45 protein-coding genes and 1 tRNA gene are annotated in these 47,842 nt (G+C 56.3%); 29 read left to right on the plus strand and 17 right to left on the minus strand.

The window, feature by feature from the left end:
• Positions 1–341 precede the first annotated feature (341 nt).
• From HZB29_06805 to HZB29_06820, 4 genes are all read right to left on the minus strand, one after another.
• Positions 342–965: a hypothetical protein gene (locus HZB29_06805; protein ID MBI5815306.1), complete on the minus strand. Its 624-nt coding sequence runs from the start codon at positions 963–965 to the stop codon at positions 342–344.
• 223 nt (positions 966–1,188) lie between these two features.
• Entirely contained in the window at positions 1,189–1,668 is a 480-nt protein-coding gene (gene fliN, locus HZB29_06810) for a flagellar motor switch protein FliN (protein MBI5815307.1), read from the minus strand.
• Between the two features lie 17 nt (positions 1,669–1,685).
• The gene (fliM, locus tag HZB29_06815) at positions 1,686–2,699 is read right to left on the minus strand and encodes a flagellar motor switch protein FliM (GenBank protein ID MBI5815308.1); all 1,014 of its coding nucleotides are present in this window, start codon (positions 2,697–2,699) and stop codon (positions 1,686–1,688) included.
• A gap of 37 nt (positions 2,700–2,736) precedes the next feature.
• Positions 2,737–3,231: a flagellar basal body-associated FliL family protein gene (locus HZB29_06820; GenBank protein MBI5815309.1), complete on the minus strand. Its 495-nt coding sequence runs from the start codon at positions 3,229–3,231 to the stop codon at positions 2,737–2,739.
• A 449-nt stretch (positions 3,232–3,680) separates the two neighbouring features.
• Here HZB29_06820 and HZB29_06825 point away from each other — a divergent pair, with 449 nt between their 5' ends.
• The 3 genes from HZB29_06825 to HZB29_06835 are packed head-to-tail and all read left to right on the plus strand — an operon-like array spanning position 3,681 to position 9,336.
• Entirely contained in the window at positions 3,681–5,390 is a 1,710-nt protein-coding gene (locus HZB29_06825) for a serine/threonine protein kinase (GenBank protein ID MBI5815310.1), read from the plus strand.
• Between the two features lie 14 nt (positions 5,391–5,404).
• Positions 5,405–8,668, plus strand: a complete 3,264-nt coding sequence (locus tag HZB29_06830) for a fibronectin type III domain-containing protein (GenBank protein MBI5815311.1) — start codon at positions 5,405–5,407, stop codon at positions 8,666–8,668.
• Positions 8,665–9,336, plus strand: coding sequence for a hypothetical protein (locus HZB29_06835; protein ID MBI5815312.1), 672 nt, complete (start codon positions 8,665–8,667; stop codon positions 9,334–9,336). Before HZB29_06830 ends, HZB29_06835 begins: the two co-directional genes overlap by 4 nt.
• Before the next feature lie 15 nt (positions 9,337–9,351).
• Here HZB29_06835 and HZB29_06840 read toward each other — a convergent pair whose 3' ends face one another.
• The 4 genes from HZB29_06840 to HZB29_06855 form a co-directional block, all read right to left on the minus strand.
• A complete protein-coding gene (locus HZB29_06840) occupies positions 9,352–10,077 on the minus strand; it encodes a hypothetical protein (GenBank protein ID MBI5815313.1) in 726 nt (241 codons plus the stop codon).
• 37 nt (positions 10,078–10,114) lie between these two features.
• A complete protein-coding gene (locus HZB29_06845) occupies positions 10,115–10,882 on the minus strand; it encodes an enoyl-ACP reductase (protein ID MBI5815314.1) in 768 nt (255 codons plus the stop codon).
• 23 nt (positions 10,883–10,905) lie between these two features.
• Entirely contained in the window at positions 10,906–11,478 is a 573-nt protein-coding gene (locus HZB29_06850; protein MBI5815315.1) for a hypothetical protein, read from the minus strand.
• Positions 11,479–11,572: 94 nt separating this feature from the next.
• Entirely contained in the window at positions 11,573–12,373 is an 801-nt protein-coding gene (locus HZB29_06855) for a YwiC-like family protein (GenBank protein MBI5815316.1), read from the minus strand.
• Positions 12,374–12,653: 280 nt separating this feature from the next.
• Here HZB29_06855 and HZB29_06860 point away from each other — a divergent pair, with 280 nt between their 5' ends.
• The 18 genes from HZB29_06860 (at position 12,654) to HZB29_06945 (ending at position 31,567) form a co-directional block, all read left to right on the plus strand.
• On the plus strand, positions 12,654–13,547 hold the full coding sequence (locus tag HZB29_06860) for an HDOD domain-containing protein (GenBank protein MBI5815317.1): 894 nt from the start codon (positions 12,654–12,656) through the stop codon (positions 13,545–13,547).
• On the plus strand, positions 13,544–15,373 hold the full coding sequence (locus HZB29_06865; GenBank protein MBI5815318.1) for a GAF domain-containing protein: 1,830 nt from the start codon (positions 13,544–13,546) through the stop codon (positions 15,371–15,373). The genes HZB29_06860 and HZB29_06865 overlap by 4 nt, the downstream gene beginning before the upstream one ends.
• 20 nt (positions 15,374–15,393) lie before the next feature.
• On the plus strand, positions 15,394–16,752 hold the full coding sequence (locus HZB29_06870) for a sigma-54-dependent Fis family transcriptional regulator (protein MBI5815319.1): 1,359 nt from the start codon (positions 15,394–15,396) through the stop codon (positions 16,750–16,752).
• A 315-nt stretch (positions 16,753–17,067) separates the two neighbouring features.
• Positions 17,068–18,168, plus strand: a complete 1,101-nt coding sequence (gene dnaN / locus HZB29_06875; GenBank protein MBI5815320.1) for a DNA polymerase III subunit beta — start codon at positions 17,068–17,070, stop codon at positions 18,166–18,168.
• 3 nt (positions 18,169–18,171) lie between these two features.
• Positions 18,172–18,585: a hypothetical protein gene (locus HZB29_06880; protein ID MBI5815321.1), complete on the plus strand. Its 414-nt coding sequence runs from the start codon at positions 18,172–18,174 to the stop codon at positions 18,583–18,585.
• 16 nt (positions 18,586–18,601) lie between these two features.
• Positions 18,602–19,402: a gamma-glutamyl-gamma-aminobutyrate hydrolase family protein gene (locus HZB29_06885; protein MBI5815322.1), complete on the plus strand. Its 801-nt coding sequence runs from the start codon at positions 18,602–18,604 to the stop codon at positions 19,400–19,402.
• Between the two features lie 125 nt (positions 19,403–19,527).
• The gene (locus tag HZB29_06890) at positions 19,528–20,055 is read left to right on the plus strand and encodes a prepilin-type N-terminal cleavage/methylation domain-containing protein (GenBank protein ID MBI5815323.1); all 528 of its coding nucleotides are present in this window, start codon (positions 19,528–19,530) and stop codon (positions 20,053–20,055) included.
• Positions 20,052–21,347: a PilW family protein gene (locus tag HZB29_06895; protein ID MBI5815324.1), complete on the plus strand. Its 1,296-nt coding sequence runs from the start codon at positions 20,052–20,054 to the stop codon at positions 21,345–21,347. The genes HZB29_06890 and HZB29_06895 overlap by 4 nt, the downstream gene beginning before the upstream one ends.
• Before the next feature lie 3 nt (positions 21,348–21,350).
• The gene (locus tag HZB29_06900; GenBank protein ID MBI5815325.1) at positions 21,351–22,169 is read left to right on the plus strand and encodes a hypothetical protein; all 819 of its coding nucleotides are present in this window, start codon (positions 21,351–21,353) and stop codon (positions 22,167–22,169) included.
• 40 nt (positions 22,170–22,209) lie between these two features.
• The gene (locus tag HZB29_06905) at positions 22,210–26,253 is read left to right on the plus strand and encodes a PQQ-binding-like beta-propeller repeat protein (protein MBI5815326.1); all 4,044 of its coding nucleotides are present in this window, start codon (positions 22,210–22,212) and stop codon (positions 26,251–26,253) included.
• 34 nt (positions 26,254–26,287) lie between these two features.
• Positions 26,288–26,803 (plus strand): GspH/FimT family pseudopilin, encoded by a 516-nt coding sequence (locus HZB29_06910; GenBank protein ID MBI5815327.1) that lies wholly within the window; start codon positions 26,288–26,290, stop codon positions 26,801–26,803.
• A gap of 118 nt (positions 26,804–26,921) precedes the next feature.
• Positions 26,922–27,611 (plus strand): YggS family pyridoxal phosphate-dependent enzyme, encoded by a 690-nt coding sequence (locus tag HZB29_06915; GenBank protein ID MBI5815328.1) that lies wholly within the window; start codon positions 26,922–26,924, stop codon positions 27,609–27,611.
• Positions 27,611–28,423: a pyrroline-5-carboxylate reductase gene (proC, locus tag HZB29_06920; protein MBI5815329.1), complete on the plus strand. Its 813-nt coding sequence runs from the start codon at positions 27,611–27,613 to the stop codon at positions 28,421–28,423. Before HZB29_06915 ends, proC begins: the two co-directional genes overlap by 1 nt.
• A gap of 26 nt (positions 28,424–28,449) precedes the next feature.
• Positions 28,450–28,755 carry a YggT family protein gene (locus HZB29_06925; GenBank protein ID MBI5815330.1) on the plus strand — a complete coding sequence of 102 codons (306 nt, stop codon included), beginning with the start codon at positions 28,450–28,452 and terminating at the stop codon, positions 28,753–28,755.
• Between the two features lie 4 nt (positions 28,756–28,759).
• Complete coding sequence (locus HZB29_06930) at positions 28,760–29,050, plus strand: YggU family protein (GenBank protein MBI5815331.1); 291 nt, start codon at positions 28,760–28,762, stop codon at positions 29,048–29,050.
• A 59-nt stretch (positions 29,051–29,109) separates the two neighbouring features.
• Positions 29,110–29,490 (plus strand): DUF3568 family protein, encoded by a 381-nt coding sequence (locus tag HZB29_06935; GenBank protein MBI5815332.1) that lies wholly within the window; start codon positions 29,110–29,112, stop codon positions 29,488–29,490.
• On the plus strand, positions 29,487–30,419 hold the full coding sequence (locus HZB29_06940; protein ID MBI5815333.1) for a sugar phosphate isomerase/epimerase: 933 nt from the start codon (positions 29,487–29,489) through the stop codon (positions 30,417–30,419). The genes HZB29_06935 and HZB29_06940 overlap by 4 nt, the downstream gene beginning before the upstream one ends.
• On the plus strand, positions 30,383–31,567 hold the full coding sequence (locus HZB29_06945) for a glycosyltransferase family 4 protein (protein ID MBI5815334.1): 1,185 nt from the start codon (positions 30,383–30,385) through the stop codon (positions 31,565–31,567). Before HZB29_06940 ends, HZB29_06945 begins: the two co-directional genes overlap by 37 nt.
• 22 nt (positions 31,568–31,589) lie before the next feature.
• Here the strand turns inward: HZB29_06945 and HZB29_06950 are convergent, their stop codons facing one another.
• Positions 31,590–33,200, minus strand: a complete 1,611-nt coding sequence (locus tag HZB29_06950) for a GAF domain-containing protein (protein ID MBI5815335.1) — start codon at positions 33,198–33,200, stop codon at positions 31,590–31,592.
• Entirely contained in the window at positions 33,191–34,648 is a 1,458-nt protein-coding gene (locus HZB29_06955; protein MBI5815336.1) for a response regulator, read from the minus strand. The genes HZB29_06950 and HZB29_06955 overlap by 10 nt, the downstream gene beginning before the upstream one ends.
• A 113-nt stretch (positions 34,649–34,761) precedes the next feature.
• Here HZB29_06955 and HZB29_06960 point away from each other — a divergent pair, with 113 nt between their 5' ends.
• The 5 genes from HZB29_06960 (at position 34,762) to HZB29_06980 (ending at position 38,924) form a co-directional block, all read left to right on the plus strand.
• A complete protein-coding gene (locus tag HZB29_06960) occupies positions 34,762–35,907 on the plus strand; it encodes an LptF/LptG family permease (protein MBI5815337.1) in 1,146 nt (381 codons plus the stop codon).
• Position 35,908: 1 nt separating this feature from the next.
• Positions 35,909–36,505 carry a phosphatase PAP2 family protein gene (locus HZB29_06965; protein MBI5815338.1) on the plus strand — a complete coding sequence of 199 codons (597 nt, stop codon included), beginning with the start codon at positions 35,909–35,911 and terminating at the stop codon, positions 36,503–36,505.
• Positions 36,506–36,566: 61 nt separating this feature from the next.
• Complete coding sequence (locus HZB29_06970; protein MBI5815339.1) at positions 36,567–37,034, plus strand: hypothetical protein; 468 nt, start codon at positions 36,567–36,569, stop codon at positions 37,032–37,034.
• Between the two features lie 262 nt (positions 37,035–37,296).
• The gene (locus HZB29_06975) at positions 37,297–38,406 is read left to right on the plus strand and encodes a hypothetical protein (protein MBI5815340.1); all 1,110 of its coding nucleotides are present in this window, start codon (positions 37,297–37,299) and stop codon (positions 38,404–38,406) included.
• Positions 38,407–38,576: 170 nt separating this feature from the next.
• Positions 38,577–38,924 (plus strand): STAS domain-containing protein, encoded by a 348-nt coding sequence (locus tag HZB29_06980; GenBank protein ID MBI5815341.1) that lies wholly within the window; start codon positions 38,577–38,579, stop codon positions 38,922–38,924.
• A gap of 408 nt (positions 38,925–39,332) precedes the next feature.
• Here the strand turns inward: HZB29_06980 and HZB29_06985 are convergent, their stop codons facing one another.
• The 6 genes from HZB29_06985 to HZB29_07010 all read right to left on the minus strand — a co-directional run bounded on the left by HZB29_06985 (position 39,333) and on the right by HZB29_07010 (position 42,792).
• On the minus strand, positions 39,333–39,671 hold the full coding sequence (locus tag HZB29_06985; GenBank protein ID MBI5815342.1) for a P-II family nitrogen regulator: 339 nt from the start codon (positions 39,669–39,671) through the stop codon (positions 39,333–39,335).
• Positions 39,672–39,821: 150 nt separating this feature from the next.
• Entirely contained in the window at positions 39,822–40,325 is a 504-nt protein-coding gene (locus HZB29_06990) for a DUF3299 domain-containing protein (protein ID MBI5815343.1), read from the minus strand.
• A gap of 39 nt (positions 40,326–40,364) precedes the next feature.
• Positions 40,365–41,540 carry an FtsX-like permease family protein gene (locus HZB29_06995; protein MBI5815344.1) on the minus strand — a complete coding sequence of 392 codons (1,176 nt, stop codon included), beginning with the start codon at positions 41,538–41,540 and terminating at the stop codon, positions 40,365–40,367.
• Positions 41,537–42,172: an ATP-binding cassette domain-containing protein gene (locus HZB29_07000; GenBank protein MBI5815345.1), complete on the minus strand. Its 636-nt coding sequence runs from the start codon at positions 42,170–42,172 to the stop codon at positions 41,537–41,539. The genes HZB29_06995 and HZB29_07000 overlap by 4 nt, the downstream gene beginning before the upstream one ends.
• 97 nt (positions 42,173–42,269) lie before the next feature.
• Positions 42,270–42,536: a GIY-YIG nuclease family protein gene (locus HZB29_07005; protein MBI5815346.1), complete on the minus strand. Its 267-nt coding sequence runs from the start codon at positions 42,534–42,536 to the stop codon at positions 42,270–42,272.
• A 180-nt stretch (positions 42,537–42,716) separates the two neighbouring features.
• Positions 42,717–42,792: transfer RNA gene (locus HZB29_07010), tRNA-Arg, on the minus strand.
• Positions 42,793–43,014: 222 nt separating this feature from the next.
• On the opposite strand from HZB29_07010, the gene HZB29_07015 reads away from it, so the two are divergent.
• Genes HZB29_07015 through HZB29_07025 form a run of 3 tightly spaced genes read left to right on the plus strand, consistent with a single transcriptional unit; the run spans position 43,015 to position 46,937 of the window.
• Entirely contained in the window at positions 43,015–44,964 is a 1,950-nt protein-coding gene (locus HZB29_07015; protein MBI5815347.1) for an SPOR domain-containing protein, read from the plus strand.
• Positions 44,965–45,018: 54 nt separating this feature from the next.
• Positions 45,019–46,329, plus strand: a complete 1,311-nt coding sequence (locus HZB29_07020) for a DUF1015 domain-containing protein (GenBank protein MBI5815348.1) — start codon at positions 45,019–45,021, stop codon at positions 46,327–46,329.
• A complete protein-coding gene (locus HZB29_07025; GenBank protein MBI5815349.1) occupies positions 46,329–46,937 on the plus strand; it encodes a YihA family ribosome biogenesis GTP-binding protein in 609 nt (202 codons plus the stop codon). The genes HZB29_07020 and HZB29_07025 overlap by 1 nt, the downstream gene beginning before the upstream one ends.
• Here the strand turns inward: HZB29_07025 and HZB29_07030 are convergent.
• Positions 46,934–47,545: a hypothetical protein gene (locus HZB29_07030; GenBank protein ID MBI5815350.1), complete on the minus strand. Its 612-nt coding sequence runs from the start codon at positions 47,543–47,545 to the stop codon at positions 46,934–46,936. The genes HZB29_07025 and HZB29_07030 overlap by 4 nt on opposite strands.
• Positions 47,546–47,842: the final 297 nt, after the last annotated feature.

Raw genomic sequence — 47,842 nt, forward strand, 5'->3', positions numbered from 1 at the left:
AATCCATTCTTCCCTTGCCAGTTTTCCCGTTACCGTTTACTCTTTTCATGTGACCTCCTTGCTTTCCGTTGTTTTCGTTCAAAAACATGGTAGCAGGTGAGGTCATACCTTCGTTTCAACTAAGTTTAGGACACTTTCATTTTTAAAAACAGATTTTATAAAGTCATATGTATCCTCAAATTCCCATATATTTCTCATTGATGTAGCAACATAAACATCAAGATAATCCCATGTTAAGTATTTGATTGTGTTTCGAATAGCCCTCTCTCGTTGCTTGATTATATTTAGACTAAGGCTATTTAATTGCATTGCCAGCGGCAAAAGTTCATGTAATTTAGCTTTTAGTTGGGATTGCGATTGAGAGATAGTTTGAAGAAGTGCGTTTTTATCTGAATCATACATTTTTGATGAAAGATATCCGGTGAGCCAGTGTAATTTCTGGCAATCTCGTCTTTTGTATCATAAAGAGGCGTAAGTGGTGGTTGCCTTTTATAAAGTTTTTCAAGTTCTTTTTTTGAAATACGATTCCATGGTTCAAGGTATTTCACGAAACACGCTTCGCTTTTTTCCGTGCTTAGTTTTCTGAAAGCAAAGCGAAAATTTCCCAAAAGAAGAAGCGCATAAACACGAAATTTCTTAATCCCATTTTTGATTTGTGAAAATCTAAGAGTATCTTGATTGCTGCCATCAGATAAAAAGAAAAAATTAAAAAAAGGTTTTTCGACCCTGTCTTGGTTGAAAAGAAGAAGAAGCTCATTAAATTCTTCGTAGCATAATTTGATATTGTCTGGCCTATGTTTATTGACCCGAATCAGAAAAGACTCGACCGCCTTTTGAGCTGCCGAGCATAACTTGCTAATGACAATTTTTTGGCCTGTGAGTAAGCCGAGGAGGGCCGAAAGTTGATTGATATTATTTTCTGGTACAAGCGGATCAACTTCTTCATCCTGGTTGGATGTAATCATAATTCCATCCTTATGACTAATTAATGGAATTATACATATAAAATATTCAATATCAATTGAAAACTTGAAAAGGCAAGGTGATATTTTGTGCTAAGTATTGCAAGAAAGCCAGGTGGATTGAGTTTTACGAGCTTTTTTAAACTTAAACTTTAGTTGAGCGAATTTAGTAGGGGGCAATAAAGTATTTATTGGAATAATGAGGATAATATTAATATATATCACCTCACGCCATATTCTCTATCCGTTCCGTGGGGGAGAGTATCTCCGTGAGGCGTATTCCGAATTTTTCGTTCACCACCACCACTTCGCCTTTGGCGATAGGTTTGTCGTTCACCATCACGTCCAGCGATTCGCCGACGAGCTTTGTCAATTCGATGACTGATCCCTGGCCAAGCTGCAGAAGGTCGTTTATCAGCATTTTATTGCGCCCCAGCTCCACGGTGATCTGGAGGGGGATGTCCAATATCCTGTCCATCTCTCCCGGGGTGGCCACGCGCCCGGCGGGGGCGTGTTTCACGGCGACTGCTGGCGCTTCCTCTTCTTCAACGGCGGCCGGTGCGTGGGCTGGCGCGGCGGCGGCGGCTTCAGCGGGCTTTCCGCCCGTAGCGGCGGCGCGCAACATCTCCTTTTGTTTGGCCAGGTCTTCAGTGGCCGCCGCCCAAAGGTCTTCCTCGTTTTCGGCGTTAAGCTCGGCGTCGCCCATTTTTATTCCTCTTCAAGTCACCCCTCCATATTGGCCAGGTCCGGCTTCTTGGCCCCAAGCCTCGGCAATGTTTTGCTCACCTTCACCGCCCGGTTGGCCTTCACCGCGCCGGGATACCCCTTGTATTTGGGTATGCCTTCCACCTTTATTAATATTTCAGCGTCCACGTCGTTGTCCAGTGTAATCACGTCGCCGGGTTTGAGACTCAAAAAATCCTGGCTGGGGATGGTGGCCTTTCCAAGCTCCGCAACCACCTCCACATACGCCGCCGAAAGCCTGTCGCGCAACCTGCGTATCCACGCCGTGTCCACTTCCAACTGGTCGCTCTGAAACCCGGCGCGCAGCTTTCCTATGATCGGCTCTATGGTGGAATACGGCAGGCACACGGTCATTGTGCCGTTTATCTGGTCCAGCTCCGCCTCGAACATTATCACCACCACCACGTCGGTGGGGGGGACGATGGCGGCGAACTGCGGGTTCACCTCCGAGCGCACGAAGCTCATTTTCACGTTGTGCACCGGCTTCCAGGCAGCCTCCAGGTCCGTCAGGACCATGAGCACCACTTTTTTTATCATGCGCTGTTCGATGGTGGTGAAGTCCCGCCCCTCGATTTTCATCTTCGCCTCGCCGGCTCCGCCGAAAAACGTGTCCACCAGCGCGAACACAAGCTTGCTTTCCACCACCAGCAGCGCAAAACCGCGCAACGGCTCTATCTTGAAAATGTGAAGCGACGCGGGGACCGGGAGCGATTTTATGAACTCGCCGAACTTCACCGTGTCCGTGGAGACCGCGGAAATGTCCAGCGCCTTGCGAAGCGCCGCGGAAAGGGAGTTGCGGAAAAGGCGTGAAAAACGCTGGTTGATGATGTCCAGTGTCGGCATCCTGCCGCGGATGATCCGCTCCTGGCTGGTCAGGTCATAGGGGACTATTCCGGAATCGTCGGCGACGTACTCGACTTCCGTCTCGATCTCGCCGTCGGTGACGCCGCGCAAAAGCGCGTCAACTTCTTCCTGGGATAAAACCTGGCTCATTTAGGCGGTCACCGGCATTTTGGTCTTTTCAATCAAATTATTGTACCACGAACTCCACGAAAAAAATCTCCTGCGCCACGCCGGTGGAGATGAGGGAATTCACCCTTTTCGTAAGCTCCATTTTCAGCTCATATTTACCTTCGACCGACAGGATGTCCTCCGGGGCCTTGCTTGAAAGGACGGTGATGATCGCATCCTTTATCTGCGGCATCCTGTTGGCAATCTCTTCCTTGGCCTTCGCGGAAGAGACCTGCATCACCATCACGATCTTAAGGTACCTTCCCCCCTCCCCGCTAAGGTTGACGATGAAAGGCGGCAGTTCCACGCTTTCGCCAACTCCCCCTTTTTCCCCGCCTTTTTCACCATGTTCACCTGCGGTGGCTCCACCCCCCTCGCCTGCGGGAGCTTCCTTTTTGGAAAGCAGGAAAAACGCGGCGCCCCCTCCTACTGCCAGGAGCAGGACCACCACGGCGATGATTATTATCAACAGCTTGCTTTTGCCTTTTTCCGGCGCAGCCGCTTCTTCGGCCATTTTAAAAGCCCTCCAACGTTTTAGCCATGTTCACAATTTACGCGCGGACCGGATTCCGTACGCGGACGGTCCTCGTTATAGTTAAAGACAGGCAATATTGATGCCATCTTGCAAAAGCCGCAAAAAGCGTCAACTCCATGACGGAGCCGCCGGAAAATGTCCCCCCATAACGGCCAGCGCATATTATAAACCACGCAAAGGCGGATGTTTGGACATGTTACAAATAATCATCATATTTTTGACCGGGCCAAAGTTTGAATAAGCTTATAAAATGAAGGCGATAATCCGCGCAATCCAGGCAATTGACTGGACACCCTTTGTTTGAATGGCATATACTTTTTCAACGGTGGAACCAAGGTCGGTGGGGGGATGGAAATCCAAATAAATCATAGCGCCCCGGCCATATTATTTTCATTTCTTTCGTTTGGATCACGCGGAATCAACACCTGATGAAGGCTGAAATCAAGAAGCTTGGCCGGTATGAAATCATGGACGAGCTGGGCAGGGGCGGAATGGGGATTGTCCTCAAAGGTAGAGATCCACAGATAGACCGCATGCTGGCCCTGAAGATCGTCAAGATTGAAGAGGCCGATTCCATGGGCGCCAAGGAGCTGCTTGAACGTTTCTATATAGAGGCGAAGGCCGCCGGCAAGCTCAACCACACGAACATCGTCACCATCTATGACGTGGGGGAGGACGAAGGCAAAAAATTCATCGCCATGGAATTTATCGAGGGGAAGGACCTTTCCGCGCTGATTTCGACGGAAGGGGCCATCCCTTTGCCCAGGGCGGCGAGAATCATATCCCAGATAGCCGACGGGCTGGCATACGCCCACGAACGCGGCATAGTCCACCGGGACATCAAGCCGGGCAACATCCTTCTCACCGGGAATGACCATGTGAAGATAACGGACTTCGGGCTTGCCCGGCTTCAGTCGGCAGGGTCTGTCACCCAGACGGGGCACGCGGTCGGCTCGCCATCCTATATGTCTCCGGAGCAGGTGCAGGGGCACATGGTGGACGGCCGGTCGGACATGTTCAGCCTGGGGGTGCTGTTTTACGAGGCAGTCACCGGGAAAAGGCCGTTTGAGGGGGAATCGCTGACCACGGTGATATTCAAGATAATAAAGGACAAGCCGGCCCAGCCCAGCGCCGTGAACAAGAGCCTGCCCGAGTCGGTGGACAAGATAATCGGCAAGATGATGGCCAAAAATCCGGACGACAGGTATCCCACATGCCGCGATGTGGCCAGAGATCTGCAACAGTACATAAACCAGACCCAGTCGGTCTTTCCCCTCACCTCGTCGGACACGATGCAGACGGTGGACTTCAACAAAGGTGAGATATTGGTGGAGATCGAGTCCGGCTCTTCATCGGCCCACAAGCATATTCCGGAAAAGAAATTCCCGGTGAAGGCCGCGGCGCTGTTTGGAGGCGTGGCGTTGCTGATGGCGGCGGCGGTAATTTTTGTGGGGGGAGGCCAGAAGGAGCGGGCGGTTACTGAAAAAGTGGAGGCTCCCGCCGTGGCGCCCAAAACAGCGGAAGCGCCCCCAGCCCCCGCGGCCGATTTGAAAGCGCCGCCTGCCGAGCCTGAAAATGTTGAGAAGAAAGAAAAGACCCCCGCCAAACCAGCTTTGCCGGAAAAAAAGGCGGAGGTGAAGACAGCGTCGGCGCCTGTGAAAGCGGCCCCGTTGAAGACCGGGTCGGTGAACGTCACTTCGATTCCGTGGTCCAACATATACCTCAACGGCAAGGATATGGGGACGACGCCGAAGACATTGAAGAGTGTCCCCGAAGGGAAGGCCGAAATCAAGCTTGTCAATCCCGGATACAGGCGGCACTCCGGCTATGTGATGGTGAGAAGGGACGAAACTGTGGAGTTCTCCCACACGTTCACGGACGCAGAGGAGGTTGCGGGAGGCGGCGAGCGGAATTCAAAAGAAGCGGCCGAAGAGGCTGGTGTGGGGACTTTAAAAGTGCATTCCACTCCGGCGGGCATGGTGTTCATAGACGGCAAGCTTTATGGCGAAACACCGGTGACCGTGAACGACATACCTTCAGGACAGCACAACATGGTGCTCAAAAGGCCGGGCATGCAGGACTATAAGAGGAAGATCAACGTGACGCCGGGGATCACCACGAGCATAGCCGTTGAGTGATGCGCACTATAGCAATGAAGAGATTTGACGCGATGAAAATCAAGGCTTTGATGATGGTGCTGGCGATTGCCGCGCTCCTGTGCGTCAATTCATCCGCCGAGGCTCCGCCAGATCCGCTCGGCCCGGCCGAGACTTTGTATCACAAGGGCAAGTTCTCAGACTCCGTGGCCGCCGCGAAAGAGGTTTTGGAAAAGCTCGAAGACGGCAAGGCCAAAGCGAAGGCCCATGTGCTCATCGGCGTGGCCAGCCACGCGCAGGGGCTGACGGACCAGGGGGAGGAGGAGTTCCACCAGGCGGTGCAGCTGGATCCTTCGCTTAAACTTTCCACCAAAAAATACCCTCCGACAGTGATCAGGCTTTATAACCAGGCGCGGGCGCGCTATCTGGGGGCGGTGGCGGTGCAGACATCGCCGGGAGACGCGGAGATATATATAGACGGCAAGCTTGTTGGGCTCACGCCTGTGGTGGTGGAAGACCTGCTGGTGGGCAAGCACAAGATCAGGATCGTCAAGTCCGGCCAAAGAACGGAGGAGCGGGAGATCGATGTGCGCGAGTCGGAGAGGAGCGAATTCTACCTGGAGCTTTCCACCCGCGACGAGATGCCCCCGGTGATAGAAAGCCAGCGGCCGGATTCATGGCTGGAGGAGAAGTCCCTGCGTATTAAGGCCACCGTGACGGACAACATCGGCGTGGGGGAGGTGAAGCTTTTCTTCAGGGTGGCAGGCGGGACTCAGTATGAGTCCGTCCAGATGGAACAGACACAGAAAAACGTTTTCGAGGGGGCGGTCCCTGCGGAAAAAGTGACCCGGGACGGCGTCCAATACTATATCTCCGCATATGACAATGGAGGCAACGAGGCGCACGAGGGGAAGCCCGAATCGCCTCTGGAGGTGCGGGTGATGGCGGTGGACAAGGAACCGCCGAGGATATTCCACACACCGGTGCTGGCTTCGTCGGACGCGTCAAAACTATTTATCCGCGCCAACGTCAAGGACAACAAGGCGCTTTCCACCGTCCGGCTTTTCTACAAGCGCGGAGCGGACGCAACTTTCATCCAGGAGCCGATGAAAGACACCACCGGGGCGGGAGATTATGAAAGCCTGGTCCCGGAGGTCTTCATGGCGGCCAGGAAGATCAGCTATTACATAGAGGCGGCGGACGAGGCGGGCAACGTGCAGTATTCCGGCAGGGGGGACGCACCGCACACCATCGCCGTGTACAAGGTCCTCCCGTTTATTGACGGATACATAGTCGAGCGCAAGAAAGAGGGGGCGGACTCCACCAGGACCGTCACCGTCAATGTCGGCACGCTCAAGGGGTTCGACAAGGACAGGACATTCACCGTGTTCTCCGCCGATGAAAGGGTCACCGACCCGCAGAGCGGCATGGTGCTTTCCATCAACCAGAAAGTCACCGGCAAGGTGAAGATCACCATACCCGGCCCAGCGTCGTCGCAGGCGAAGATCACCACCGAGGCCGAGAGGAACGCGGTAAAGCCGGGCGACATGATCCGGTTCCGCCCGTCGGCGCCGGCGGGAGTGGGGGGGTATTCGAAAAAATACCGCGAGATCACCGTCACATGGAGCATGAACCCGGAGCCGGAGGTTTCAGGTTATGTCGTGTACCGTTCGGACAAGCCGGAAGGGCCGTTCGAGGAGTTCAAGAAGGTTTACCGGCGCGACAACGTGGAGGCGCAGGACAGAGGGGGCAAGACAAGGCTCGCCGACGGGCAGAAGTACTATTACAGGGTCGTGGCCGTCAATGAGGATAACGAGAAGTCCGAGCCGTCGGAAATCGGATTCGTGACCGCCAAGGGGGGGCCCAATCCACCAACGCAGGTGTCCGCCGCGCCCGGCCTTGTGCGCGAGATACCGCTTGCCTGGCAGAAGAGCGACGATGAGGAGACGGTGGGATACAAAATCCAGCGCGCCACCGAGGAGGCGGGGAAGTATGAGCCGATAGCCGACCTTGGCAACGGCGTCACAAGCTATTCGGACAAGCCCCGGGAGCGCGGCAAGCATGTTTTGGAAGACGGGAAAACATATTGGTACAAAATCGTTTCCTATAACAGGGACGGCAAATTCGGCAACGCCACGGAAGCCATTTCCGCCGCTTCCCGGCAAAAGCCCAAGGCCCCGTCCGGTTTGACGGTCACCTCCGCGGGTGTCCGCTCGGTCTCCATGTCCTGGGACATGCATCAGGATCCGGACATTGCGGCATACCGGGTTTACCGGAACACTAGCGGCGACGGCGTGTTTGGCATGGTAAAGGAAGTGAGCGGCCGGGCGGTCACCGAATACAAGGATCAGGATAAAAGCGGCGAAAAGATAAAAGATGGAGTAAGCTATTTTTACCGGCTTACTGCGGTAAATGGCGGCGGGGCCGAGTCGGACTTCACGCAGGCGGTGAACGCAATCACACTTGGTCCGCCACCGGCTCCGGCTGGCGTGGGCGCCAAATCGGGCCTTGTGAAAAAGGCGCTGGTGACGTGGACGCCTCTGGCCGAAAGCGAGGTGGCCGGATATACGGTATGGAGAGGTGAATCGCCATCGGCCATGAACATGATCAAGAAAATAAGCGACCCGAAGGCAGCTTCATATATGGACGCCGGGGACTGGCTCAAACGGATGAAGGACGGGACTTCATATTACTACGCAGTGCGGTCGTTCAACACCGTGGGAGTGGAGAGCGAAGCGGCGGTGGCGGTGGAGGCGAAAACAAAGCCCGCCCCGGTGCGGCCGTCCGGGCTTTCCGCCACGCAGGGGGAACCGGGCAGGTCCACATTGAAATGGAGCCCGAATCCGGAGGCGGACATCGTAAGCTATAAAGTGTTGCGGTCCGCCTCCGCCACAGGATCGTTTGGCGCCATCGGTTCCGTTAAAGAGACATATTACGAGGACACAGGGCTGAAAAACGGAATGACTTATTATTACCGCGTGCAGGCGACGGACAAGGACGAGCTTTTAAGCCCGGAGTCGGACACGGTGAGCGTCGCCACAAAACCGGTGCCGTCCGCGCCCGGGGAACTTTCCGCGGTGGCGGACACGTCTGCGGTGACGCTGACATGGAAAGCGAATCCGGAGCCGGACATTGACCACTACGAGATTTATTCGGCCGGATTTTTCGGCAAACAGAAACTTGGCGACAGCCCCCGTCCCTCTTTCATCGCCGACGGGCTCAAGCCCGACACCTCCTACACATTCGTGGTGACCGCTGTGGACAAGGCCGGCCTTGTCAGCGACCCATCCGCCCCGGCGATGGTACAGACAAAGAAATGAACAACCTTGCGGAGTGGGGACTTAAAATCGGCGGCAGCCTGGATCGGGAGGTGGTGCTCAACCATCTGCTGGAGGCCGTTGAAAAAATCCACGGCAAGACGGCGCGGATGGTGATCGTCCCCGGTGGCGGAGGATTTGCCGACCATGTGCGGGCCCGGTGCGGAGTGCGCAACGTTCCCGGCCACGTGTCGCACGTGCAGGCGGCGCTGGGGATGGCGCAGTACGGGATAGAGATCGCGGCCAAGCTCGAATGCGGCGCCCTGGTCCACGACGAGAAGGAGACCCGCGAGGTGTGGCGCGCCGGTGGGATACCGGTGTTCATCCCCTATCCGTTCATATTGACCTGCGCGGGCATCCCCAAAAGCTGGTCGGCCACTTCGGACACGGTGGCGGTGGAGATTTGCAGGGCGCTGTCCATCAGCCGGCTGGTGCTGCTCAAAAGCGTGGACGGGATAATGAAAACGGACGGTGCGGCGGCGGCGGAAGTTTCGGCCGGCTCCCCGCCGGACACGGACGTTGTGGACCCGCTTTTCATGAAACACCTCACCGGCGGGATGGAGGCGTATATCATCAACGGCAGGAAGCCCGAGCGTCTGGCCGCGTTTTTCGCGAGGGGAGAACTGGAAGGGACGAGGATAGCGGTGGACAAAACAGCGGCGCCATCCTGAAGCGCTATCGGGCAATCACCCCGCCATCACGGCTCCGTGGTCACCTCGGCTGAACTCCCTTATCAGCATCGCAACCTTCTCGGCGTCAATCCCGATTCCGGCGCGGCCGTTCAGCGCGACGGCGGAACGAAAACCAGCGTAGTCCGGCTGGAGCCTCTGTATGTCCAAAACGCTTTCCATGTCCAGGCATCCGGACACGGCGGTGAAAAGGCCGAGCATCTTCGCTTCGATTATGAATGTGGAAAGCTTCGCAAAGCCCAGGTGGGTGAACACCGACCTGCCGTTCTTCACCCGCGTGTCCACCAATACACCCTCAAATCCCGCGGCCGCCGCAAGGTATGGAAGCTCCTCCACCCCGGCAGCCGATGGGATGCGCGGATCGGCGTAACCAGCCCCAACAAGCTTTACATGCGGCGGGACCGCCTGACGCAATTGATGCAACACAGGCGCCGCCGCCACGCCGCTGGTCTCCGACACGCAGACCTTTAAAATGTCCGCCCCGGCGCCGCTCATGGAAACGGCGAGTTTTATTATTCCTTTGGCCCCTCTGCCGGATATTTCGCCGAGCGCGACGGAGACAGGGGCCATCCCCCCCACCAGTTCCACCACTTTTTTCACTGTTTTCACGGACGGCGCTTCCATCGGACCCTTGGCCGCGTCCTTTACGTCCACCACGCCGGCAAGGCCAAGCACAGCCGGAACCTCCGCGGGGTCCACAACGCTGAAGATAGTTTTTACCATCGGCTTTTCCCTGGAAATTTATGAATGGCCGTGGGTGTCAGACGCCGGTGGCCTGATAACCGCAGTCCACGAAAAGGACCTCGCCGGTGATGGCCGTGGACATGTCCGACAGGAGGAAAAGGCCGGCGTCCCCGATCTCTTCGAGCGAAACGTTGCGGCCAAGAGGAGCGCGCGACTGGCCCATGTTGAGCATCTCCTTGAAGTCCGATATGCCAGCCGAGGCCAGTGTCTTGATTGGGCCAGCCGATATGGCGTTGACCCGGATGTTTTTGGGCCCCATGTCCACCGCCAGGTATTGGACGGAAGCCTCCAGCGCCGCCTTGGCCACCCCCATCACGTTGTAATTGGTGATCACCTTGCGGGCGCCGTAGAAGGTGAGGGTGAGCAGCGCGCCGCCGTTGGGCATAAGTTCCACCGCCTTGCGGGCCATGGCCGTGAACGAGTATACCGAGATGTCCATCGTATTGAGGAAATTGGCGCGGGTGGTGTTGTAGTACGGACCCTTAAGCTCGTTCTTGTCCGAAAAAGCCACAGCGTGCAGAACGAAGTCCAGCGTTTGGAAACGTTCCTTGGCAAGGCCGAACACCTCGTCTAGCTGCGCGTCGTTGGTGACATCAAGCTTGTGCACAAAGGTGGAGCCGACCGATTCGGCCAGCGGACGGACGCGTTTTTCAAGCTGGTCCAGCGCGTATGTGAACCCGATTTGCGCCCCCTGCTTCGCCAATGCCTGGGCGATGCCCCAGGCGATGCTTCTCTCGTTGGCGACGCCGATTATCAGCCCCTTTTTACCCTCCATTATTCCCATACGGACCGCTCTCCTTTATCGTGTCACACAATCCCGGCGGCGCGCTTGAATCCGTCCAGCCCGTCGCGGGTGATCAGTTTATGATACACAAGGTAATCTTCAAGCCTGTAAATTTTCTGCTCGGCCAGCGCCTGGCTTAACAGCGCGGCGTCTATTCTCCGCTTGGCCACGAGCCAGTCCCCCAGCCGAAGCGCGTTCACCCGTTTGGAAAACAGCTTGGTGAAGCTCTCCTTGGTCATGATTCCCAGCTTTTCCATGAGGGAGACCACATTGACCTTCGCATCCGGATGGGAAGCTATTTTTGCGTGGTTTTCATCGCTCAAATAGCCGTCATTGGCCAGTTTTTCACAGAAGCTGAGGTATAGCTGGTTGTTTTCCATGAAAAACTCCTCGACATCCTCCCGGCGTATATATCCGCGCTCCACCAGGATGTCCCCCAGATAACGCCTGCCCTCGCTGTCGAGCTTGTTGCGGAAGCCCAGAAAAGCGATGAAGTTTTCCTTTGAGACCATCCCGCCGTTTATAAGCGCCCTTGCAAGCCTCGCTTCATTAGGATCAAGACGTTCAAGGCCAGGTTCTATTTCCGTGCCGGGCATCATTTTCCCACAAGCGGTTTTAAAGCGAATAAAGCGTAATTCTATGCTTAATGCCGGGTGAACTCAAGGACAAAGGGCCGCCGCCCCCGCGCCTTCATCCCCAATAAAAGGCGGCCGAGAGCAACAAAGTGAAAGCCGAGCTTAAACGCATTTCCGAATAGCCCACCTGCATAGGCCCAGGCGGGGGCGAGGTGTTTTTCATATCGAGCCGGAATTTCGCCGACGCCAGCAAAAACGGCGGAAAAGCGGTCCATGGCGCAACGCCCAGGGACGCGGCCACGATGACGGCGGCGATCCCAAGGCATGCCATGTGTATCATCAGCTCTTTTTTGAACCACGCGGTCTTTTCCGCGGCCGAGCCAAAGGACGCTCCGGAACGTATCCCCAGAAGAGTTTTCCTGGCCGTCATCACCCTGTCGAAAAACCAGATAAGGCAAAGCAGGTACACGATGACGGAGGCTGGAGTTATCTGTCCGGTCTGGGTGTAGCTTGCGGCGGGGGCCGTGAGCGTGAGCCCGGCCACGCCGGTCAATTCCACCCAAAGCTCCCGCTGAATCCTCGATGCCCCCGCCCACATCTTAAGTCCGCCAAGCGCCGCCCCCGCCGCCGCAAAAATAAAAAGCCCCCAGCGGCCGTACAATATCAAAAGGGGTGAGAAGAATATAACGGCGCAGATCGAATATATGACAAGCCACGCAAGTCCGCGGTCCCTGGCCTGGGCCGATAAAGGCGCAAAGACCATTTTAAACGGTTCCACAATCATCATCCCGGACACAACGGCGGCCGATAGCAACAACGCCGCCATGAGTTTGAACCCGTCATCGGCGTGAACACTCAGCGATCCGGCAAGCAATGGAGCCAGAATCAGGACCCAAATACCATGTTCTTTGGGCAAAACAGGTTTTCCCGGCGCAAACATTTTAGTTATCTACCCACTCCATTTCATAAAATACCAAGGCCATGGCAAGACATTGGACAACAATGCCATGCAACAACTTTATACGCCAAAAGCTATCGTACGCCATACGACTTTTATCATGAAATATTCAATCCATGAAACATGTTGAGACACGCTGTATTTTTTTATTATTGTTTCTTATTGGAGCAAGGTGTATCATTCCGGGGTAAAGTGGTGTCCCTCCGTCATAAATTATATCGTTTATTGGTGGAAATAAATGCTTGAGCAGACAAGTCTTGCCAAAGAGAAGCGGCGGATTCTTATCCAAAGGATAAAGGATATCCCCACACTTCCATCTTCCATCCACAAGATCATACAGTTGGCGGACGATTCATCGTCGACCCCCACTGCGCTGGCGGAGGCCATTTCGAAGGATCCATCCATAAGCTCGTTGATTCTAAGGCTTGTCAATTCCGCATTTTATGGCCATTACAGGCAGATATCGTCCATTTCCCGCGCCGTGGTGATATTGGGTTATAAGACTGTGAAAACGATGGCGTTGGGTGTTTCCATATTTCAGGGAACCTCTGCCCGGGGCCGACAGGTGTTCAATCGCAAGGATTTTTGGACTCACTCGCTTGGAGTGGCCACTTTCACAAAAAAACTGGCCGTCAGGTTCGGCGGAGTGGCCGGGGTGGACGGGGAGACTCTTTTTCTTTCCGGCCTCCTTCATGACATAGGGAAAGTTGCGTTTGACAATTATTTCAACGAAGAATTCGCGGAAGCGGCCGCCGAGGCGCAGAAAAACGGCGAATGGATCGGCATACCCGAACTTAAATATCTTGGCATGGACCATTCCGAAGCCGGGTATTACCTGGCCAGGACCTGGAATTTTCCGCCACAGGTGATCTCCGGGGTCAGGTTTCACCACAGCGTCGCGGAGTGTCCTAAGGAGGACGGGATGGACAAGGCGGCGGCGGTGGTGAGCATCGCCGATTATGTATGCAGAAAGTTGAAAATCGGCTCCGGCGGTGACAATGTGGAAGCCCCTCTGTTCATAGAGGCGCTCAATCTTTGCGGAATAACTCCGGGGGATGTGGAAGCGCTGGCGGTGGACGCCGGCCTTTTGGCGGACAAGGAAATGATCGAATCGTTCGTGAGCGCAAAATGACAGGCGAGATGGAAGAGCTGAAAACTCAAATAGACGACCTTGCAAAGGAGCGCGACATTTACGCCAAGGCGCTGGCGGAGTCCAACGCCGCGTTCCGCGAGAAGGTGAACGAGTTTTCGATCATCCGCCGCATCGGGGACGCCATGCGGTGGAATTTCGACAAAAAGCAGGTGTGCCAGTCCATCGTGGACGTGATAATCGAGGAGACTTCCGCCGAGAATTGCTCATTGTGGCTTGTGGACACTGCGCGCTCCTGCATAAAGCTGGCGGCGGCGCGCGGCCAGAGGGACATGAAGGCCCGGTTTTTCCCGCCGGAGGACCCGAACACGAACCAGATAGCCCTTGGCGAGGGGGTATCCGGATGGGTGGCCAAGAACGGCAAGCCGATGTTGATAAAGGACGTGGCCGAGAGCAACCAGTTCATCGAAATGGGGGCGAAGGCGCCGTCCATAAAATCTCTTTTGTGCATACCCATCACCGGCGGGGACGAGACCGTGGGGGTAATCAACCTTTCCCACCCGGACATTGGCATGTTCTCAAAAGAGAACGAGCGGGTTCTGGCGCTTATCACCAACCACGCGGCGATAGCGTTTGCCAACCTGTTCCTTTTCGAAAAGATTCAATCCTTCAATGAAGAGCTGGAACGGACCGTGGAGGAGCGCACGCGCTCGCTGAGCTTTTCCGAGAGCAAATACCGCACGTTCATGGAAAACGCCGGGGACGCCATCCTTGTGGTGGACAAAGCCGGCGGCAAGATTATCGAGGTGAACAGCCGCGCTTGCGAGTACACGGGCATGTCCAGGGAGGAAATGACCGGCCGGGACATAAATTCGATCCTGGGGGGCGGCCACAGGAACATGTACGACAACATCGTCACCGCGGGATTCGGCCGGATGGAAGGGGTGCCGATGATCACCAGCGGCGGCTACGAGGTGTTTTCGGACATCACGGTGAACGTGATGTCCACCCAAGGGGGGGAATTCGTGCATCTTGTGATCCGCGACATAACCCACAAGCTCAAGCTGGAGGCCAAGCTCAAGGAGTACAACGAGAGCCTGGAGGAGATGGTGCGAAGGCGCACCGAGGAGCTGGAAAAGGCGCAGCAGGAACTGTTGCACGCAAGCAAGATGGCGGCTATAGGCGAGCTTGCCTCCGGCGTGGCGCACGAGATAAACAATCCGTTGGCGGTGATAAGCGGATACGCCGAGGACTTGAGGGACAGGATAAAGTCCAAGGGGCTGGAAATTGTGGGGCACGACGGGATCATGTCCGTGATGGCGATGATCACCACGCAGGCGGAGCGGTGCCTGGAAATAACGCGTTCCCTTCTGAACTTCTCCCGCCGCCAGGAGCTTTATCTGAGCGCCGTGGACCTGAACTACGCCATCCGGGTGACGCAGGGGATGGCCATGCACCGCGCGTCCGATAAAAGGATAGAGATGGACAATTTCATGGACCCCCACCTGCCCCAGGTGGTGACGGACCTGAACATGCTCGAACAGATACTGCTCAACATATTCAACAACGCCGTGGACGCCATAGACGGCGACGGGAAGATATTCACCCGCGTGACCGCGCGGGACGGTTCTGTGCTCATCGAGGTGGAAGACACCGGCCAAGGGATAAAGAATGACAACCTTCCAAAGATATTCGACCCGTTCTTCACCACCAAGCCGGTGGGGAAAGGGACGGGCCTCGGCCTTTCCATAAGCCATCACCTGGCGGAAAGCCTTAAGGGAAAGATAACAGTGGAGAGCGAACCGGGGAGGGGGGCGCGATTCACGCTCACAATACCTGTTGGAATCGAAAACAAGCCAACGCAATGACAAAGGGGTAATCATCAGACATGGACAACCAGAAAATACGCCTGCTAGTGGTGGACGACGAAGACGCATTCCGGGATCTTCTGGTGCGCCGGTTCGACCATTCGGAATTTGAAGTGGCCGGCTGCCCGTCGGGCGAGGCGGCGTTGACCCTCGCCAAGACCAGGCGGTTTGACGTGGGTGTGCTGGACATCAGGATGCCCGGTATTTCCGGCATAGAGCTTCTGCGCGAGATCAAGACCCTTCAGCCGGAGTTCGAGGCGATCATACTTACAGGTCAGGCCACCATTGACTCGGCCATCGAGGCGATGAAACTTGGCGCGTATGATTACCTGGCCAAGCCTTGCAAGCTTCTGGAGCTGGAGATGATCCTGCGCAAGGCATACGAGAAAAAAATGCTGTCGGAGCAGAACATACGGCTCCGGGCGGAAGTGAAACGCCGGATGGCCGAAAGGCAGCTTGTGGGATCGTCCAAGGTGATGGCCAACTTGCGCGGCCAGATAGCAAAGCTGGCGCCCCTGTCCGACCCTATCCTCATCGTCGGCGAGGTGGGATCGGGCAAGGAGATCACGGCGATGACCATCCACAGCCAATCGCCAAGAAAGGACTCCCCTTTCGTCACGCTAAACTGCGGCGTCATCCCCGAAGGGATGCTGGAGGTGGAGCTTTTCGGTCATGAACCGGACGCGTTCATCGGCTCTTCTCGCGTTCGCAAAAGGGGACTTATAGAAATGGCGGAAGGCGGGGCGCTGTTCCTGGACGAGGTGGAGCAGCTATCCCCGGCGATGCAGGTGAAGATACTTCATTTTCTGGACACGGGCGAATTCCGCAGGCTGGGAGGGTTTGACGATATCCCGTCGGACACCAGGCTTTTCCTTGCCACCAGCGACAACCTGATGTCCCAGTCAAAGCGTTCCAAGCTTCGCGAGGACCTTTATTACAAGATATCCACTTTCAGCATCAACGTGCCGCCGCTGCGGGAGCGCAAGGACGACATCCCGGAGTTGGCCGATTACATCATGTCCACCACCAGGATCGGCGCCGGGCCGGCCAAGAAGCTGTCCAAAAAAGCGCTTGAATCGCTGATGGACTACAACTGGCCGGGGAACGTTCGCGAACTTGCCAATGTGCTGGAGCGGGCGATGAGCCTGACGCAGAAAAACGTGATCCAGATGAAAGACCTGCCGTTGAGCTTCGAGAAAAAATCGAAGACGAACAAGAACCGGCATCTTCTGAGCCTGCCGGAAATCGAGCGGGAGCATATTCTTTTTGTCCTGGACGCAGTGAACGGGAACATTTCAAAGGCGTCGAAGATTCTGGGAATCAGTCGGCCCAAACTTTACCGGAAAATGGAGAAGTACCGCTCCAGCCCAAATGTATGAAAATACAGATGGAACGAGATATGACTCAAAAAGGGATGTGATTGTAACGTCATAAAGCAAAGTTGGCCTGCGCCAGGCTTAAAGCGCATCCCTTGCCATTGAGCCATTCGCTTTTCTGTCTGGGCATATAACCAGTAAAAAACACGCAATTTAGTGCGTGTTCAGCTTCTTGGTCCACATTTGAAGGGTCGTTGACACAATATGGCAAAGTTGATAATCTTTATGGACTTTCGCATAAGTAGCAACACCGCGAAAGATTGCGGTATAAACCGCAATATTAATATTTAAGTCTGGTCATTGGGGAGCTTGCAGCCTATGGAATTTACTATCGGCAGGGACGAGTTCTATAAAAGCCTTCAAAGAGCGCAAGGGTTCGTGTCCCCCAAGGGGCCAATGCCGATACTCGCCAACGTTTTTCTCGAAGCTTCGGATTCCGCGATCACGCTTTTCGCGTCGAACCTGGACATCGGCCTGAAAGGTTCGTACGACGCGAAAGTTTCCAAGCCCGGAAAAGTGACTGTGCAGGCCAAGAAGCTCCATGACATAGTGCGGACGCTTCCCCCGGAGGAAATCCTGGTGAAGGTGGACGAGGACGAAAGGCTCCGGGTGATATGCGGCAAGTCCAAGTTCAACCTGGCCACGATAGATCCTGACCAGTTTCCGTCGTTCCCCGAATATGACGAAAAGACGCTCATCGGGCTGGACTCTGAAATGGTGCGTGAAATGATAAGCAAGACCAGCTACGCCATTTCCCATGACGAGACGAGGCTGACCCTGAACGGAGCGTTTCTGGAGGTGGCCCCTTCGAGGGCGAGGATGGTGGCCACGGACGGGCACAGGCTTGCGTTTGTGGAGCGGGACGGCGCCTTCAAGGTGTCCGAGCCGGTGAAGGTGATAATCGCGCGCAAGGCGGTGGGTGAGCTTCAAAAGCTGGTGAGCGAGGATGACGAGCCGTTGCAATTCGTGCAGCGCGAGAACCACGTGATATTTAAAAAAGGCCGGCAGACGATGGTGGTGCGCCTTATCGAGGGGGCCTTCCCGAATTACGAGCAGGTGATACCCAAAGGGAGCGCCCGGCAGGCGACGATAACCACCGCATCCTTCACGGACTGCCTGAAGCGCGTTGCGACCATGGCGGACGAAAAGTCGCACATGATCCGGATGGGATTTGGCGAAGGGAAGGTGGAGATGTCCTCCGAAGGCGGGGAGCTTGGCGAGGCCAGGGACGAGGTGGAAGCGGAATTTGCCGGAGAATCAGTGGAAATCGGGCTTAATGCGGAGTATATAATAGAAATGCTAGGCGCCATGGGGGCCGACAAAGTTGCCTTGAAGATGCAGGACGCTTTAAGCCCGCTTATGGCCGTGGTTCCGGAAGACAGTGGTCTTATTTCCATTGTTATGCCCATGAGGCTTTGATAAATGGCCAATAGCGCGTCCCAAGCCAGGTCTGAATATCTGCAGGAAATCCGGCGCTGGGCCATGACCATGCTGGAAATCCTCAGGCCGTTGCCGGCCAGCGCGGAGAAACAGGGGCTGATCCTGCAGGTGGACAAGCTAAAGGACATGTACAACCTGACGGACCGCGACCTTCCGGCGTACGCGGGAGCCGTGGCGGTGCTCACCCAGAAGGCAACGAACCTTGTGCAGGGGGAAAAACTCCCGATAACATATTCAAAGGAAAAAATAGCCAGCCTGGTGAATTCCGGACTGTTGCGAAGGCTCCTTCTGGAAAACCCGATTCTGCTGGCGCAGGTCAAAGAGTTCATGGACGTAAGTTCCAAGGCCAATCCCGGTTCGTCCACTCTGGACATGCTCTCCAAATCCGGCCACTGAAATAATTCCCGCGGCGATGTCCAAATCGGCCTCTCCCCTGATCGGAATCACAGTGGACACCAATTACGGCTCCGAAGACCGGGAGATCCAGTCCGGCCTGAATCCCCGGGGGCAGTCCGTTTTCTGGCTGAAAAAAAGCTATACCGACGCCGTTGAGAAATCCGGAGGAGTTCCGGTGCTCATACCGGTGGTGGCCACGCCCGCGATAATGGACAGATATCTGGAGATAATAGACGGGCTGATAATTTCCGGCGGCGAGTTCGACATTGATCCGAAGCTGTACGGGGAGCGGAAAATTCCGCTGTGCGGCGCGTTAAAGCCGGACCGGACGTTGATGGAGATGCGGCTTTTGAAAAAGGGACTGAAGATGAAGATGCCGGTGCTTGGCGTCTGCGGCGGCCACCAGGTGATAAATGTGGCGTTCGGCGGTTCGCTTTATCAGGATATCCCCTCGCAGGCCGGCGGCCCGGTGAAACATGAGCAAAAACCGGTTCCGTCCACACAGGCCAGCCACGATGTGGAAATTGCGGAGGGGACTCTTCTTGCCGCCGTCATCGGGGCCAGAAAGATCAAGGTGAATTCAACCCATCATCAGGGGATCAAGAAGCTTGGGCGTGGCCTTTGCGCCAGCGGCAAGGCGATTGATGGGCTTGTGGAAGCCGTTGAACGCAAAGGGGATAAAGGACCTTTCCTTTTGGGGACGCAATGGCATCCGGAGCAGCTTTATAACAAGGACCAGGCGAGCAGGAAAATCTTCAAAAAGTTCATGGAAGCCTGCGTGGTTTTCAATTCATTGAAAACCAAGATAAAAAGATAGCGGATTAATTCGAAAAATCCGTATTTTTCAGGACAATTGTCTATACAATCCCGCCGTAAAGGGGCTATATTAGACTTATCCCCATTCCCCGCTGGAAGTGTAAACTTCGATAGCGAGGGCCGAAAATGCCTCACGCAACATGTTATAAGCTGTTGGGCGGAGGTCTGCGCCGGAGAGTCCAGGCGCCACTTAAAGGCAAATCCGGGCTGACCCTTATAGAGATACTCATCTCCATTGTGATACTTGCGGTGGGCATTCTTGGTGTCACCGCCATGCAGACGGCATCCATGGGGGGCGAGCTTTTAAGCCGCAACCTGGACTCCTGCGTGAACACCGTCTCCGACGCTTTGGACCGGATCCAGGTCAACGCCGAAAATATCAGCGAATATAAAACCGGCGGAGCCCTGGTCATCGATCCGCAAAATCCCTCACCGCCAAGCGGGACCACCGCGCTCAACGATTATAACGCCATCATGGCCAAGATGGCCGACGTCACAAGCGGCGGCATGCAGATGCAAAAAGCCAAACTTACCATCACCTTCCAGAGCGACTTTCCATTGGCCGGGGTGGACAGCGTGACGGCCTCCATGACATGGGACAGGAAAGGAAAGACTGAAACATGCCAGGTGACAAATTTGGTGTACAAGCCATGAACACACAGAAAATGACTCGCGGATCACGGCCATCCGGGCGCGGAGGATTCACGTTGATCGAACTTTTGATCGCCTCGGCGATAGGGGCGATAGTGCTTGCGGGGGCGGTGCAGATGTTCCGCAGCAACAGGATAGCGTATGACATCGTGATTGAAATGAAGACCATGGAGGAGAACGGCCGCGTGGCGCTGGACATGATCTCCCGCGATTTCCGTTCCGCCAGTTCGCTTTGGCCGCTGGACAACCAGGACGGTGCGTATGCAACCTCCCAGGCTTCCCTTGGGGTCAAACCGGGGACGGATATTGTGGAGATATTCGCTTCGCTGCTTTCGCAGCCGATAAAAGTCCCGTCGGGAAATTTCAACGACGCGGCGGCCAACTTGCAAGTTTCATCCGCCGGGCTTGTGGGGCTGCCAAATTACAGCACGGGTCTTCCCAGTAGCCAGGTTAGCGGCGTATTGGAGCCTTATAACGTGCTTATATACGATTGCTCGGCCCCTTCAAATAGATGCTCACAGGACATCACAAGCGGCCAGTTCAACGGCCAGTCGGACATAAGGATAAATTACAACCGGGGCAACTCCTGCGGAGACGCCACACTTTACGGCAAGGCGCCGGATGTTGAGCCAGCCACCATGTTCGCCAGCGTTTTCTCCGATGGCCAGGCATGGGCGGCCGCTGGCGGTGGCGGCGGTGGTGGCGGCGGCGGTGGCGGCGGCGGTGGCGGCGGCGGTGGTGGTGGTGGCGGCGGCGGCGGCGGTTCGGCAACGACAGATTGCTCCGGCCGCAACACTCCTCATGAATGCGGGTGCGTGATCACGCCGCTTAGCGCTGGTTGCACAAACGCTCCGGCGTCGTCGAACACCACACAGATATGCGTTAACATCGGGTGGGACGTTTACTATTACATAGACAATTCGGACGCAAACAATCCCCGGCTGGTGCGCTATGTGGTGGACCGCAACGCGGCCAGTTCAAACAAAAAGGAAGTGATCGCCAACTATGTGGAAGATTTCCAGGTGGTATTTGGCGAGGACACGGACGGCGACGGCATAATAGCGGCGGGCGAATGGGGAAACAGCGCTACGGATCCTTCTAAAGTGCGCATGGTCAGGGTCAGCGTGATGCTTGTCTCGCCCAAAGCGGGGCAGAAAACGGTGACCCTTCCCGCGCTTGAAAACAGCGCCATTGTGCAACCGACCGTTTCGACTTCGCCGTACTATCCAAATGGCGCTTATCATCACCGGAGGGTCTTAAGCAGGACCATCCGGCTCCGGAACGTGGGAGGCTAGACCATGAGAAAGATCAATTCAATGACAATAGCCGGCCGCGGCCTTGGAGACAGAAGCGGAGCCATACTTGTGGCGGTGCTGCTTTTGCTTCTCATGGTGACCATATTGGGCGTGTTCTCCGCGACGCGTTCATCCATGGAGCAGAGGATTTCCGCCAACGCCAAAAGCAACACGACCGCCTTTTTTGCGGCGGAGGGGGGGCTTAACCACGCCTTTATCGTGGCCAAGTCCATGCTCGACAGCAGCATAAACACCGATGTGACGAACATAACCAGGAGGATGAGCGGAGATCCGGCTGTCTGGAGCTTTTTGCTCAATCCCACCGGCGGCGGCGCGGCGGCCACCAACTATTATTGCGAAGGGTGCGACGGCACAACCGAGAAAATGGTGAACGGCGCGTGGATCGGCGGCGGAGTGACGGTGGTAAACCGCACGTTCACCGACGGCAAGCTGGACATCACCTACACGGTGACGGCCTGGAACAACGATGAGACCGGCACGGTCCTTTCCCCGTGCCCTAATCCGACACCGCCGGGATATTCGCTGTCCGGAGGTGATTGCTCCTGGACCGCCGCCGCGAGCATGAGCACAAGCGACGCGGACGGGATAATAATAATCCGCTCGGTGGCCCAGGCCAAAGTCACCGGCACGGCGACAGTAGTGGCCGAAGCTGTGCAGCAGGCCTCCATTTCGTCCGCCGCCTCCAAGTCCGGCGGGCCGGAGGGGCTTGGAACATCGTTTGCCAACGTCGGCAAGACTTCGACGGCGACCGACACCAACGAAATAGCGGCGGGAGACCTCGCGGCGCCGCACAGTTTGTAAGGCCATATGAAACGGCTTGAATTATTCAGGAGAAACGGCGATGAGCAGGCGTGAAGGCGTAATGGGCGGCTGGCGGACTTTTGGGTCTGCGCTGGTGTTCATGGCGGCGTTGGCGGCGATGGGGCCTTCCCAAAGCGCATTCGGGCAATCGCTGCCCACAGGGTGCGTGGCGGGCGGAGCCACGTCCGTTTCCACAGGGGCGTTCAACGCCACCAACTTCAACCTCACGGGAGTAGGCGTGTCCGGCACGGGGAGCCTGCAGCTTCAGACGGGAAGCGCGCGCCTGGACCCGAACAACATCATCATCCCCTTCGAGCAGGACGTTTCATCGTATTTCATATATGAGGCGGCCGGGCATATATCCTCCTTCGGATGGGTGATAAAAAGCCTGGCGGAGACGCAGCTTGTCTCCTATTGCTCCACGCACGCCTGCACCAACGCCTATGTATCGCCTTTGACCACGTCCATTGATTTCCGCGACCTGCTCAACGCGCACAACGCCTATAAGGCCTCGACGGGGCAAAACCTTATCAACTACATGTTCCCGTACATCAAGGATGACACCTCCAGCAACGGCATTTTCGACGCCTTGTATAATCCTGATACGCCGGTGATCGCCACATCCAATATTTCTTTTACAAGCACCCTTGGAAGCCAGGCCTCCACAGAGGCGCAATATAAATACGACTCCGCCACGCAGAAGGGGGGATTCGACGTCAATAACGACGGCTCGCTGACCCCTTATGACACCAAAAAATACATGGGGCATTTCGCCGGCGGCACGGAGATCGTCTATTTTCTGAACGACAACCGGTGGTGGGGAAGCACCTGGTATTCGAAATACCAGTGGAACCAGTATAACCCCACCGCGTCGCCGTACACCAAACAGGCGGAAAAATTCTCCCCTTCGGCCACCGGTGGCAACAACTGTGCCTGCAACAGCGGTTGCGGCGTGGGCACCACTTATTACAAAGGGACTTTCCTGCCCACGTCCACATCCGCCACCGATCAGATGACCCTGGCGTTCCGGCTGGACAAAAGCCCTCCGGAGAACAGCGCTTGCACAAACGTGCAGTGGGGCAGCGCCACCACCGCCACCCCCTGGTGGAAACAAGGCCTGATACCGGACAGCGCGGCCACAAGGCTTTCCACATACTGGGGCATCACATTCACGGGGGAGACGCCGCCGATAACATATGTGAAAGACCAGAACTTCAACCACTTTGTGGTCGTGGCGCCGCCGACCCAGGCGTTCCGCTGGATCATGGGGGTGGAGGACTGGCACGGGACGGAAACAAGCAACGACTATGACTTCAACGACGTGGTGTTCCTTATGGAACGCAAGACAGGCGGCATGGCCCAGCTTACTTCCGCCCAGGCTTTAAGCCCGGCGGACGCTTCGGCGTACATCACGTCGGTCACTTTCGGCGTGCATGACAAGATGCCAACATGCAGCGGCAAGGCCTCATCCATCCGCTATTACATCTCGATAGACAACGGCGGGGCATGGGTGGAAGCGAAGGACTGGGACATCATAAGGACCCCGGGCAAGAGCGGAACATCCGTGACGGGATGGGTTTTCGGCACGCCTGAGGAGACGTTCCGCCAGTCAACCATCAATTTCTCCGAGCTTGGCATGACCGGCAGGCAGCTTATATGGAAGGCCGAATTCGTGTCGCAGGACGACGCGTGCCAGCCGGAGGTGATAGACATGGAGATGTCCTACAACGCGGCGAAGAACCAGACCTTCTCCCGCTCGGCGGCCACGCCTCTTGGCAACGTCATGTACACCGCCAGTTTCGAGACTCCGGCGGCCACATGGACGGACAAGGATTTAAGGGGGCATTTAATATCCGAACGCATCTATGACCCGACGAATCCCACCGGCGGTTACAGCGTGGTCCAGAACTGGGACGCGGGCTCGGTGATGACGGCGGGCAGCCCCACGACCCGCAATGTGCTGTACCCTGATATTACTATCAGCACTGTGACCGACTCCACAATCGGCTCCGGCGACGGAGTCACCAAGACTTTCACGGCGACGCTGGCTCCGGGCAAGATAGTTTATTCCACGGTGTCCATCACTGATGGGATGGAGACTTTCCTGGACAAGCACACCACCAACCTTGAAGGGAGCCTTACCGGAACAGGGACGATAAACCGCTATTCAGGCGCCGTATCAATAACATTCAACAACGCCCCGCCAGTGGGGGCGCTGGTGAAGGCCACATACCAGTACTATACGACCTCCCCGGCGATGAAGGGCTTCTCCTCAACTAACCTGGACTACCGGGCCATGGCCATCGACAGCAGCTATTACTACGACGGCACAGGCTTCCACTACACCTATGATTTCGACGGCAACGGCAAGACCCTGACCACCGACGGCACCATAGAGTCGGACGCCGACTGGCTGGTGTACTGGGTGCGCGGCTGGAGGAACGGATCCACCGCCACCACGAAGAAAGACTGGCTGCTTGGAGCCATAGACCACAGTTCGCCCGCGGTGATCGGCACTCCGGGCCAGCCCTCATGGTATTATGGCACCGATGTGGCCCAGACGGTAATAGACTCGTTTGACGCCTGGCGGTGCAGCCAGCGAACCCGCAGGTCGGAGGCGTATGCCGGTTCCAGGAGTGGGATGCTGCACTCGTTCTATGCCGGGGAGTTCCGCCCGTACTATGTGGACGAAAGCAAGATCACCGGATGCACCACGTCGTCCACGAACCTTAAAAATTTCAGGGACGCAATAAACCCGAACACGATAACCACGGGGAGCGGGGCCAAGTATCCTTATTACAAGACCCCCACAAACGTGGACATAATCATCAACCGGGGATATTACGACTGGAGGACCAGGAGCGGGACCACGCTTTCAAACGGCACGGCCCCCAACTACGGCTCCGGATCGGAAACATGGTCGGCCATACCACTCGACCAGCTCGCCAAGCTCAAGTACAGCAAGCTTAAAACGGAGGAAGCCGCGTTTGTGGACGCGTCACCGGCGATTGCATTCACCCAGTTCGCGGACAGCTCCTGGCACGCGGTGGTCATCTCCGCGGAGGGGAATGGCGGCGACCATATATTCGCCCTGGACGTGACGGACCCGGTGACTCCTACTTTCCTCTGGGAGTACGCCGATCCGGACCTGTTCCGCTCGCGCTCGTCCCCTTCAATGGGTGTGATAGGCAGGCTGTTGACGGCAAGCGGGCCGAAGTGGGTTGTGTTCTTCGTGTCCGGCATAAACAGGGACCCGGCGGCCAACGCCTCGATATACATGCTTGATATCCAGACTGGCGCGCTCATAAAACGAATCTATCTGGATTCGGCCGGGACATTGGGCGTGGGCGCCACTCCAAGCGGCCAGCCCGCGGTCACCGATTCTGACGGCAACGGATATGTGGACAGGATGTACATCGGCACTGACAAGGGATTTATGTACAAGATCACATTGCCGGACAATCCGAACTCCGGAGCTGGCGACGTGACCGTGTGCACATTGTTCGACACCGCCTTCGGCGGCGGCGGGCGCCAGCCCATATACGCTTCGCCGGCGTTGTCCAACCAGAACACGTACAACGCGGACGGGACCATGAGCTATAGCATCCTCGTGCTTTTCGGCACGTCCGACAGCCCGTACTACACGGACGACACCGCGCAGACATACTGGTTCTACGCAGTGGCCGACACTGCGGCCAAGGGGGTATGCTCCGGCGGCTCGCTCAAGTGGAGCATGCAGCTGCCAGCCGGCCAGAGGGTCTTCGCCTCGGCTTTCGCCACGGCCGGCAGGGTCTATTTCGGCACGTCCACGGCGGACACCGAGGATCCGTGCGCCCCTTCAGTGGCCGCGGCCGGCACTGGAGTGGGGACCTTGTATGCGCTTGACATCGGCACCGGGTCAACCATTTATTCCGAGGCCACCGGCAACATCATTTCCCAGCCCGTGGTGGACGACGAGCATCTATACTTCAAGTCGAACACAGGCCAGCTTCAGGGGCGGGGCGGCAACACGTTCCAGAACCTGTTAAGGTCCGGAGGAGGGTCAAATGCGCAGATGGGCACTTGGCGTGAAATCACCCAGTAAAGGGCGCCCCTTGCGCGGGCGGGGCGGCTTTACCATGGTGGAGCTGATGATCGTCATTGCGATCATCGGGATACTGTCGGGTTTGTCCACGATAAGCATGAGCCGCGCCTTTCCCAGGCTGCGAATGGAAGGGGCGGCAAACGAGGTGAACGCGCATATGCAGTTCGCCAGGTTCGAGTCGGCCAGGAGGAACAGGCCGGTGATCGTGCGGTTTGACAGCGTTGGCAGCGACACTCTGTCCGGCGTGTCGGTGTATGTGGACGAGAACCGCAGCGGATCTGTTGACGGGGCGGACACTCTTGCCAAAAGTATCAACATCCCCGCCAAATATCCGAAAGCGTACATACTCTCTTCCCAGGACGGTTCCGCGACGGCCGTGTCAACCGTCGTATTTGGCTCGGACGGGTCCATCAAGGGAATCAACGGGACAACTTCCAGCGGCACAATGCCGGTGAAAATCACGGTGGACAGCCAGGTGACAACGTCGCCGAGCCAGTACCGGGTGGACGCGGGAAGGTCGGGGATAGCGAAAATAGCAGCTGTTCCCTGAAGGACGGAGCCGCCACGCCATAAACCATCGGCCGCCGCCCGGCCATGCTTATCCGGTATGGAAGAGCGGGGTTTCCATTTGAATCACCGCCCCCGTTGCGCTACGATGAACCACAATGATCGCGATAGCCGGGAATCTCGCGGCCGTGCGCCGTTCCATAGCCGAAGCGGCGGCAAGAAGCGGCCGCTCGCCTGAGTCTGTGACGCTGGTGGCGGTGACAAAGGCTGTGGGAATAGAAGCGGCCTTGGAGGCGGTCAAGGCCGGCGCGATGGATCTTGGCGAGTCCCGGGTGCAGGAAGCCCGAAGGAAACATGACGCCATAGGCGCCGGGGCCGTCTGGCACATGATAGGGCCGCTTCAGACGAACAAGGTGAAATACTGCCCCGGCCTGTTTTCATTGATCCACTCGCTGGACAGGATCGAGCTTATCGTGGAGCTTTCACGCCGTTTCCAGAGCGCGGGCGTGGTGGCCGAGGGGCTTTTGGAGATAAACGTATCCGGCGAGCCCGGGAAATCCGGGTGCGCTCCGGAGCGGGCGGTTGAAATTCTCAAGACGGCGGCGGGACTTGGCGGCGTGAGGATCAGGGGGGTGATGACTGTGCCCCCATACAGCGAAGACCCCGAAAACTCCCGCCAGTATTTCAGGCGGCTGCGTGAAATGTCGAAAGAACTGGCCAGCCTTGGACTTGATCACGTGAGCATGGATATAATATCCGCTGGCATGTCAAACGACTTTGCCGTGGCGATTGAAGAAGGAAGCACCATGGTCCGGGTGGGCACGGCCATATTCGGCGAAAGGAGCCGGTGATGATAGGGAACAGGAAAATAGCTTTTATCGGCGCGGGCTTTATGGGTGGCGCCATTATCCGGGGGCTTGTGCGCGCAAAATCGGTCAAGGGTGAAAGCCTGATGGCGGCGGACCCGCGGGAGGGGGCCTTAAAAGAGCTTGCCCGGGAGACGGGGATAAAGGTGACCACGGACAACGCCGAGGCCGTATCCTTCGCCGATATAGTTGTGCTGGCCACCAAGCCCCAGGTTTTGAAAAGCGTGGTGGAGCCTTTGGGGCGCAAGATAGGCAAAAAGAAACTGGTGATATCCATCGCCGCGGGAGTCCGCGCCGATTCGCTGCTTTCATGGATAGGTTCCGGGGCGCGTGTCGTGCGGGCCATGCCCAACATGCCCGCCACGGTGGGCGAGGGCGCCACGGCCATATGCCCGGCGGGCGCGGCGGACGCGATGGACATAGCTTCGGCGCGGCTGCTTTTCGACTGCGTCGGCGAGACTGTTCTGGTGGACGAGAAAATGATGGACGCGGTGACCGGCCTTTCAGGCTCCGGCCCGGCGTTCGTTTTCATGTTTTTAGAGGCGATGATAGACGCCGGTGTGCGGTGCGGCCTGCCGAGGGACGCCGCCCGGGCCCTTGCCGCCCAGACCCTTTACGGCGCCGCGAAGATGGCCAAGACCGGAGGCGAGCATCCCGCCGCGCTCAAGGACAGGGTCACATCGCCCGGCGGCACCACCATAGCCGGCCTTGCCGTGCTGGAGGACGAGGGGTTCCGCGGCGCGGTGATAAGGGCCGTGGAAGAGGCCGCCGGAAGATCGCGGGAACTGGGCTCATAACCGGACAACAGGAGGAAAAGGATTCGATGTACGTCCTTGGCAATTTCATTCTGGCGGCGGCGCAGGTGCTGAACATAGCGCTGACTTTATACATGTGGATCGTCATAATCCGGGCGTTGATCACCTGGGTCAATCCCGATCCGCACAATCCCATCGTCACTTTCCTGCGCCGCGCCACGGATCCCGTGCTCGAGCCTATATCAAGGGCGCTGCCGCCGATGGGGGGGATGGACTTTTCACCGCTGGTCCTCATCATGGCCATTTACTTCATCCAGACTTTCGCGGTCAGGACCCTTATGCAGTTCGGATATTCGTTAAGCGGCTCGATGTGACCGTATGGCGCTTTCGGTGAAGGCGGAGGGGGGCGGGTCGAGCTTTCGCGTTCACGTGGCTCCGCGCGCGTCAAAATCGCAGATCGCCGGTGTTCACAACGACGCCCTGAAAATACGCCTTGCCGCACCACCGGTGGACGGAGCGGCCAATGACGAACTGGTAAAATATCTCGCCAAACATTTCGGCGTGCCGCGCTCCGCGGTGGCGATAATCTCCGGCCACGCGTCCAGGAACAAGCTGGTGAGGATCCAGGGGGTGGCGCCCGGCGACGTCCTTGCCGCCGCAAAAGCATAGCCCGCCGGCCCCGCCGATTTGCTATATTGTTACCGGAAACAAATTATCGGACGGAATCCATGAAAAAAATCCTGGCGCTTCTTCTTGCCGCGCAGACGCTCACCGGATGTTTTTGGCTGGTGGCGGGCGGGGCCGGGGCCGCGGGCGCGTATGTCTGGAGCCATGGCAACCTCACCCGGCACTACCAACAGCCGTTTGAGACCACATGGGAAGGGACCATGCACGCGTTGCGCGTGATGGACCTGCCGGTGGTGGACAGCAAAAAGGACAAATATGACGGGGTCATCAAGGCCAAAATGCCCGGCGGCAGGGACAAGCTGATAGTCAGCCTCGAACGCTGGACGGACAGGGAAACGAGGGTGACCGTGCGGGCCGGGGCCTTGGGGGACAAGGCGTTTTCCGAGAGGGCGCACGAAGAAATAGCCAAGGCATTAAGGTGAATCAGGCGCCTGTCGGCGTTTCAACCTGCTGGCTGTCGCGCTCCGTCACGGACGGGGGGCAGATCGCCCGGCGGCTGAAGGACATCGGGGCCACCGCCGCCGAGCTGGACTTCAGGCTTTCCCGCGCAACACTGGACCAGGCTGTGGAGGCTTTTGCCAGACTAGGCGTAAAAATCCTTTCGGTCCACGCCGTCTGTCCGGCTCCTGATAATAAGACGGCCCGCAATATCGCCGAGAGGGCCTCGATCAGCTCTTCCGATGAAACGGAGCGCAAAACCGGGGTGGAGGACGTGATTTCCACCATGCGGCTTGCGGCGGGGCTTGGGGCCAGTTGTGTTGTGGTCCACTGCGGCAAGACGCCGATGGAAAGGGTGACGCCGGCGCTACAACGCATGTTCGATGAAGGAACGCTCGGGGGGACGGACGGGGCGAAGTTCATCAACGATATTAAGATTAAGAGGCTAAGGTCCCGAGGGGCCACTTTTGAAATGCTCATGCGAAGCCTAAGCGAAATAGCGGAGGCCGCCGAGGCGCTGAACGTGAACGTGGGGCTGGAGAACAGGTATTACATGGAGGAATACCCCAATTACGAGGAGCTTGCCGTGATATTCCAAAGGCTGGAAGGGAGCCGCATAAGATACTGGCACGACACGGGCCACGCCCAGGCCCAGGAGAATCTGGGACTGATTTCGCACGAGGCGTTGCTAAAAGAATTTTCAGGGGTGATGGAGGGGATGCACATTCACGACGTGCGCGGATACACCGATCATTACGCCCCCCCAGCGGGAGGCGTGGACTTTGGGATGGTGGAAAAATATACAAGGCCGGACACCATGCGCATACTTGAACTGCGCGGGGACGTTGGAGAACGTGAAGCGGCGGCGGGGCTTGAATGGATCAAAGCCAGACGGACGGAATGCAAGCCGTGAACGTATTGTTCGACCTGCGGCCGCTGCAAGGCGGTTTCAAGGCCCATAAAAAACGAGGCATCGGAGTTTACGCAAGAAGCCTGGCCGCGAGGCGCCTCCTTGCCCCGGGGAATCTGTCCATTTCCGGTTTCCACGATCCATGCTTCGAGTCCGCCGAGGCTGAGGCGGCCGGTTCCGGCGCCTTGGCCATAGGTCCGCTCACAACTTTCGCCCGTGTAAACTTCAAGGAGTTCTTCACCCAGCATCTATTCATGCGCAAAGTCATCGAAAAACACGCCAGGGCAGCCAAGGCTGACATCCTGTTTTTCCCCACCCATCTGGACGTCCCCATGGGGCTTGGGGCGCCATATGTGGTGACGGCGCACGACATGATACAGTCCGCCCTCAAGGAGCGCTTTTATACGTCGTTAAAACACCGGCTGCACACCGCGGCGCAGGCGGCCGTGTTGCGTGGCGCAAGGCTGGTGATCGCCGTGTCCGAACACACGAAGTGGGACGTTGTCAAATACGCTGGGGTGGATCCGGCCAGGATCGCCGTGGTCCACAACGGAGTTGATCCCGTGTTCCGCCCCGGGGTGATGGCGGACCTTTCAAGGTTCAAGCTTCCCGACAGATTTATCCTCAACGTGGGGGGGATTGATTGGCGCAAGAACGTGGACCTGCTCCTCCACGCGTTTGGCAGGCTGCGGGAAAAAGAGCCGGACGTATATCTGTTGATGGCGGGTGATATCAAGGGGGACCCGCAGTACGCCAAATTCACCGCCCGGCTTGAATCAGAGAAGCTTGACCGGGCCGTGATCGAGCTTGGATATGTCGCCGCCGAAGAGCTGGCTGCGCTGTACGGCAAGGCCGCCGCGTTTTTCTATCCAAGCGTTTACGAGGGATTCGGTCTGCCGGTGCTCGAAGCGATGGCCTGCGGGACGCCCGTTGTCTCCACCAATCTCACCTCCATCCCGGAGGTGGCTGGGTCCGCCGCCATACTCCTCGATCCGTCCGCCAAAGAAGATTTCGCCGAGGCTCTCATCCGGCTGGTCCGGTCGCAAGACGAGCGCGGCCGCCTTTCTCAGGCCGGGTTGAGCCGTGCGCAACAATTTGGCTGGGACAAATGCGCCACGGAAACTTTCAACCTGATTTCACGGGTGGTCTAGGAGAAATGCCCGTCCGGGCGCGTCAAAGAGCCGTTTTTTTGTCTTTTATTCTGGCGAGGAACCGGCTGTAAACGTCCTTTTCCTTGAGTATCCTGAAAAGCTCGGCGTCCAGCCTCCCCTTGTCCACTTCGGTCTGCAGGATGGAGTACACCGTGCTCATCGGCATTTGCCTCTTGTATGGCCTGTCGCTCGCTGTGAGCGCCTCGAAAAAGTCCACCAAGGCAAGGATACGGGCCTGGGTGGACATGCTGTCGGCCTTGAGCCCCTTCGGATAACCTGACCCGTCAAGATACTCGTGGTGGCTTCCGGCGTAAAGGGGGACGTTGCGAAGTTTGCGGCTGAACGGGATCTTGTCGAGCATCCGTATGGTGACGTCGATGTGGCTTTGCATTATCTTCCGCTCGTCCTCGGTGAGCGAGCCTTTCCGGATGCTAAGGTTGAAAAGCTCGTCCTCGGTGAGTTTGGGAAAGGTCTTGCCGTCCAGTTCGTAAGTGCCGGCGGCGATTTTCTTGAGCCGCTCTATTTTTGCGTCTTCCATGAACTCGCCGGGATTGTTGCAGGAGATGACAAAGTTGCGCTCTTCGACCAGCGCCGCCAGCTTGTTCTCATATTCTTTTTCAAGCGCATCCACTTCTTCCCTGCCCGCCCCTTTTTCACAAAGCCCGGCTTTCTTGACGGCGCATTCCGCGCGCGCCTTGGAAATTATCAGCTCATACCGTGTACGGACAAGCTCGGACCTGTCGAAAATGGTCTCCAGCTTCACGGACTTGTCCATGATGTGCGTGGGCGAGACTATTTTGCCGATATCGTGCATCCACGCCGCGATCCGAAGCTCGTTCAGCTCATCGTCGGAAAAGGCCGCGCCCCCCGGCTTCCCGTCCGATTCTTCGTTGATTGCGCGGGCAAGCTCCAAGGCAAGCTCCGCCACGCGCCGGATATGGCCGTGGGTGTATTTGGAGCGCGCGTCCGTCGCCGTGGCCATCACCTCCACGAACGACTCGAACAGCATCTCCGTTTCCCTTATAAGGTTCACGTTGCTTATGGCCACCGCCGCCTGGCTGGCCAGGGACTTGGCCAGGCCCACATACTTGTTGTCGAAAGGGATCACATCGCCGGTCTCGTGGTCCTTGGCGTTCAATATCTGCAGAACGCCTATCACGTCGCTCTGGTAGTCGAGCAGCGGGGTCACAAGCATGGAAACGCTGCGGTATCCGGTGCGCTCGTCATATTTTTTCGGCCCGGTGAAATCGAACTCGTCGGACTGGTACACGTCCGGGATGTTCACGGTCTTTCTGGTGATTGCCGCATAGGCGGAAACGAAAGTCGGAGCCATGGGGACGGGAGGGAAGGTGGCGGTGGCGCCTGTCGTCCCGCCGATTGCGATGCCAAGGGAAACGTTCCTGCTTACCGTGAAATGAAGCTGCATGTTCTTGGTCAGGTACAGCGTGCAACCGTCGGCGTTGGTGATCTCGATGGCGGAGTCGACTATTTTCTGCAGCAGGTTGTCCAGGTTTCTTTCGGACGAGAGGGAAATGCCGATTTCGATAAGGCGGCGGGCAAGAGTCACTTCATGATTCTCCGGCTCGTCGCCGTAAGAGTCGAACCGCCGCCGCTTTCTAGCGTCTAGCGCCATTGCTTCATTATCACCGAGATTCTGCCTTCGCGGAAAAGCTCCATCCACGCCTCGATGAGGTCCGGATCGAACTGGGATCCGGACCCTTTCACAAGCTCTTCGTTGGCCTTTTCAACAGGCCACGCCTGCTTGTAAGGCCTCGCGTTGGTCAGGGCGTCGAACACGTCGGACACCGCCACGATACGGGCCGGCAATGGGATGTCCTCGCCGGCGAGCCGGTCCGGATAACCTTTGCCGTTCCACTTTTCATGGTGGCTTCTTGCGATGATGCGGGCCATCTCAAAGAACGGCTTTTTGGGGAGTATGCGCTCTCCATGGGTGGTGTGGGTCTTCATTATGTCGAACTCATCGCTTGTCAGGGCGCCTGGCTTTTTCAATATGTCGTCCGGGACTGAGATCTTGCCCACGTCGTGCATGATGGACGAATACCCGATCTCCTCCACAACGCTGGCCGGCAGGCCAAGCTTTTCGGCCAGCGTGGCGGAGAAGTTCTGGATCCTGATGACGTGGTTGCCGGTGCTCTCGTCCTTTGCTTCCGCCGCCGTGGCGAGGCTGAATATAGCGTCCAGGTTGGCTTCCCGAAGGTCCGCCGTCCGCTCACGCACCCTGCGTTCGAGCACCTCGTTGAACTTGGCCAGTTTTTCCGTGGCCGTCTGCAGCTCGCCATAAAGGTTTTTCACCCTCAGGTGGCTCTGTATCCTGGCGACGAACTCCTCGCTGGAGAACGGCTTGATGATATAGTCGTCCGCTCCCATGTTCAAAAGCAGCTTGATGTTCTCCTTTTCGGAGATGGTGGTGGCCACCACAATGGGAATGAACTGGTATTTCCTGTCGTCCCGGATAAGCTCCACCAGCCGCCGCCCGTCCATGTTGGGCATATTGATATCGGTGATGATCATGTCTATCTCGGCGTGGCGCGCCTTTAGCGCCTCAAATCCCTGCACCCCGTCCACAGCCTCTATCACCGAGTGGCCGTTTTTCTCCAGAAGGTATTTGGTGACAGCCCGGATGGTGCTGGAGTCCTCCACCAGAAGGATGCGGAAAGACTTCAGGGATTTTTCCGCCTCGAAAGTCCTGGTGATGAATTCTGCCAGCGTCCCGGCGGAAAACGGCTTGGGCAATATCTTTACAGTGTTGGACTTTAGCCCGTTTTCCTTGTGCACCCCCAGGTCCACCCCGGTGACGACAACCACCGGAATGTCCCGCGTTATCTCCATCACCTTAAGGTCGCTGATCAGCTTCACGCCGTCAAAACCGCCGATGTACGGATCGATAATGATTATGCTGGGGGGATTTTCACGGGCCATGGCAAGGCCGTCCTTTGCGACGCTGGCGCTTATGGCGGCAACGCCCACGGATTCGAGCTCATCCTCGATAATCATCCGGGAGACGCTGTTATCATCAATGATAAGCGCCGTCCGTCTTTTCTCGGCTTGCTCAGCGTTCATTATCTTGCGAGTTTCCCATTATTCGAGTAAAGTCCCGCTTTCCCTTTACGGGATTCTCACCACTTCTTAACATAATATGCCAGACCAGTCCCATTATGTTATCATCTTTTCGCATGCGAACGCTAGACCGCTATATTTTCAAGGAACTGGCCAAGATTTTCTTCCTGGCGGCCCTTGTCCTGTTGTGCGTACTCCTTCTGGAAAAGGTGAACTTCCTTTCCGGCCTCCTTTTGACCAAAGGCGCGTCATTCGGGGCGATCGGGATGATATTGCTGTATCTGAGCCCGTCGTTTATGGTTCTGGCCGCGCCGCTGGCGTGTCTTATGGCGGCGCTGATGGTCTTTTCCAGGCTTTCGGCGGAGAACGAGATAACGGCCATGAAATCCTCCGGAATGTCCATGGCAAGGATACTTGCCCCGGCGGCGGCCCTGTCCGCGGTCGTTTTCGCCGCAACGCTGTATCTGTCTGTGAACGTTGTGCACGAGGGGAACATAAGGTTCGCCCAGGTGGTGCGCGATGTGCTGGGGGCCAATGTAAACCTCCAGTTGAAGGAACGCAAGTTCAACGAAAGCTTCAACGGCCTGCTGATCCATATAACCGAGAAAAAAGACGGGTATCTTTATGGCGTGTTCATTTCCGACCAAAGGAGGCGTGATAAACCCCGGATAATTGAGGCGAGGAAAGGCCGCCTTGCCGGATCGGACGAAGCACAGCAAGCGGTGATGGAGCTTTCCGACGGCGTCATCCATTCTTTGGACATAAGCGGAGCGTACCAGACGATTTCATTCGGCCAGTACACCCTCCGGCTGGACCTTTCCGGGGAGTACGCAAAGCCGATGGAGAAAGAAATCCCCCAGCTTTCCATCGCCGAACTTGGCGAAAGGATCGACAGGCTGAAAAGTGAAGGACGCGGAGCCTATGCGGAACTTGTGGCGCTGCACAAGGCCTTTTCAGCTCCCGTCGGATGCCTGATCCTCGGTGTGCTGGGAGCGCCCCTGGGCATAATGACCCACCGCCGCGGCTCGGCCGGGGGGTTTGGCATGGGGGTGGTGATGATACTGGTGAACTATCTTTTGTGGATGATAGGGCAAGGGCTCGGCTCGGAAGGGAAACTGCCGCCGGTGATAGCGATCTGGGCTCCAAACATAATAATGGGGGGGGCCTGCGTCTTTCTGGCCATGCGCGTTTCAAAGGATGGCGAGCCGACCATGGCCGAACGATGGATATCCGAGGCGATCCATAAATTATCAAGGAAGTGAAATGCCCGATTATGTTGTGTGGCTGGATGAAAAACTGTTTTTGTGGATCAACAACGGCTGGTCCACCCCGGCGCTTGATTATTTCTTCACGGCCGCGACAATAGCCGGCAACGCCGCTGGATGGTTTTGCCTGGGGCTTTTGTGGACACTTCTTTTCGGCGCTAAAAACCTTAAAAGAGGCGCGGCTGTTTTTACGATAGCGATGGTGGTGGCCGGGCTTCTGATGCATGGGACGAAAGAATTGGCCGGCAGAGACAGGCCTCTGGAACATTTCAAGAAAAAGATCGAGGCGGGAGAAGTGACCGTCAAAGTCCCATACGAGCGCTTGACGGCCAACTCATTCCCATCAGGCCACGCCCAGGCGGCGTTCACAGCGGCCACATTTCTGGCGCTGTACTACAGGCGTTATGGCGCCCTTCTCCTTGGAATGGCGATTATAGTTGGAATATCAAGGATTTACGTGGCCGCCCATTTCCCGGCGGACGTGGCGGCGGGTGCTTTGATAGGGGCGTTTTTTGGATGGCTTGCCTGGAAATTGGATCCGAAAGCGCCTGTATCCAACGTTTTAAAGGAGCCAGCGTCCGAAACAAATGTGTAAAGCCCCGGCGGGGTGTGGCCGATACATATGCTATAATGCAAGATGAAAAAAGGGACATGAAATGAAGATAGACGGCCTTGACCCGCTGAAAAACCTCACAAAAACCGGCTCCGCCAAACCCTCAGAGCCTGTTTCGGGCCAGTCGTTCATGGACGTGCTGTCGGGCCTTACTTCAAAAGAGACCGGCCAGACAAGCGCACCGTCATCTATGGGCGCGCCAATCCCCTTGAGCGGCGTTCCATTCATCGCCCCGGTTTCCAGCGATCTTTCCGCGATAGACGCTTCATCTTTGATGAACAGCCTGGACAGCGTCCTGTCGGATCTTTCGATGTTCAAAAACGCCCTTGGCAACAACCAGATTCCCCTTGAGCGCCTAAAACCGCTTATGGACGAATTGCTGGCCAGAAAAGACGAACTGGTCGGTTTCATCGGCAAGATAGACGACAAGGAGCTTAAGAGCATTGTTTCGGACGCTCTCAATCTTGTGATGGACCAGGCGAACCAGTACCAGGCCAGCTACGCCGCGTAACGGCTTCCCGGTTATAAACATCAATAAAACGCGAATCCGGTTTTTGACCGATGCTTATTTGCGCCCATTCATCCCTGTCCAGATATTCCAGGTGTCACCTCTCCGGGCGCTCACGGCGCAAGAATGCAATTGAAAATACAAAAGATGTGTGTCTAAAATTAAGCCCTTTTCCAATGGAAAAGCTTCAATTGTGAAAGTATGCGCGCCAATTCCCGGCAATACGGAATCTGGCGGAAGCTCGATATCTTGATTAACGGATCTAATGTCAAAATTTAAGTGCCTTTTCGTGGTCAACGGCCTTGGAATGGGCAATTCGACCCGCTGCCACGCGATAATGCAAAAGCTGTACGGCCACGCCGATGTCCACGTGATAACCTCGGGCAACGGCCTTTTGTACATGCGGGAAGTGAAAGAAATCGCCAGCCTTTCCCGGATGGACGGCTTTTTCTACGCCAACGCAAAAGGAAAAGTCAGCGTTGGCAAAACACTCCTGTCCGCGGGGGAATTGATGCGGCTCGCCTGGAGAAAGTCAAACCAGCTAAAAGCGGTGATAGACAAAATAAAGCCCGATCTGGCCGTGTGCGATTCGGAGTATGCGATCCTGCCGTTGAAAAGGGCCGGCATCCCGGTCATCGCATTCAACAATTCGGACGTGGTGACTTCACTGTACCTGGGTGGAAAGAATCTGCCGGGGGACATCCGGGCCCAGTTCTGGGCTGTGGAGATGATGGACTATCTGTTCCATAAATCATTTTTCGACCTTGTGATCAGCCCCTCGGCCGTCAATTTGCCGGTGAATAATGAAAGGTTCCGCAGGGTGGGGCTGGTTGTTCGAAACGAGGTGGAGCATGAGGCGAAGAAGAGCAAAGAGGGGGGTTTTGCGCCGCCGAACACTATGAAAAAAGTATGCGTCATGCTGTCCGGATCGGTGTTCGCCTCGAAATTGGAGGGGGCGCTTAACAGATTGCCGTATGAAGTTGACGTGGTGGGAAGGGAAGGCGCGTCCGAGGGCGCCGTCAAATATCATGGAAAGCTGCTCAACAGCGTCCCGATGCTCGCCAGCGCGGACATCCTTGTGATCAACGGCGGATTTTCCGCCGTCAGCGAAGCGCTGGCCCTGAACAAGCCGACAATTATCATCCCGGTCCCCGGCCACGCGGAGCAATATATCAATGGGACGATCATAGAGAAACTGGGCAGGGGATTCATCGCCAGGGAAACGGATGTCGTCGAACTTTTGGCGCGGCTTCACAATTCAAATTCCTGGGGCGCCATAAAGCCGTGGGGTCCCCATATCGGGATAGATGGCGCGGCGCAAGCGGCGTCGGAAATTTTGAAATTCCATGACCAGCGCAAGCTTCTGGGCCGCTGATTAAAGCCTGCCGCGCAACCCGCCGATTCCATATCTCCGGCGCTTTGATTCCTTGTTAATGCCGTTTTGGGATCGCTCAAAATGCTTGCATGCGGCGAAAATAGAGAATAAAATTCAATTTTTGCCGGAGCGGGGAACCTCCGGTTTTCACCAACATACCCGAGGCCCTGATGGTTATAAGCAAGTTTGTCACCGACGATGGTATCGTGATTTTCAGGTTGAGCGGAAAGCTCATTTCATCGACCTTGGACAAGCTCAAGACCACGCTTGATGGCGCCCTGACAGAGGATGGGTGCAAGATCGTGATCAATTTAAGGCAGGTCAATATCATGGACTCGGTCGCCGTCGGCCTTTTGATCAGCCGGTTTAAGACAGCCGGAAAGAAAAAGGGGTTTCTCAAGTTCTGCGAGTTGCAGCCATCCATCAAAAAATTAATGAGCCTCGCCGACCTGGACAAGTGGCTGGAGATATACGAAATGGAAGAAGAGGCTGTGGCCTCTATGCGCGTTACGGCCTGAATCAATCTCCAATCCACCCGATCCAGTGTCTTAAATCAAGACGCCATTGTGATCGGTTACACTACATCAATAACGCCCGCCATTAACTTAGCCAACAAATAAACAATTGTTATTCAAATAGATAACAATATGGCACGGCTGTTGCAATATTCTTTGCCATGCAACAGTTTGAGGGAAAATAAAATGTCGAAGAATGGTTTGGAAATGGCGGTGAAGGTGTTCGGGATAGCCTCTGTGATCACGATCAACCTGGCGATCGCTTACATAGTAAAAATGGCCTTTATCGGCTAATCGTTGAGTCTGGCCGGGATTAGATATTCGTCCGGGCAGTTACAGAGCCTTTCAAAGACCGTCCGTCTTGTTCCCCTCTCAATTCCCCTCAAGGCGGACGGTTTCTTTTTATAAAAGCTAGATCGCCTCGTCCCCCCGCTCTCCCGTCCTGATCCTCACTATCTCCTCCACAGGGATGACGAATATCTTTCCGTCGCCTATCCTGCCTGTGTGGGCGGAAGATGATATGGCGTTGACCACCTCCTCGACCATGTCATCGCTGATGACTATCTCAAGCCTGATCTTCGGCAGGAAGTCCACCACATACTCGGCGCCCCTGTAAAGCTCCGTATGGCCCTTCTGGCGGCCGAATCCCTTCACCTCGGTGACAGTGAGGCCGTGGACGCCAACTTCGTTTAACTTGTCCTTTACTTCATCGAGCTTGAACGGTTTTATGATCGCTTCGATTTTTTTCACGTGCCTGCGCCCTCGTCAACTGGTTGGTCCTGGCCCGGGTCTTAAGCTCCGGGCCGATTTAATATTGTCTTGCGATTTCCAATTATACCGGAATTAACAGTTCAAGCCATGCGGTCAAAGTCCTTTTTCCGTTAAAAAGCAAGGCATGGGTCAGCCAAGGGTGGCTCCACGCAGACGGTAAATGATACCGTCGGTCATTTCCCTGTCGAAAACCAGCGTTCCCTTTACTGTCACCGGATCCTGGGTGTATGCCATCGCTTCCACCGGCTCCACGAACACCATGGCGTCCGGGCCGGATGGGGGGCAGAAAAAGCATGAAGGGGCGTATTTAGAGACTATCAGGCGCTTAATGCGGGTTCCGGGCTCCATGGGTGTGATAAAGCCGGTCACTTTCACCAGGGCGCCGTTGAGGGCCAGCACACTTTTGTCCGCCTCAACGCTGAATATCCGGTTCTGCTCGGTGACGTAGTTTATTTTGACTTTGGCCAGCGTTTCCCATGGGACGGAGCCCGCCGCAAGGTTACCAAGGTGCCGCCCGGGCATGAGCGCCGCATGCTCTTTTACTGTGACCCAGGGGACGATGAAGAATAGAACAGCCAGCAAGATCAGGCTTGCGATGTCCCGTTTTAGCGGTTTTCCGGCTCCTTCTTTCATAAAAAGACGCCGGAGTATCGTTAGCAATCTGTCCACAGTTCACTCCGTTTCGGAAAGGGTTTCCGCCACGTCGGTGGAATAGGCATGGAACGCCGGAATCAGCGAAGCCAAAAGGCCCGTGGCGCCCGTTATCGCCGCAAGATAAAGATCATTCATGGTTAAAACCGGCAGGTCTAACGCCAACTGGCGGGTTCTATCAAGCCAAATCCCGGCCGCCGCCGCCGCCGTATGGCCAAGGAAAAGGCCAGCCACAATTCCCAGGGCGGTGATGATAAGACCTTCCAGAATGATGTGGGCAAACAGCTTTGCCCGGGAGGCGCCAAGAAGGCGCATTATGGCCAGATCGCGCCGGCGCTCCTTCATGGCGCTGTACAGGGCCAGGAACACTCCAAGCCCGGCGGTCACGATCAACGTATAGAAAAAGCCTTTCATCACCTCCATTCCGGACCCGAGGACGGCCATGATCCTTGCAGTCTCGAACGCGGGAGATGCGGCCTGTAATTGACCGATTGCGTTTATTTTGCGTGGAAAGGAAAGAGCCGCCATAGGCGTGGAGTATGTGACCAGCAAGGCGGTAATCTCACTTTCGCCGGCCGCATGGCTTTTGTGGACCTCCCACACGCTTTCAAGAGAAGTGAGAATAAGCCTGTCCAGCACCGATCCGGTGGGCTCAAGAATCCCCACAACTGTATATGACATTTCCGCGTGGGTTTCCATGGCCGCTGTAACGCCATGGGCTCCAGCAAAGCTGCCGCCGGTCTTAAGCCCTGTTTCCCGCGCAACCCTGGCTCCGATCACAGCTTCCATCGGCGCGGCCCAGAGTTTGCCCGAGGCCAGGCGCGCTCCGTATTTATTTGGATACTCTGCCGTAGTCCCCACAATCCGGAAACTTTCAAAACTGTCTCCCAGGGAAACAGGTATGGCTGAGGCGACTTCGGGGCTTTTGGCCACACTCTCGGAAAGGGAGAGGGGGATATTGCCGGTGGGCATGTCCATCTGGTAAACGGCCGACAGCACAAGCTGGGCCGGGCTTCCTTTTGCGCCAACAACAAGGTCAATCCCGCCGGAGTCTTTTACAAGCCTCCCCTCCGCCTGGCCCAGCAGGGCCATCGCCGCGGTAATCCCCGCCACTCCCGCCGCCATCAGGAACGAATAAAGCAGGGAGGAGAATGCCTTGCGCCGGATGTATATCAGGCTTATCCGAAACAGGTTCATCCGGCTCCAAGCTCCAGCTTGTTGTGAAAAGCGGGCTTCACCCTCATGTCGTGAGTGGCCACAATGAGCGTGGCCCCGTTCCGGCGGGCCGTTTCCAAAAGCAACTCCAAGGCAGCGCCGCAGTTGCGCTCGTCCAGGCTGGAAGTCGGCTCGTCGGCAAGGATGATTTTGGGCCTGTTGACCACCGCCCGCGCCACCGCCGCACGCTGCGCCTGGCCGGCGCTTAATTGCGACGGGAGGGCGTTGGCCTTATCCTGTATCCCCATGCTTTGAAGAATGTCCATGGCGCGCGCGCGATCTCGCTTCAATCCGGCCATATACTGCGCCAACAGGAGGTTTTCCAACACGGTCATGGCGCCAACAAGGCATCGCCCCTGGAATACGATGCCTATATTTTTGCCACGAAACAGGTCCATCCGCGCGGCGGGCATTTTTGTTATGTCCTCCCCGGCGACGGTCAAAACGCCGGACTCCGGTTTTAGAAGCCCGGCGATAACATGCAGCAACGTGGTTTTACCGCATCCGGAAGGGCCGAGCACAGCCCAGTGTTCACCTGGCTTGACGTTCCATTCCGGCAAGTTCAGGACAGGCGAGCCGCCTCGGGTGACGTTAAGATTGTTTATCGCTATCATTGCTGTTATATGACAGAGCGCCGAATATATTTAATAATTTCAAGACGGCGAAACCACTTGTTGGCGAATGGGAAAAATGCCTTTTCTCTGGCTCGGCTTATTTCCACGGGTATTTGTCAAAATAATGCCTAAGCTGCTTTTTTAGAAACCGTTTCCCGGAACCGCTTTTTAAGAATAATTCCCTCGATTTTGCGTCTTTCTCCATTATATAAGCTTCGTAATATACAAGATTGAGCGGCCTTCGGTCCTTTGTGGAAGCAACTTTTCCTTGTTCATGGTATTTGATTCGTTCATTAAGGTCACCACTAACGCCCGTGTAAATCCCACCATCCTTACCACTATGCAGCACATAAACGTAAAACATGTCGTGGCGCCGGATTAAGATGTTATATCGGCAAGCTTACCAGCATGACGTGGCCCCGTAAAGTCAGCCTGCGGCCGACCACGGGGCTCACGTAAAATGGCTCGATTGACGGAATTAATAAATGGTTTTGTACAAGGTGGCGTAGCCACGTGATGGCGAACATAAGTGAGCCATTTTACGTGGTGCGCCCGGCAGGAGTCGAACCTGCGGCCTTCAGAGCCGGAGTCTGACGCTCTATCCTCTGAGCTACGGGCGCCAAAAGAATAACGATTCTAGCACATGGCGGGCACGCGGGCAAAAAACGGCTTAAACCTGATTGAAATAAAAAGCTTATCCGAATAGAATGAACGTCACGAACTTAAGTTAGGACCATTGAAAAGGGGATTCGTTGAACTTTAAGTTTTCGGCTTGCGGCGTCAATTCAAACCGATGGCGGTTTGTTTCATTAGCAGCTCTGTTGGCGTTGCCGTTTCTTCTGATGGCCCCCTTGGCCACTCATGCCCTTTCGCTCGGAAAAATCCGGGTCACAGGTTCCACAACCAACCAGTTCAAGGCTGAAATCCCCGTGCAAAGCGATGGCAAGGGGGGGCTGGTGGTGTCGCTTGGCTCGGAAGCGGACTACCGCAGGTTGAGACTTGTCCGCCCGCAGTTTTTGGACAACCTTCATATTCAGGTGGCGGACCACCCTTCAAATCCCGGCCAGAAGATAATCTATATCACGAGCCCCGATCCGATATATCAGCCCTCGTTCAACCTTATCGTAAAGGCGTTCATGAGCGGCGGTCAGATAATGGAGAGCTATTTCCTGGCCCTGGATTTCCAGAAAAACCTTTCGCTTGAGATGGCCTCCGGAAAAGACGAGGACAAGGCCGGAGTCCAGCGGGCCGCAAGCGGGCTTGAGGCGGGGAGTGAGGCGGGAAGTTCCGCGGAGTTGGACAAGATAAGGCTTGAAGAAATGGAAGCGTCCCGCCGCGAGGACAGGATACGGTCCGCGCTCAAAGGGGAGCAGCCCGCCGCCCAAACTCCTCCTGCAGCCGCTGAACCAAAGCAGCCGGCTTCCAAGCCGGAACCTGCTGTAAAAGCTGAATCGACCGCCATGGCGGACATAAAATCAAGCGAGGAGTCCGCCAGCGCCAGGCAGTACATAACTTCAACAGAGCAACCAGCGCCGCAAGCCGCTCCGGCCAAGAGCGAAGAGCCCATAGAGATAGTTATCAAGGGGGACGAAACGCAGGTGAAAAAACCTTCCGGTGAGGTGGTTACCAGCGTTGAGCCGTCCCCTGCCCCGTCAAAGCCGGTTGCTGTCGAAGGGGGATCGTACACTGTGGCGGGCGGGGACACGATGTTCAAAGTCGCCCACAAGATCGGCGTAAGCCAGGTTGGCGTGAACAAATATGTTGTCGCCCTATGGAAGAAAAACAAAAAGAGCTTTATACGCGGCAACATCCACGGGCTGAAAAAGGACGCAAAGTTGGATTACACCGGAGTGGAGGAAGAGGCGGAGTCCATATCCAACCATGAGGCCAACAAGGCGTTAAACGAACAATGGTCCGAATGGAAAGCCATCGGCCTTGTGAAAATCGCCGCCGCCGCCAAACCGAAGGAACCGGAGAAGAAAGAAAAGAAACCGGCCTCGGAGGTCCATGCGGCCGTTCCGGCGCAAAAACCCGCCGGGCAGCCCAAGCCAGTTAAAACGGAAACACCAGCCGCTCCGCCTTCTCCCGCCAATGGTGTCATGAAAACCCTTGCGGCATGGAAGAAGTCCGCCGGGTTGACCAAAGATGGTGACGTTGTGGACATTGTCGGCATCAAGACCGTGGACGGTGGCGCGATTGAAGTGAAGATAGTCAAGCGAACCGGCAAGGGAGCCTTTCAGTCAACCTTGTCGCTCAAGGGCGAAAGCGGCTCTTTCAAGGTTGAGAAAGAGGAAGAAGCCGCCGTCAAGACCAAACCGGCGCAGGCCAAACCTGCCAGGGGCAGGCCTTACACCGTGCATGTGGCCTCCTTCAAGGACTCTGATTCGGCCAAGGGGATGGCCCAGTTCCTGCGCGGCAAGGGGTACAACGCGTATGACATAACAAGCTTTGTTCCGGGGGCCGGCGGGCTTTACCGTGTGGCTGTGGACAGGTTCGCGTCGTACGCCGAGGCGAAGGAATTTTCCGGAAAGCTTGTGGAAGCCAAGATAGCCAGATCGGGCAAGATATTGAAACTGCCATATGCCGCCAGCGTTGGCGGATACAAGAGCGGCGAAGAAGCGGCCAAAAAGACTGGTGAACTGTCCTCAAAAGGATACTCCGCCTATACGGTGCAGGAAGCAGCCGGAGGGGCGTCTGTGATGATCGGTGCGTTCGACTCGGAGTCCGCCGCCAGTGAAGCCGCGGAGAAGCTGGCTTCAAATGATTTTTCATTATCCGTAGTCCAGCCGTAAAGTCTGTAGTAGAATCCCCGCTTTACCGTTTAACCTTTGGATTTGAATTCATAAATGACAAGAGTCAATCCCTTTAGGGGAGTGCGTTACAACCTGGAAAAAATCAAAGCGGCCGACGTGCTGGCTCCGCCGTATGATGTGATATCGCCCGACGCGCAAAGGGCCTTTTACGAAAAGAGCGACAGGAACGTGGTCCGCCTCATTCTTGGGATAGAGAATGAGACCGACACCCAGACAAACAACCGCTATACCCGCTCTTCGATGTTCCTGGCCAAGTGGCTGGCCGACGGCACATTGGCCCGCGACCCGAAGCCTGCGCTGTATCTGTACGCCCAGGACTACGAAGTGGAAGGGGAAAAGACGCGCCGGACCGGGTTCATTTGCAGGAGGCTCATCGAGCCTTTGGGGGTCTCCATTTTCCCCCACGAGCGCACCTTGTCGGGGCCGAAGACGGACAGACTCAATCTCACACGCGCGTGCCAGATGAATTTTTCGCCGGTGTTCGGGCTTTATTCAGACCCGGCCCGGACCCTGGACGGAATATGGGCGGGCATAATCTCCAATGAGACTCCGGACATCGACGTCACCGACGATGAAGGGGTCCGCCACGCCATGTGGACGGTGGCGGACGTGAAGATCATCCACAAGGCGCAGGAATTTCTTGAGGACAAACCTGTGGTGATAGCCGACGGCCACCACCGGTACGAGACCGCGTTAAACTACAGGAATGAGCGGCGCGCCGCCGAGAATCCCAGCGGAGTGACGGAATACGACTGCGCCCTGATGTACCTGTCCAATTCGTGCGGCGAGGGCTTTACGGTGCTGCCGACGCACAGGGTGGTCAAGGAGGTAAAAATCGCGGACATGCAAAGCCTGCTTGGAAAAATGAGAAAGTATTTCGCGATAGAGGAGGCTCCTCTTTCCAAGGACAAGCTGGCGGAATTCACCCACGCGCTGGCTTTGGCCGGCAAGGGCGCTCCCGCCTTCGGCATGATCGCCCCTGGGGGGAAGATATACACCTTGAAGCTTGATCTGGACAAGTATATGAAAGAGACGTCTTCATCCGGCGTCGCCTCGATTTTAAGGACGCTGGACGTATCCGTTCTCCAGGAGCTTGTGTTTGAAAACATCCTGGGCATAAGCAAGGAGGCTGTTGCGGACAAGAAGACCGTGGGCTACACCATCCACGCCGCCGAGGCGGCGGGGCTTGTGGAATCTGGCGCCGCGAAACTTGCGTTCCTGCTCAACCCGGCGGATGTGGACATGGTGATAAAGGTGGCCACATCCGGCAGCGTGATGCCCCAGAAGTCCACATACTTTTATCCGAAACTCATATCCGGGCTCGTGATGAACCCGCTGCGTTGATGAAAGTCATCCGAGCGGATTTTATAAAATCAGCCGTAAAGCCGGGGCAGTACCCATCCCTGACGCTGCCGGAAGTGGCGTTTGCAGGCAGGTCCAACGTGGGCAAATCGTCGCTGATAAACTCGCTCACCGGGCGCAAGGGGCTTGTGAAGGTGAGCAAGACCCCCGGCAAGACGCAGTTGCTCAATTTCTTTAAAATCAACGACGCGCTGACCCTGGTGGACATGCCCGGGTACGGATTCGCCAACGTTCCGGAAAAAACGAAGGAAAGCTGGGGCGAGATGGTTGAAACATACCTTAAGAACCGGGATCAGCTAAAATGCGTCGTGTCGCTCCTTGATTGCCGCCGCGTCCCGAATGAGGACGACATCCAGCTTCTGACATGGCTGCGCCACTACGAAGTTCCGACGGTCATCGTTTTCACAAAGATAGACAAGATACCCAAGACGCACAGGATCAGGTTCGTCCGGGAAGCGATGGCGCCTCTCACGGAAGTGACCGGCGGGGCGGCGAAGCCGGTGATGTATTCATCCCTTTCCGGCGAAGGGAAACGGGAACTGTGGATCGCCATTGAAACACTGTCGAGACTCAGGAAACACCCAGGCTAGACCTCGCCCCAGATTATCTCGAAGGGGAAATCGCCCGCGGACATGACGTGCTTTTTCGCCTTTTCATAAATCCCCGCGTCCGTCGTGTTGAAAGAAACTTCGTCGTCCTGCGAAAATCGGAACACGGCCCGTCCACCGGCGCCTATGGCGTAGCAAGTGGTCCCAAGGGCTGTGATCTGGGGTGTGATGATTTTCACGGCGGTGTCCGCCTCGTCTTTTTCCAGGATTATCACGTCCATGCCGCGCCCTCCGCCCGATAGCACATTGAGGGCCGCGGCCTCTTCCTTGGTGACAACTCCGCCTTTCACAAGGCCGGATAAGTCCTCGTCCAGCCATTCGTTGTCGGATGCGTAAAGCATGGCCGGGAAAAGGTCCAGCGCGCTCAGAACGCCGAAGGCGGCGGCCACCATGGCCCGTTCCACCGTGGCGCTCTCCCGGGATGCCGCCTCGAAGACGCCAGTCGAAAGGTCCGGTATGGACAAATTGGCGAAATCAAAGCCTATCGCCGAATCCTCGTCGGCGAAGCGCAATGAACGCCCATCCTCGTCCAATCCAAGGCCGGAGGACTTTATGGAGTTGAAGAACTCTGTCTCGTTTATGAATTTCAAGGATGACTTGGCTCCATTTTACCGTCTCCGCATCCTGATCTTTCCGGGCTCAATTATAATCAGATTTCCCCTGAAATCACTCTCGGCCAGATTGTTCAAAGCGGCGCTTAAGCACTGATTCAATTTTGCCACGGAAATCTCGTTCGGTAAATGAGCTATATTAACCGTCTCATAATAGTATTGACATAAGTGGATATATGCGTTACGCTGTAGTCCATGAAGAATACAGATGGGCGCGGGCTTGATAGTAAGACATTGACGCAGTTGCGCAAGCGGGCTGTGGCCTGTGTGCAGAGC

The sequence above is a fragment of the Nitrospinota bacterium genome (assembly GCA_016235255.1).
Taxonomy (GTDB): Bacteria; Nitrospinota_A; UBA7883; order UBA7883; family JACRLM01; genus JACRLM01.

Coding starts and splice junctions, on each gene's coding strand:
- HZB29_06990 (MBI5815343.1), bottom strand. CDS start 40,325: ATGAAAGAAGGAGCCGGAAAACCGCTAAAACGGGACATCGCAAGCCTG.
- proC (MBI5815329.1), top strand. CDS start 27,611: ATGATAGGGAACAGGAAAATAGCTTTTATCGGCGCGGGCTTTATGGGT.
- fliM (MBI5815308.1), bottom strand. CDS start 2,699: ATGAGCCAGGTTTTATCCCAGGAAGAAGTTGACGCGCTTTTGCGCGGC.
- HZB29_06910 (MBI5815327.1), top strand. CDS start 26,288: ATGGTGGAGCTGATGATCGTCATTGCGATCATCGGGATACTGTCGGGT.
- HZB29_06820 (MBI5815309.1), bottom strand. CDS start 3,231: ATGGCCGAAGAAGCGGCTGCGCCGGAAAAAGGCAAAAGCAAGCTGTTG.
- HZB29_06895 (MBI5815324.1), top strand. CDS start 20,052: ATGAACACACAGAAAATGACTCGCGGATCACGGCCATCCGGGCGCGGA.
- HZB29_06900 (MBI5815325.1), top strand. CDS start 21,351: ATGAGAAAGATCAATTCAATGACAATAGCCGGCCGCGGCCTTGGAGAC.
- HZB29_06950 (MBI5815335.1), bottom strand. CDS start 33,200: ATGGCGCTAGACGCTAGAAAGCGGCGGCGGTTCGACTCTTACGGCGAC.
- HZB29_07020 (MBI5815348.1), top strand. CDS start 45,019: ATGACAAGAGTCAATCCCTTTAGGGGAGTGCGTTACAACCTGGAAAAA.
- HZB29_06835 (MBI5815312.1), top strand. CDS start 8,665: ATGAACAACCTTGCGGAGTGGGGACTTAAAATCGGCGGCAGCCTGGAT.
- HZB29_06845 (MBI5815314.1), bottom strand. CDS start 10,882: ATGGGAATAATGGAGGGTAAAAAGGGGCTGATAATCGGCGTCGCCAAC.
- HZB29_06945 (MBI5815334.1), top strand. CDS start 30,383: ATGGATCAAAGCCAGACGGACGGAATGCAAGCCGTGAACGTATTGTTC.
- HZB29_06885 (MBI5815322.1), top strand. CDS start 18,602: ATGTCCAAATCGGCCTCTCCCCTGATCGGAATCACAGTGGACACCAAT.
- HZB29_06830 (MBI5815311.1), top strand. CDS start 5,405: ATGAAGAGATTTGACGCGATGAAAATCAAGGCTTTGATGATGGTGCTG.
- HZB29_06860 (MBI5815317.1), top strand. CDS start 12,654: ATGCTTGAGCAGACAAGTCTTGCCAAAGAGAAGCGGCGGATTCTTATC.
- HZB29_06825 (MBI5815310.1), top strand. CDS start 3,681: ATGAAGGCTGAAATCAAGAAGCTTGGCCGGTATGAAATCATGGACGAG.
- HZB29_06955 (MBI5815336.1), bottom strand. CDS start 34,648: ATGAACGCTGAGCAAGCCGAGAAAAGACGGACGGCGCTTATCATTGAT.
- HZB29_06935 (MBI5815332.1), top strand. CDS start 29,110: ATGAAAAAAATCCTGGCGCTTCTTCTTGCCGCGCAGACGCTCACCGGA.
- HZB29_07000 (MBI5815345.1), bottom strand. CDS start 42,172: ATGATAGCGATAAACAATCTTAACGTCACCCGAGGCGGCTCGCCTGTC.
- HZB29_06975 (MBI5815340.1), top strand. CDS start 37,297: ATGTCAAAATTTAAGTGCCTTTTCGTGGTCAACGGCCTTGGAATGGGC.
- HZB29_06930 (MBI5815331.1), top strand. CDS start 28,760: ATGGCGCTTTCGGTGAAGGCGGAGGGGGGCGGGTCGAGCTTTCGCGTT.
- HZB29_06865 (MBI5815318.1), top strand. CDS start 13,544: ATGACAGGCGAGATGGAAGAGCTGAAAACTCAAATAGACGACCTTGCA.
- dnaN (MBI5815320.1), top strand. CDS start 17,068: ATGGAATTTACTATCGGCAGGGACGAGTTCTATAAAAGCCTTCAAAGA.
- fliN (MBI5815307.1), bottom strand. CDS start 1,668: ATGGGCGACGCCGAGCTTAACGCCGAAAACGAGGAAGACCTTTGGGCG.
- HZB29_06980 (MBI5815341.1), top strand. CDS start 38,577: ATGGTTATAAGCAAGTTTGTCACCGACGATGGTATCGTGATTTTCAGG.
- HZB29_06960 (MBI5815337.1), top strand. CDS start 34,762: ATGCGAACGCTAGACCGCTATATTTTCAAGGAACTGGCCAAGATTTTC.
- HZB29_06840 (MBI5815313.1), bottom strand. CDS start 10,077: ATGGTAAAAACTATCTTCAGCGTTGTGGACCCCGCGGAGGTTCCGGCT.
- HZB29_06870 (MBI5815319.1), top strand. CDS start 15,394: ATGGACAACCAGAAAATACGCCTGCTAGTGGTGGACGACGAAGACGCA.
- HZB29_07015 (MBI5815347.1), top strand. CDS start 43,015: ATGGCCCCCTTGGCCACTCATGCCCTTTCGCTCGGAAAAATCCGGGTC.
- HZB29_06970 (MBI5815339.1), top strand. CDS start 36,567: ATGAAGATAGACGGCCTTGACCCGCTGAAAAACCTCACAAAAACCGGC.
- HZB29_07025 (MBI5815349.1), top strand. CDS start 46,329: ATGAAAGTCATCCGAGCGGATTTTATAAAATCAGCCGTAAAGCCGGGG.
- HZB29_06995 (MBI5815344.1), bottom strand. CDS start 41,540: ATGAACCTGTTTCGGATAAGCCTGATATACATCCGGCGCAAGGCATTC.
- HZB29_06850 (MBI5815315.1), bottom strand. CDS start 11,478: ATGCCCGGCACGGAAATAGAACCTGGCCTTGAACGTCTTGATCCTAAT.
- HZB29_07005 (MBI5815346.1), bottom strand. CDS start 42,536: ATGTTTTACGTTTATGTGCTGCATAGTGGTAAGGATGGTGGGATTTAC.
- HZB29_06880 (MBI5815321.1), top strand. CDS start 18,172: ATGGCCAATAGCGCGTCCCAAGCCAGGTCTGAATATCTGCAGGAAATC.
- HZB29_06905 (MBI5815326.1), top strand. CDS start 22,210: ATGAGCAGGCGTGAAGGCGTAATGGGCGGCTGGCGGACTTTTGGGTCT.
- HZB29_06805 (MBI5815306.1), bottom strand. CDS start 965: ATGATTACATCCAACCAGGATGAAGAAGTTGATCCGCTTGTACCAGAA.
- HZB29_06890 (MBI5815323.1), top strand. CDS start 19,528: ATGCCTCACGCAACATGTTATAAGCTGTTGGGCGGAGGTCTGCGCCGG.
- HZB29_06965 (MBI5815338.1), top strand. CDS start 35,909: ATGCCCGATTATGTTGTGTGGCTGGATGAAAAACTGTTTTTGTGGATC.
- HZB29_06925 (MBI5815330.1), top strand. CDS start 28,450: ATGTACGTCCTTGGCAATTTCATTCTGGCGGCGGCGCAGGTGCTGAAC.